The organism is Morganella sp. EGD-HP17 (genome assembly GCF_000512315.2).
GTDB classification, from domain to species: domain Bacteria; phylum Pseudomonadota; class Gammaproteobacteria; order Enterobacterales; family Enterobacteriaceae; genus Morganella; species Morganella morganii.
The window spans coordinates 56,517-114,187 of sequence record NZ_AZRH01000012.1; the positions used below are offsets into that span (position 1 = coordinate 56,517).

General features: G+C 48.9%; 49 protein-coding genes, 2 tRNA genes and 3 pseudogenes (1 of these 54 only partly in view). 28 read left to right on the forward strand and 26 right to left on the reverse strand.

Going from position 1 to position 57,671, the window contains the following annotated elements:
* The first annotated feature begins 210 nt into the window (after window positions 1-210).
* A complete protein-coding gene (locus X965_RS13235) occupies window positions 211-651 on the forward strand; it encodes a universal stress protein (protein WP_036418394.1) in 441 nt (146 codons plus the stop codon).
* A gap of 336 nt (window positions 652-987) precedes the next feature.
* On the opposite strand, the gene X965_RS13240 is transcribed toward X965_RS13235, so the two are convergent.
* The 6 genes and pseudogenes from X965_RS13240 to X965_RS13265 form a co-directional block, all read right to left on the reverse strand.
* Window positions 988-1,641, reverse strand: coding sequence for a tetratricopeptide repeat protein (locus X965_RS13240; RefSeq protein ID WP_082457289.1), 654 nt, complete (start codon window positions 1,639-1,641; stop codon window positions 988-990).
* Between the two features lie 71 nt (window positions 1,642-1,712).
* Window positions 1,713-2,521, reverse strand: a pseudogene (locus X965_RS13245) (kdo(2)-lipid IV(A) palmitoleoyltransferase).
* A gap of 76 nt (window positions 2,522-2,597) precedes the next feature.
* Window positions 2,598-2,738, reverse strand: coding sequence for a hypothetical protein (locus X965_RS19775; protein ID WP_223302381.1), 141 nt, complete (start codon window positions 2,736-2,738; stop codon window positions 2,598-2,600).
* A gap of 9 nt (window positions 2,739-2,747) precedes the next feature.
* Complete coding sequence (locus tag X965_RS13250; RefSeq protein WP_004242341.1) at window positions 2,748-2,960, reverse strand: cold shock domain-containing protein; 213 nt, start codon at window positions 2,958-2,960, stop codon at window positions 2,748-2,750.
* Window positions 2,961-3,334: 374 nt separating this feature from the next.
* The gene (locus tag X965_RS13255; RefSeq protein WP_036418396.1) at window positions 3,335-3,772 is read right to left on the reverse strand and encodes an antiterminator Q family protein; all 438 of its coding nucleotides are present in this window, start codon (window positions 3,770-3,772) and stop codon (window positions 3,335-3,337) included.
* A gap of 289 nt (window positions 3,773-4,061) precedes the next feature.
* Window positions 4,062-4,691 (reverse strand): annotated as a pseudogene (locus X965_RS13265) (recombination protein NinG).
* 109 nt (window positions 4,692-4,800) lie between these two features.
* Here X965_RS13265 and X965_RS13270 point away from each other — a divergent pair.
* On the forward strand, window positions 4,801-5,244 hold the full coding sequence (locus X965_RS13270; protein WP_024473812.1) for a universal stress protein: 444 nt from the start codon (window positions 4,801-4,803) through the stop codon (window positions 5,242-5,244).
* Window positions 5,245-5,271: 27 nt separating this feature from the next.
* On the opposite strand, the gene X965_RS13275 is transcribed toward X965_RS13270, so the two are convergent.
* Complete coding sequence (locus X965_RS13275; RefSeq protein ID WP_036418399.1) at window positions 5,272-5,676, reverse strand: hypothetical protein; 405 nt, start codon at window positions 5,674-5,676, stop codon at window positions 5,272-5,274.
* A 43-nt stretch (window positions 5,677-5,719) separates the two neighbouring features.
* Between X965_RS13275 and X965_RS13280 the strand changes: the two are divergent.
* Window positions 5,720-6,379, forward strand: a pseudogene (locus X965_RS13280) (integrase); the annotation flags it as partial.
* Between the two features lie 26 nt (window positions 6,380-6,405).
* Here X965_RS13280 and X965_RS13285 read toward each other — a convergent pair.
* A tRNA-Thr gene (locus tag X965_RS13285) sits at window positions 6,406-6,481 on the reverse strand.
* A gap of 5 nt (window positions 6,482-6,486) precedes the next feature.
* Window positions 6,487-6,574 (reverse strand) — tRNA-Ser (locus tag X965_RS13290).
* Between the two features lie 207 nt (window positions 6,575-6,781).
* Between X965_RS13290 and rcsD the strand changes: the two genes are divergently transcribed.
* Window positions 6,782-9,496, forward strand: a complete 2,715-nt coding sequence (rcsD, locus tag X965_RS13295; RefSeq protein WP_036418401.1) for a phosphotransferase RcsD — start codon at window positions 6,782-6,784, stop codon at window positions 9,494-9,496.
* Window positions 9,489-10,139, forward strand: a complete 651-nt coding sequence (gene rcsB, locus X965_RS13300; RefSeq protein ID WP_036418404.1) for a response regulator transcription factor RcsB — start codon at window positions 9,489-9,491, stop codon at window positions 10,137-10,139. The genes rcsD and rcsB overlap by 8 nt, the downstream gene beginning before the upstream one ends.
* 69 nt (window positions 10,140-10,208) lie before the next feature.
* Here rcsB and rcsC read toward each other — a convergent pair whose 3' ends face one another.
* Window positions 10,209-13,055 (reverse strand): two-component system sensor histidine kinase RcsC, encoded by a 2,847-nt coding sequence (gene rcsC, locus X965_RS13305; protein WP_036418406.1) that lies wholly within the window; start codon window positions 13,053-13,055, stop codon window positions 10,209-10,211.
* Window positions 13,056-13,229: 174 nt separating this feature from the next.
* Entirely contained in the window at window positions 13,230-15,845 is a 2,616-nt protein-coding gene (gene gyrA, locus X965_RS13310) for a DNA topoisomerase (ATP-hydrolyzing) subunit A (RefSeq protein WP_004236765.1), read from the reverse strand.
* A gap of 187 nt (window positions 15,846-16,032) precedes the next feature.
* On the opposite strand from gyrA, the gene ubiG reads away from it, so the two are divergent.
* From ubiG to tyrP, 5 genes are all read left to right on the forward strand, one after another.
* Window positions 16,033-16,758 (forward strand): bifunctional 2-polyprenyl-6-hydroxyphenol methylase/3-demethylubiquinol 3-O-methyltransferase UbiG, encoded by a 726-nt coding sequence (gene ubiG, locus X965_RS13315; protein ID WP_036418410.1) that lies wholly within the window; start codon window positions 16,033-16,035, stop codon window positions 16,756-16,758.
* Window positions 16,759-17,134: 376 nt separating this feature from the next.
* Window positions 17,135-19,429 carry a class 1a ribonucleoside-diphosphate reductase subunit alpha gene (gene nrdA, locus X965_RS13320; RefSeq protein ID WP_004236767.1) on the forward strand — a complete coding sequence of 765 codons (2,295 nt, stop codon included), beginning with the start codon at window positions 17,135-17,137 and terminating at the stop codon, window positions 19,427-19,429.
* A 12-nt stretch (window positions 19,430-19,441) separates the two neighbouring features.
* Window positions 19,442-20,572: a class Ia ribonucleoside-diphosphate reductase subunit beta gene (nrdB, locus tag X965_RS13325; protein ID WP_004236768.1), complete on the forward strand. Its 1,131-nt coding sequence runs from the start codon at window positions 19,442-19,444 to the stop codon at window positions 20,570-20,572.
* Window positions 20,572-20,838, forward strand: coding sequence for a class I ribonucleotide reductase maintenance protein YfaE (yfaE, locus tag X965_RS13330; RefSeq protein WP_004236769.1), 267 nt, complete (start codon window positions 20,572-20,574; stop codon window positions 20,836-20,838). The genes nrdB and yfaE overlap by 1 nt, the downstream gene beginning before the upstream one ends.
* Window positions 20,839-21,047: 209 nt before the next feature.
* On the forward strand, window positions 21,048-22,193 hold the full coding sequence (tyrP, locus tag X965_RS13335) for a tyrosine transporter TyrP (RefSeq protein WP_247711739.1): 1,146 nt from the start codon (window positions 21,048-21,050) through the stop codon (window positions 22,191-22,193).
* Between the two features lie 36 nt (window positions 22,194-22,229).
* Here the strand turns inward: tyrP and metC are convergent, their stop codons facing one another.
* Window positions 22,230-23,423, reverse strand: a complete 1,194-nt coding sequence (metC, locus tag X965_RS13340) for a cystathionine beta-lyase (protein WP_004236772.1) — start codon at window positions 23,421-23,423, stop codon at window positions 22,230-22,232.
* A gap of 208 nt (window positions 23,424-23,631) precedes the next feature.
* Here metC and X965_RS13345 point away from each other — a divergent pair, with 208 nt between their 5' ends.
* The 7 genes from X965_RS13345 to X965_RS13375 all read left to right on the forward strand — a co-directional run bounded on the left by X965_RS13345 (window position 23,632) and on the right by X965_RS13375 (window position 28,993).
* Window positions 23,632-24,303: a CDP-alcohol phosphatidyltransferase family protein gene (locus X965_RS13345; RefSeq protein WP_004236773.1), complete on the forward strand. Its 672-nt coding sequence runs from the start codon at window positions 23,632-23,634 to the stop codon at window positions 24,301-24,303.
* Window positions 24,300-24,977: a 1-acyl-sn-glycerol-3-phosphate acyltransferase gene (locus tag X965_RS13350; protein ID WP_036418414.1), complete on the forward strand. Its 678-nt coding sequence runs from the start codon at window positions 24,300-24,302 to the stop codon at window positions 24,975-24,977. The genes X965_RS13345 and X965_RS13350 overlap by 4 nt, the downstream gene beginning before the upstream one ends.
* Window positions 24,967-25,893, forward strand: coding sequence for a phosphatidate cytidylyltransferase (locus tag X965_RS13355; protein WP_036418417.1), 927 nt, complete (start codon window positions 24,967-24,969; stop codon window positions 25,891-25,893). Before X965_RS13350 ends, X965_RS13355 begins: the two co-directional genes overlap by 11 nt.
* Window positions 25,893-26,477, forward strand: coding sequence for a hypothetical protein (locus X965_RS13360; protein ID WP_032098778.1), 585 nt, complete (start codon window positions 25,893-25,895; stop codon window positions 26,475-26,477). Before X965_RS13355 ends, X965_RS13360 begins: the two co-directional genes overlap by 1 nt.
* A gap of 206 nt (window positions 26,478-26,683) precedes the next feature.
* Window positions 26,684-27,451 (forward strand): basic amino acid ABC transporter substrate-binding protein, encoded by a 768-nt coding sequence (locus X965_RS13365; protein WP_024473826.1) that lies wholly within the window; start codon window positions 26,684-26,686, stop codon window positions 27,449-27,451.
* A gap of 68 nt (window positions 27,452-27,519) precedes the next feature.
* Entirely contained in the window at window positions 27,520-28,284 is a 765-nt protein-coding gene (locus X965_RS13370; RefSeq protein ID WP_004240080.1) for an amino acid ABC transporter permease, read from the forward strand.
* A complete protein-coding gene (locus X965_RS13375; protein ID WP_004240079.1) occupies window positions 28,271-28,993 on the forward strand; it encodes an amino acid ABC transporter ATP-binding protein in 723 nt (240 codons plus the stop codon). The genes X965_RS13370 and X965_RS13375 overlap by 14 nt, the downstream gene beginning before the upstream one ends.
* A gap of 59 nt (window positions 28,994-29,052) precedes the next feature.
* Here the strand turns inward: X965_RS13375 and adeD are convergent, their stop codons facing one another.
* Entirely contained in the window at window positions 29,053-30,819 is a 1,767-nt protein-coding gene (adeD, locus tag X965_RS13380) for an adenine deaminase (RefSeq protein WP_036418419.1), read from the reverse strand.
* A gap of 221 nt (window positions 30,820-31,040) precedes the next feature.
* Between adeD and X965_RS13385 the strand changes: the two genes are divergently transcribed.
* Window positions 31,041-32,375: an NCS2 family permease gene (locus X965_RS13385; protein WP_004236782.1), complete on the forward strand. Its 1,335-nt coding sequence runs from the start codon at window positions 31,041-31,043 to the stop codon at window positions 32,373-32,375.
* A gap of 38 nt (window positions 32,376-32,413) precedes the next feature.
* Here X965_RS13385 and X965_RS13390 read toward each other — a convergent pair whose 3' ends face one another.
* A complete protein-coding gene (locus X965_RS13390; RefSeq protein ID WP_004236783.1) occupies window positions 32,414-32,827 on the reverse strand; it encodes a putative signal transducing protein in 414 nt (137 codons plus the stop codon).
* Window positions 32,828-33,209: 382 nt separating this feature from the next.
* Here X965_RS13390 and X965_RS13395 point away from each other — a divergent pair, with 382 nt between their 5' ends.
* Together X965_RS13395 and X965_RS13400 are read left to right on the forward strand one after the other, a co-directional pair.
* Window positions 33,210-34,754: a phosphoethanolamine transferase gene (locus tag X965_RS13395; protein ID WP_056347284.1), complete on the forward strand. Its 1,545-nt coding sequence runs from the start codon at window positions 33,210-33,212 to the stop codon at window positions 34,752-34,754.
* Between the two features lie 208 nt (window positions 34,755-34,962).
* Window positions 34,963-35,952, forward strand: coding sequence for a glycosyltransferase family A protein (locus tag X965_RS13400; protein WP_036418420.1), 990 nt, complete (start codon window positions 34,963-34,965; stop codon window positions 35,950-35,952).
* 241 nt (window positions 35,953-36,193) lie between these two features.
* Here the strand turns inward: X965_RS13400 and X965_RS13405 are convergent, their stop codons facing one another.
* A complete protein-coding gene (locus X965_RS13405) occupies window positions 36,194-36,706 on the reverse strand; it encodes a hypothetical protein (protein ID WP_241007032.1) in 513 nt (170 codons plus the stop codon).
* Window positions 36,707-37,168: 462 nt separating this feature from the next.
* On the opposite strand from X965_RS13405, the gene cycA reads away from it, so the two are divergent.
* Entirely contained in the window at window positions 37,169-38,566 is a 1,398-nt protein-coding gene (gene cycA / locus X965_RS13410) for a D-serine/D-alanine/glycine transporter (protein ID WP_036418421.1), read from the forward strand.
* A 48-nt stretch (window positions 38,567-38,614) separates the two neighbouring features.
* Here cycA and putP read toward each other — a convergent pair whose 3' ends face one another.
* Complete coding sequence (putP, locus tag X965_RS13415; protein WP_032098801.1) at window positions 38,615-40,102, reverse strand: sodium/proline symporter PutP; 1,488 nt, start codon at window positions 40,100-40,102, stop codon at window positions 38,615-38,617.
* 527 nt (window positions 40,103-40,629) lie between these two features.
* Between putP and putA the strand changes: the two genes are divergently transcribed.
* Window positions 40,630-44,604, forward strand: coding sequence for a trifunctional transcriptional regulator/proline dehydrogenase/L-glutamate gamma-semialdehyde dehydrogenase (gene putA, locus X965_RS13420; protein WP_036418424.1), 3,975 nt, complete (start codon window positions 40,630-40,632; stop codon window positions 44,602-44,604).
* Window positions 44,605-44,690: 86 nt separating this feature from the next.
* Here putA and fliZ read toward each other — a convergent pair whose 3' ends face one another.
* The 4 genes from fliZ to X965_RS13440 form a co-directional block, all read right to left on the reverse strand.
* Window positions 44,691-45,203: a flagella biosynthesis regulatory protein FliZ gene (gene fliZ, locus X965_RS13425; RefSeq protein ID WP_004236794.1), complete on the reverse strand. Its 513-nt coding sequence runs from the start codon at window positions 45,201-45,203 to the stop codon at window positions 44,691-44,693.
* A gap of 57 nt (window positions 45,204-45,260) precedes the next feature.
* Entirely contained in the window at window positions 45,261-45,983 is a 723-nt protein-coding gene (locus X965_RS13430; protein ID WP_004240062.1) for an RNA polymerase sigma factor FliA, read from the reverse strand.
* A 323-nt stretch (window positions 45,984-46,306) separates the two neighbouring features.
* Window positions 46,307-47,416 carry a FliC/FljB family flagellin gene (locus X965_RS13435; protein ID WP_036418427.1) on the reverse strand — a complete coding sequence of 370 codons (1,110 nt, stop codon included), beginning with the start codon at window positions 47,414-47,416 and terminating at the stop codon, window positions 46,307-46,309.
* Window positions 47,417-47,646: 230 nt separating this feature from the next.
* Window positions 47,647-48,798 (reverse strand): FliC/FljB family flagellin, encoded by a 1,152-nt coding sequence (locus X965_RS13440; RefSeq protein WP_036418429.1) that lies wholly within the window; start codon window positions 48,796-48,798, stop codon window positions 47,647-47,649.
* Window positions 48,799-49,127: 329 nt separating this feature from the next.
* Here X965_RS13440 and fliD point away from each other — a divergent pair, with 329 nt between their 5' ends.
* The 3 genes from fliD to fliT are packed head-to-tail and all read left to right on the forward strand — an operon-like array spanning window position 49,128 to window position 51,356.
* Window positions 49,128-50,573: a flagellar filament capping protein FliD gene (gene fliD / locus X965_RS13445; protein ID WP_015422629.1), complete on the forward strand. Its 1,446-nt coding sequence runs from the start codon at window positions 49,128-49,130 to the stop codon at window positions 50,571-50,573.
* A 5-nt stretch (window positions 50,574-50,578) separates the two neighbouring features.
* A complete protein-coding gene (gene fliS, locus X965_RS13450; RefSeq protein WP_004236802.1) occupies window positions 50,579-50,977 on the forward strand; it encodes a flagellar export chaperone FliS in 399 nt (132 codons plus the stop codon).
* Complete coding sequence (gene fliT, locus X965_RS13455; protein WP_004240057.1) at window positions 50,967-51,356, forward strand: flagellar protein FliT; 390 nt, start codon at window positions 50,967-50,969, stop codon at window positions 51,354-51,356. The genes fliS and fliT overlap by 11 nt, the downstream gene beginning before the upstream one ends.
* 94 nt (window positions 51,357-51,450) lie before the next feature.
* On the opposite strand, the gene X965_RS13460 is transcribed toward fliT, so the two are convergent.
* The 3 genes from X965_RS13460 to X965_RS13470 all read right to left on the reverse strand — a co-directional run bounded on the left by X965_RS13460 (window position 51,451) and on the right by X965_RS13470 (window position 52,663).
* Complete coding sequence (locus X965_RS13460) at window positions 51,451-51,849, reverse strand: CrcB family protein (RefSeq protein WP_004236804.1); 399 nt, start codon at window positions 51,847-51,849, stop codon at window positions 51,451-51,453.
* 10 nt (window positions 51,850-51,859) lie between these two features.
* A complete protein-coding gene (gene crcB / locus X965_RS13465) occupies window positions 51,860-52,240 on the reverse strand; it encodes a fluoride efflux transporter CrcB (protein ID WP_004236805.1) in 381 nt (126 codons plus the stop codon).
* Window positions 52,241-52,417: 177 nt separating this feature from the next.
* Window positions 52,418-52,663 (reverse strand): hypothetical protein, encoded by a 246-nt coding sequence (locus X965_RS13470; RefSeq protein WP_225875362.1) that lies wholly within the window; start codon window positions 52,661-52,663, stop codon window positions 52,418-52,420.
* Between the two features lie 204 nt (window positions 52,664-52,867).
* Here X965_RS13470 and X965_RS13475 point away from each other — a divergent pair, with 204 nt between their 5' ends.
* Window positions 52,868-53,371: a DUF4377 domain-containing protein gene (locus X965_RS13475; protein ID WP_036418431.1), complete on the forward strand. Its 504-nt coding sequence runs from the start codon at window positions 52,868-52,870 to the stop codon at window positions 53,369-53,371.
* Window positions 53,372-53,436: 65 nt separating this feature from the next.
* Here X965_RS13475 and X965_RS13480 read toward each other — a convergent pair whose 3' ends face one another.
* Window positions 53,437-53,769, reverse strand: coding sequence for an MliC family protein (locus X965_RS13480; RefSeq protein ID WP_036418433.1), 333 nt, complete (start codon window positions 53,767-53,769; stop codon window positions 53,437-53,439).
* Between the two features lie 222 nt (window positions 53,770-53,991).
* Between X965_RS13480 and X965_RS13485 the strand changes: the two genes are divergently transcribed.
* Window positions 53,992-54,585: a cytochrome b/b6 domain-containing protein gene (locus X965_RS13485; protein WP_036418435.1), complete on the forward strand. Its 594-nt coding sequence runs from the start codon at window positions 53,992-53,994 to the stop codon at window positions 54,583-54,585.
* 85 nt (window positions 54,586-54,670) lie between these two features.
* On the opposite strand, the gene X965_RS13490 is transcribed toward X965_RS13485, so the two are convergent.
* Both X965_RS13490 and fliE read right to left on the reverse strand, forming a co-directional pair.
* Window positions 54,671-55,363, reverse strand: coding sequence for a hypothetical protein (locus X965_RS13490; protein ID WP_036418438.1), 693 nt, complete (start codon window positions 55,361-55,363; stop codon window positions 54,671-54,673).
* A 204-nt stretch (window positions 55,364-55,567) separates the two neighbouring features.
* Complete coding sequence (gene fliE / locus X965_RS13495; protein WP_004236811.1) at window positions 55,568-55,879, reverse strand: flagellar hook-basal body complex protein FliE; 312 nt, start codon at window positions 55,877-55,879, stop codon at window positions 55,568-55,570.
* 274 nt (window positions 55,880-56,153) lie between these two features.
* On the opposite strand from fliE, the gene fliF reads away from it, so the two are divergent.
* Window positions 56,154-57,671: the 5' portion of a flagellar basal-body MS-ring/collar protein FliF gene (gene fliF / locus X965_RS13500; protein WP_036418440.1), read on the forward strand. 183 nt of this gene lie beyond the right edge of the window; 1,518 of the gene's 1,701 nt are visible here — the first part of the coding sequence; its start codon is at window positions 56,154-56,156; its stop codon lies beyond the right edge, outside the window.

Sequence of the window (57,671 nt, forward strand, 5' to 3'; positions counted from 1 at the left end):
TTCAATGACTCATTTACATTTCTTTACAATAATCACTTCGTGACCAGCAACCAACCTCAGATTTTACAGCATAAAAATAGTTAAAAAGGCATTTGAATTTATAGGGTAATAGACAATCTACTAAAGCTGCCCCCTGTTACTCAATAATTTACCTCCGATAATCAATAATGTCCTATACTTCATAGTGAAAAGCAAACCGGAGAGAAAAGTATGTATAAGAATATTCTGGTACCGATTGACACTTCTAATAAAGCACTGGTTAACCATGTCATCCCTCACATCGAATCTCTTTCAAAGTTTGATGACCCGCACATACATTTTTTAGTCGTTATACCAAGCTACAAAATGTTTATCGGCCTTTCATACGGCATAGAAAAAGAAATCATTACAGAAGATAATCAACGATTGCAGTTAGCAGAAGCTGACCTTAAAAATGAAGTTTCAAGATTTAATCTTCCGGAAGATCGGGTTCATTATCATGCAATTCTTGACACTCCGATAGATGGGATTTTGACTACCGCAGAAAAAATACACGCTGATTTAATAATCATCAGCTCAAGATCACCAAATATTTCAACCAAATATCTACTTGGGTCTACTGCATCAGCTGTAGTCCGCTATGCAGAAACATCCGTCCTGGTTGTCCGCTAATACATATCGCCCGCCATAGCGGGCTTTTTCATATACAATTATGACACTCAATACTGTCCATATCATACCGAGGTATTTAGCTGTTCAGAATGACCGGACATGTAAACAGCCCAGAATCTCAGAAGAGTTAAACCTGTAAGTTATCGATACACACCAAACTAAGATGTAAAAACACATATTATTCAATTAAATACATGATTTTTATTAGCCGTCATTAGTAGATAGGCGACGAAAATAACTTTTAATATAATTTTTAACAATAAAACCGCATATTTACACATTTAGCCTGAGTGTAAAAATTGCCTGAACTTACAAAAATTATTTGATTGAAAATAATTAGTGCTGGTTTTTTTTATTCAGCTTCGCAAGGCTGTCACATGCCGATTGAAACCCACCAAAACATGCTTCATCATACAATGACCCGGCCTTTGGTTGGCTTTTTTCAACGCCTTCCCCAGAGAGATGCATCTCTGCCAACTTTGCCAGTGCAAATGCATATTTTTGATCGGCCGCTTTCTTATACCACTCCGCTGCAACGCGGTAATTCTGTTCTATTCCCTTCCCATAATAATACATTTTCGCAAGCTGGTATTGAGAAAATACATTTCCCTGCTCACCTGATTTATAAACCCACTCAATAGCCTGCCGGTAATCCTGTTGCACTCCCTCCCCCTGAAAATACATCTCCCCCAGAGAATATTGTGCGTACTCATTCCCCTGTACCGCAGCTTTTGTATACCAGTCAGTCGCCGTTTTATAATCTATGGGAGCACCATTACCGTAGTAGTAATAAGATCTGATTGTAACCTGGGCACCAGCGTCACCACCATTTGCCGCCTCGCATAATGCCGAATCCTGAGTATCGAGCTCACAATTCGCTGAGTATGCAGTATCCGTGTGAATTAAAAAAAGGCACAACAATATTTTTTTCATAATAGTTCCCGTTTTGCAGTTAACGGAAATCATATCAAAAACAAAAATTGCAGACATAAATAACTGCGATTGTGAGGTTTCAGCTCATAAGTAATGGGTATAAGGCACCCAATGACATTCCTTGTAACTTATTTGTACAGAGAATTCTCTCCCGGAGGTCTGGTCTTAAACCTTCTGTGTGCCCACAAGTATTGGTCCGGAGCATGCAGGATTTCTGCCTCAATAATCTGATTTAGTTTCTCAGCATCTGCCAGGTCATCTCCACGCGGAAACTCAGTGATTTCTTTACCAATTATTAATTCATAAGGCCTCTTACCACTTTCATTATTTCTTATCATCGTTGCAGTAAGTATCGGCGACTTCGATAATTTGGCTATAGCTGCCACTCCTTTTAATGCAGAAGCATTAGCTACCGAAAAAAAAGGGGCGAAGATAGTACCTTTAGTTCCAAAGTCCTGATCCGGAGCAAACCAAATAGCCTGCCCGCGTTTTAGTTCCGATACCATAAACTTCAGATTCTTACGGTCGATCATCCCACTTCCGGAGCGGCTTCGGCATCTTGTTTGTATATACTCCATTGCTTTATTGTTGTGCGGTCGATACATAGCATTTACAGGAAAACATAGCCCCATAACTCTGCCCTCAAGTTCCAGCGACATGGAATGGATACCAATAATTAAAACACCATTATTTTTGTCATATACATCATTAAAGTTATCACAACCCATTACTGTAAATATTTTATTAATTCTTTTGTCATTCCAGAACCAGGCAATACCGGTTTCAAATAATGCAACCCCTAAAGATGACAGGTTACTTGCGACACAAGCCATGGATAAGGCATCTGAACCAAACAGAAAAGCAATAGGATACCAATCCAGGTTAAAATGTACCTTGGGTGGAGAAGCCTGATAGAAAATTTATTCAGAGAATACATTTTTTCCTGATAAGTAATAATTACTGCATAATAAAAAGGCCTGATAATATTATCAGGCCTTGGAATTTAGTTTTTTTTATTGCCTGGACAACAGCATCACCGTTTTACAAAAAATACATTTTGCTCCATGCGGATTTGATGCGGAAACATCAAAGTGCGAAGTTCGGTATTGTGTTCCACTGCAACAGGGGCACTGAAAAAACAGTGCTATTATCATTGGTGTGCCTTAGAGACCCACCACATTTGATGCAGACGGACCTTTTGCCCCGTCTTCAATATTGAAGGTAACATTCTGACCTTCAAATAATGTCTTGAAGCTGTCGCTCTGGATCGCAGAGAAGTGAACAAACACATCTTTGCTGCCGTCAGCCGGAGTGATGAAGCCAAAACCTTTCGATTCGTTAAACCATTTTACTGAACCAGTCATTGTATTAGACATAGAATTTCCTTTAATTTTTTTGATTGCCATAAGGCATATGAGGTTTGTTTTTTATTTTTACTTATGGGAATTAATTAGAAGGAATTCGCAATGAAGTGGTATCGGGGATAACGCTAAATGGTGAACGACTTTAAACTGACTAGCATAAATAGGCCTGTACTTCCAAACCAGTGACGCTATTAAGCCACAGATGATCACAAATAGCAAACTTTATTATTTTATCCCTCCGATGTTACGTATCACTACACGTAAATCACGACTGATTTAAACAAATTATCTTATCTGTTTATCAACATAAAAAAAACCGTAAAAACGGGGTTTCAGTTTGCAATCAATACGACACAGAAATAACTCTGATCACAATAGCGTCTTTTTTACGATCGTAAAGTATTAATTTTTAAATCATGTAATTTGTTCATAAATGTCCGCATACCTCCATGATGTGATGTACCGTCCATTTCCAGTTTTACATCTCCCATTATGAGCATTCCTTCCACCAGCCCTTCTGCCTTCTGGAGTTTTTTCCCTATGTGAGTGTCTGAGCACCCGTATTTCTTGGCCAACTGAATAAACGTCTTACCGAAAACATAGTAATCAAAAAGCAGATCATGCATATCACTGTTACGGATATTCAGTTTTGCCATAATGCCGGATATCACCAGAGCATCATCATCACTGCATGATTGCCGACTCTTAACTTTTTCAGGGATCAGCCCTTTAAACCCGGCAGCAATTGGTGACCAATATACTGATTCCTGATTATCAACAACCCAAGCCCCCCACCGTTCTAACACCTGGCGAATATCACGCATACATTACCTCGTTATTTTGCAGGCTATGAGGTTTAATATCTTCCGATAAAACAGAAATGACGCTTCCCGTATAGTTGCCCTGAAGAGTAGTGTTGCTCCAATGTTCCTCTCTCATTGTTCTCACTCCTGTATGCCTTTCATCTCGAACTCGGTCATAAGCACACCGATGTAGATTATGTACGCTTCGCACCAGGTATCCCGGTGAAACGTCCTGACTGTGTACCGGTTTATTTTCAACTCAGTCGCCAGTGACGCCTGATTACCGTAGTGTTCAGGTATCGGTGTAATTTCAGGTCTCACGCTTTAACTCCCTCACTTTCGCACGGTACTCATCGCGTATACGGATATAGTCTTCCCGCTTCCAGTGCGGTATCTCATGCGGACCGCGTAACCAGTCAACTAACTCCTGTCCAAATTTTTCAATCAGCCGTAACTCGTATTTCTGCGTTACAGTGTTATTTTTGTGTGAGAATTTACCGGCCCCCGCATTGCATGATTTACATTGCTTATAGGCATTTCGCTCCTCAAACCGCAGCTCAGGATGTGACCCGACAGACAGAAAATGACCGCAGTCCCACTGCCCACCATGTAAATCAGGCGGATTAGGTTCACCACAGCTGATGCATGGTTCATCGCGGTCTCAGAGTCTGATGAATTGGTTAAACGCTGTTTGTGCTTGCTGCCGGAAATATGAGGTAGGTTTTACTGCTAACTTGCGGATTTTTAATTTATCTTTTGCTTCACGTTCTTTTTGCTGCTGCTCCTTTCTTAATTTGGCTTCAGCCTTTTCCCTTTCCCTGCTTCGTCGCTTTATTGCCAACTCAGCACCATGCTCCGGACAGCACCACCATTCGTTACTAAACTTCGGGTGAAACCAGTCGCGGCATATCAGGCATTTTCGCCTTGGCCACTTCACCATACTCCTCCTTCAGTTCGATAAATATATGATTGCAAAAAACTTCGATTAACGGCGATAAAGTGTTCTACTATTAATGATGAGATGTTAATTCTTCATAAAGGAGTTGGTTATGCATAAAGTTATTCTTGTACCTATAGACCTAAATCATAACTATTTGACCGACAAGGTTATTTCTGAAATCAATGAATTCTCAGTAAATAAAAATACACATTTTTATTTCTTGACTGTCATTTCCCCCGCCGAAAAATATAATGAGTATGGTGTTGGATACCCGATGATCACTGAAGATACAAAATTCGAAGATGAAACATCTAAGACTATTGAAAAAGAACTAAAAGAAGTTGTAAGTAAATTCGGTATCCCCGATAACCAGGTATCCCTGCTCGTTAAGATTGGTAGTGCTGCCGACATCATAATCGACGTATCTCAACAGATTAAAGCTGACCTTATTATTATTGGCTCCCGCAATCCAAGCTTTAAAACACATATCCTTGGTTCAACTGCTTCATCGTTAGCACATTACGCAAAAACATCCGTATTTATAGTAAGATAACGCATGTTACGCTGCGGGAAACTGTCTTTATAAACAGCGCACTTCCCGCAGCATTGCGTCCATCCTGGTTATAATCGACTGTCCGAAACCCGGCTCAATGTATGCTTTGCTGACCACCTTTCCGCAAAATTCGATTCGCTTTCTCTCACTCTGCTCACCACCCGGCATTAACTCACCACGGGAATCACGAACGTAGCGATACAGCCTGGTGACAGCATCCGGCGATATAGCAAATAACGGACTCACATGGCGGTTATGCCTCGTTGTACCAACCTTTCGCAAACATCCGATATACAGCATTTTGTTGGTAAACCACTTAATGAACTCTGTCGAGTTTCCTGTGCGCAGTCCGGCCTCGTGATTGGTGAACGAATCCAGATCGCGACATGCCATGATTATGTCAACACATACTTTGAATTGTTCGTCATTCATCGCCACATCCTGTTAATCATTGCCCGTGGTGTTGGTTTCAGATATCCGGGTGCCAAAACCGAAGAATAACCGGGTCCGATGGCTCGAGCCACGGGAAGCGAAACGCCTGATCGATGAATGCAGTGAACCTCTTAAATCTGTTGTGACATTTGCTCTGGCTACCGGCCTGCGGCGCTCCAATATTATTAACCTGGAATGGTCACAAATAGATATGCCGAGAAAAGTAGCGCGGATTCCCCCGGATCAGACCAAATCAGGGAAAGCATTGGGTGTTGCTCTTAACGACACTGCGTGCCGCGTCCTGCGTGAGCAGATAGGCAATCACACAAAGTATGTTTTTGTGCATACGAAGGCTAAAAACAGATCTGACGGCTCAATGACTCCGGTTGTCAGAAAAATGCGCGTTGACGGTAATACTGCGTTCAGGACTGCACTTAAACGTGCCGGTATAGAAAACTTCCGTTTTCACGACCTTCGCCATACATGGGCGAGCTGGTTAATTCAGGCAGGAGTACCGCTGTCCGTATTGCAGAAAATGGGGGGATGGGAATCAATAGAAATGGTACGCCGGTATGCTCACCTGGCACCGGGTCATCTGAGCCAGCATGCGCAGCAAATCGATGCTGTTTTTGGTGAGGATGTCCCAAATATGTCCCACCCGACCCTGATCGTGGTTGGTGAGCACAAAAGAAAAACCCGCTAACTGGTTGAGAGTTAACGGGTTTAATATGGTGCCGGCTACCGGAGTCGAACTGGTGACCTACTGATTACAAGTCAGTTGCTCTACCAACTGAGCTAAGCCGGCGAATTTGGCGGAAGGATAGAGATTCGAACTCTAGGACGGTCTCCCGTCGGCGGTTTTCAAGACCGCTGCCTTAAGCCACTCGGCCATCCTTCCATGGGGCGCGATTATGCTGAAAAATGAGGAACCTGTCTACCCCTATATGCAAAAAAATCCGATTTTTTTGTCTGCCTGCTCAACATTCGTGCATCATACCGGCCCTGCGGCGGAATACTGCTGTTATTGTGACGGGAATTAGTATGATAGAATTAATTCCCGGTGAATTTACAGTCAAGTACTTACTATAAGGTCGCAACGGAACATATGTACAGACAGTCACATTCCAAGCCTTATGCGATACCCGGCTTTTATGCATCATTTGTTTCGTTATTAGTCTTATCTCTCTTTTTATACGGATATAACTATTACGATGCCTGGCTGGGAAGCAAAAAAGGCGCACTCTACAGTTTCAGCACACGGATAGAACATCAGGTTGAAACGTACCGCTATCAGTCCGCTGAGCTGTTCCGGCTCGCCAATACCACGGACACCGAGAAGCGGCCTGAGCTCGTTCCGCCGCATAAGATCCTGAATGATATTTACTGGATTGACAGCCGTGTGCCGGTTGTGGATGCCATCCTGTTCGGCCAGACCAATGATGAGACCTACGCCATCGCACGGCGTTTTTCAGACTATCTGACCATTCTGTGGGGCGGTGAAAATCAGTTTAATTCTGTATATTACCTCAACGGACTGGATAACAGTCTGCTGCTGGTGACATCCCATTCTGCCCTGCGTCCGGAGCTGCGCTACCGCGAAAGCCCGCTGACATTGGGTGCCGATGAAAAACGGGCGGAAATGCTGGCGGATTCCACAGCGCTGGATGAGCGGGAAACCCTCTCCTCCTTTACCAAGATGCCGTCAGAATCAACCTATTACTATACCTACCGCGCAATGTTTAATAACCCCGGTCAGCTGACCAGCGTGGTGGCGTTTGATTTACCGGTGAATAACCTGGTGCCGGATAATCTGGATCTGTCCAATCTGTCACTGATCCCGGCCGAGACCCACACCCTCAGCAACCGTCCGAATGCGGTGCAGATCAGTATTAACGGCCTGTCACTGAAACTCAGTTACCGTCTGCGTGAAATGCCGTATCAGGTGGTTTATCAGCTCTCACTGCTATCTCTGGCCGAAGAGATGCTGGCGGCCAATATCTGGCTGTTAATTTCTGTCTTCCTGTTCAGTATGCTCTCCGTCGGCGGCCTTGTTTATATCCGCAAACGGTTCATTTCCCCGCTCAATACACTGGTCCGCCAGGCCAGAAACAGTGAGGCGATAACCAATGAAATTGTGGCGCAACTGCCTATCGGGCTGGCGATTTATGATTTTGCCGCCAATAAACGGCTGGTCAGTAATACCATCGCCAGTCAGTTGCTGACCCTCAGCGACCTGAACAAAACCCGCGATATGGCCCGCGAGCACCAGGGCCGGATCCAGACCACCATTGATAACGTGGTTTATGAAGTCAGTATGAATCCGGTCCGTAATATGAATGATACTTATCTGATTCTGTTCCGGGATGTGGATCAGGAAGCGCTGACCGCACGCCGCCTGCAATTGTCTGACCGTGAGTATAAGAAAAGTATCAAAGCCCGTCAGTCTGTGCTGTCAAATATCCGTTCAGAGCTGGTGGTGCCGGTCAAACAGCTCGGTAATGACCTGCATACGCTGGCACCGTATGTGACTGATCCCGCCGGCGGCATGCTGATGGATAAAGTGGTAACGGAATCCGGTTATCTGTGTGAGTGGATCGAAAATATTATTCTGCTGGCTGACCTGGAAAGTGATGACTGGAAACCGACCAATGATGAATTCCTGTTGTCACAGATCGTCGAAGATATCGTTAAACAATTCTCACGTCAGATAAATGACAAAGGCATTCCGCTTTATTTCCATAACAGTATTAATAAACAGCTGAATTACATTGGTGACGGTCCTATTATCAGTAAGATATTTTTATTATTACTGAATTACGCCGTCAGTAATTTAAAATACGGAAAATTGGTTATTCGCCTTAAGAATATATTTAAAAATGAACATAATAATATCAGATTGGAAATAATCGCCAGCGGCTCCGGTCTGCCGCAATCTGATCTCGTTAATCTGCACGATCCGTTTATGTTTCAGGTCGCGGAGACGGAAGGTCGTCCGAACTCGGGGCTGGCATTCTATTTGTGTGATTTATTATGTAAAAAACTCAGCGGAGAGCTGAAAATAGACAGTAAACCGGACATCGGTACACACTACACTGTTGAGTTGCCGCTGCCTGCCACCGAGATGATCGGTGAGCCGTCAGAGGTGCTGGAAGATACGCTGTTTAAGATCAATATCATTAATCCGAGTATTCGGGAAATAATTAACGCAATTATAATTGAAAACGGCGGAATTTTATTTGATAAAAATCGCGCATTATTGCAAGATGAATATGACATCCTGGTGACTGACTTTGATAAGAAAGCGAGAAAGCCAATACTCTTTTTACGAAATGACATTATTGAACACAGAATGATTACGCCTTCCCTGGTGGAGTGTAATTATAATTTCAATGATGAAATTCTGAATGCTATTACGCTGCTTATCGAACAAAGCTTAACTTCGGATGAGTTTGATGATAGATTCTTACCCGGGAATCCGGGTATTAATACAGCAGCGCTTTCCGTCGGGGAAGTTGTTGCGTTATATAAAAATCAGCTGGCACAAAGTACGTATAAAGATTTGTTTGCCACCACAGTCCCTCCTGATATAAGTAAGATGTACACGGAAGCAGAATTAAGTGAATTGCAGCCACTGGCGCTGACAGTACATCGGGTCAAAGGGGTCTTTGCTGTGCTCGACTTTGATTATCTGAAATCACGCTGTGAAGATATAGAACGCTGTATCGCTGACAAAAACAAAATGAAGGTGGATGAAGGTATCCGGGAAATTGATGCCATTGTCACTGAATTGCTGCAGCAAGGTAACCAAGAGTATGAATAACCTGAATGTTATTATCGCTGATGACCATCCTATTGTTCTGTTCGGGATAAAAAAGTCCCTGGAACAGCTGGAAACGGTTAATGTTGTTGGTGAATTTGAAGATTCCACTTCACTCATCAATAACTTAGCACGCCTGGACGCGGATGTTCTGATCACTGACCTCTCCATGCCGGGAGATAAATACGGTGATGGCATCACGCTTATCAAGTATATCAAGCGCCATTATCCTGACCTGGCGATTATTGTGCTGACCATGAACAATAATCCGGCGATCCTCAGTGCCGTACTGGACCTCGATATCGAAGGTATCGTACTGAAGCAGGGTGCACCGGCTGATCTGCCGAAAGCACTGGCCTCTTTGCAGAAAGGAAAGAAATTCACCCCTGACAGCGTTTCCAAACTGCTGGAAAAAGTGAATGCCAACGGGTACGGCGATAAGCGCCTGTCTCCGAAAGAGAGTGAGGTTCTGCGTCTGTTTGCCGAAGGGCATCTGGTCACTGAGATCGCGCGTAAACTGAACCGCAGTATCAAAACTATCAGCAGCCAGAAAAAATCCGCCATGCTGAAACTGGGTGTGGATAACGATATCGCTCTGCTGAATTACCTTTCGTCTGTCACTATCGACAGCAACAGAGACGAGTAATCCGGAAACGTTTTACAGTACTGATACAAAACCGCCATTCAGATGAACGGCGGTTTTTTTATATGCCGGTTATTCAGCCCCGGGCGGCGTGACCTGCGGGATGTAGTGCTGCATCATGGTGCGCAGCGCCTGCATCGAGACCGGTTTGGAGAGACAATCGTTCATGCCGGAAGCCAGACAGCGCTCGCGCTCTTCCGCCAGCGCATTGGCGGTGATCCCGATAACCGGTAGTGTCATCCCCTTCTCTCTCAGTGTGCGGGTCAGGTCATAACCGTTCATATTCGGCATGTTGACGTCTGACAGAATAATATCCACCTCATGGGTTTCGAGGAAGTCGAGTGCATCCAGCCCGTCATCCGCCGTTGCGGTGTGGAAGCCGAACAGATGCAGCTGATCTGACAGCAGATGGCGGTTAATCGGATGGTCATCCACAATCAGGATCCGGACATGTGCTGCCTGCTGACTGTCCGGCAGTGGCGGCGGCGGCAGATCATCGGCTTCCTGACAGCGGTTGTTCAGGCGGTCAGAGACAAAATCAAACAACCCGTCAAGCTGATGGGTATTATGCCGCCAGTGATTGCCGCCCATCGGCACCGGTTTGTCGGTATACCCGGCATCCAGTTCAATCAGCAGACGCGCCTGTTTCATCGCCGGGGTCACCACGTCCGTGATCACCACCGCACAGGCAATATCAGGGCATTCAGATAACGGAACCGCTGCCGGGGCAATATCCTGCCAGTAACGCTGCATATAATCCGCCAGCACGCCGTTGCGGAACTCAAAGACCAGCGGTACGGTCAGCGGCGCAATATCCGCATGATGACCGGACGGATAGGCGGTATAGCACGGGAAGCGGATCCCGAACAAGCTGCCGACCTCTTTCTGCGATTCCACCATCATGTCACCGTCCATCAGTGAAATCAGTTTTTCACAGATAGGCAGCCCGAGCCCGGTACCCTGCGACGGGCTGTCCGTGTTCGGCATAATCTGATAGAACGGGTCGAATAACTGGCGCAGCTCGTCCTCACTGATACCGCCGCCGGTATCCTGAATATCCACATGCAGATATTCACCGCAGACATAGACGTGAATGCACACCATCCCGACATGCGTGTATTTAATCGCATTATTAAACAGGTTGGCGATCACCTGCTGCATCCGTACCGGGTCATTACAGACCAGCTCCGGCACATCTTTTTCAATAAAGCAGTACAGAGAAAGGTGTTTTTTCGCCACCAGCGGCAGGTAGTTTGCCACCACAAAATGAATATGTTCGCGGAAGTTAAACTCTCTCGGCTCAATTTTCAGCTGTTTGGATTCAATTTTGGAGAAGTCGAGAATATCACTGATAATTTTCAGTAATAATGACGAGGAGTTATTCATCGTACCGAGCAGGCGCTGGGCATCCCGCGAATGCGCCATGGACTGTAACAGCTCCAGGTTACCGATGATACCGTACAGCGGCGTGCGCAGCTCATGACTGACCGTGGCAAGGAACATGGATTTCGACTGGTTAGCCTGCTCTGCCGCCTGTGCCGCATCCTGTAACGAGCTTTCCAGCTGCACACGTGCGCTGATATCCACCAGCACACAAATCGCCACTTCCTCGTTCTGGTAACGGGAATGCACAAAACTGACCTGAAGGTGCCCGCCGTTACGGGTCACCATATCTTCCATCCCCTGCCGTTTATCTTTTATCAGCAGGCCGATACGGTTGCGATCCTCAAACGAAAGCATACGCCAGTAATTATGAGCCAGCTCATTACTCAGCAGTGCCGTACCGTCGAGTGTGCGCAGAATGCAAATCCCGACCGGTGCGGAGGCCACAATTTTGTGGTTGAACTGCTCGTGCTCCTCCAGACGCATGGCGCTGTTTTCGGCCGGCATAAATATCCGCCGTTCCAGCAGCCAGGTAAACAACCCGATAATAATGGCAGAGATCAGATTAAGAATCGCCCCGTTGAGGATCTGAAATTTCAGTTTTTCATAGATTGAGCTCAGCGGCGTGGTATATACCACACTCAGCAGCGACGGCGCCAGTCTGCGTTTAAAGACCAGTTGGGTGAATTCGTCGTCATAGCCGAAATAATTATCGTCCACCAGATAACGGTCTTTATTTTTCTGTGTGTTAATTTCTTCCGGATAAGAGAGCACGACATCATCCTGCTCATTAATAATCACCATATTGGCCGGGAAATCGCGCAGGCGGTTAAAGTTTTCCAGCTGCAGATTACGCTCAATACCCATCAGTGCCAGAAAACGCCCGTCATAATACAGCGGCATCATCACAAACAGGCTGGCCATTCCCTGATTACTACCCGGCGCCGCCCAGTAAATGGTGCGCTCTTTCCCCTGACTTTTCAGGCGGAAATAGTTCTGAGAGTAATCATTGACCATTCTGCGCAACGTTTCGCTGCTGGTGGAAAGGTTGCGGATCGGAAATGACACCATACACAGGGTTTTTGAGCCGACCAGAAAGACCTGATTCAGCCCCATCGGTGCGGCGATATTGTTCTGCCAGTACGTCAGGAGATCTTTGAATGCAATAATATACGGGCCGCTGCCGGTGCGGAAGGCCGCGCAGTCGCCTTTGGTATTCAGTGCCCGGTAATCAATAAAAAAGCCGTCGGTGGTCCGGTCTGCGGGCTCTCCCGGCCGTACTTCTTTATTTTCGACAAACCGTTCATTCATATAACGGATATCGCGGGTCATATCGGTGGATTGCCGGAAATAGGCTAATAAGGCATCGTAATCGGAATAATATTGCTGGCGGATATCATTGCGCATCCCGTTATAGATATTCAGTAAATAGAATACCGTCACCAGCGCCCCCAGCCCCCATAACATCACACCGACGATCCGGAACAGGTAACGCGAAATTTTCAGTGATGTCTGGAAAGATGAAAAGTATCTCAAAGGGGCTCCGCCAATAATGAATCTGATATATTCACGAGGTTTCAGACTGTTATGTCTAGGATATACCACTGTGCAATGTTTACAAAACCCCCGGGGTAAATAAAAAGCAGGAACAATATTATTGTTCCTGCTTTATCGGTTTTTCTGATTTTATATTACCGGAAACCGGTGATATTAATCGTTATTCTCTTCTGCATTATCATCAGATGCCGCATCCGTCACTTCACCGTCTTCAGAGAAATCATTTTCATCCTCTTCCGGCTCCGCAACACGCTGCAGACCGACCACTTTCTCTTCTTCTCCGGTACGGATCAGCGTCACACCCTGGGTATTACGGCCCACGATACTGACTTCAGAGACGCGGGTACGGACCAGCGTACCGGCATCGGTGATCATCATAATCTGATCATCCGCACCGACCTGGATTGCCCCCACGACTTTCCCGTTACGCTCACTCACTTTAATGGAGATAACCCCCTGAGTGGCGCGGGATTTGGTCGGATACTCCGCTTCCGCTGTCCGCTTACCGTAGCCGTTTTCGGTGACCGTCAGAATTTCACCTTCACCACGCGGAATAATCAGCGACACGACCGCATCGTCGTCACCCAGACGGATACCGCGCACACCGGTGGCGGTACGCCCCATGGCACGGACAGCATCTTCCGCAAAGCGGACGACTTTACCGTCAGCAGAGAACAGCATCACTTCGTTGCTGCCGTCAGTCAGGTCAACGCCAATCAGCTCATCACCCTCATTGAGGTTAACGGCGATAATACCGGCGTTACGCGGACGGCTGAAGTCCTGCAGGGAGGTTTTCTTCACGGTACCGCTGGCAGTCGCCATAAAGACAAACTTACCTTCCTCATATTCACGGACCGGCAGAATAGCGGTGATACGCTCGTTCTGTTCCTGATCCAGCGGTAATATGTTGATAATCGGACGACCGCGCGCACCACGGCTGGCTTCCGGTAACTGATACACTTTCAGCCAGTACAGCTTCCCTTTGTTGGAGAAGCAGAGAATGGTGTCGTGGGTGTTTGCCACCAGCAGACGTTCGATAAAGTCTTCTTCTTTGATACGGGCGGCAGATTTGCCTTTCCCGCCACGGCGCTGGGCTTCATAGTCGGTCAGCGGCTGATACTTCACATAGCCCTGATGAGACAGTGTCACCACCACGTCTTCCTGACTGATCAGATCTTCGATATTGATATCCGCTGTGTTTTCTGTGATATCAGTACGGCGCTTATCGTTGAACTGCTCTTTCACTGCCACCAGCTCTTCACGGATGACTTCCATCAGACGCTCAGGGCTTTGCAGGATATGCAGCAGACCGGCAATCAGTTCCAGTAACTCGCGGTATTCGTCGAGCAGTTTTTCGTGCTCCAGACCGGTCAGTTTCTGCAGACGCAGATCCAGAATCGCCTGAGCCTGAACTTCGGTCAGATGATACAGACCGTCGCGGATACCGAACTGCTCATCCAGACCTTCCGGACGCGCGGCATCATCACCGGCACCGGCCAGCATAGCGGCAACCGTACCCAGTTCCCATGCCTGTGCCAGTAACCCGGCTTTTGCTTCCGCAGGCGTCGGCGCACGGCGGATAAGCTCGATAATCGGGTCGATATTGGCCAGTGCAATCGCCAGACCTTCGAGGATATGGGCGCGTTCACGGGCTTTGCGTAATTCGTAGATTGTCCGGCGGGTCACCACTTCACGGCGGTGGCGCACAAACGCACTGAGAATTTCTTTCAGATTGAGGATCTTCGGTTGTCCCTGATGCAGGGCAACCATATTGATACCAAACGTGGTCTGCATCTGTGTCAGCAGATAAAGGTTGTTCAGTACCACTTCACCGACCGCATCGCGTTTGACTTCAATCACAATGCGCATACCGTCTTTATCGGATTCATCACGCAGTGCGCTGATACCTTCCAGACGTTTCTCTTTAACCAGCTCGGCGATTTTCTCAATCAGGCGGGCTTTGTTCACCTGATACGGAATTTCATTAACGATAATGGTTTCGCGGCCGGTTTTTTCATCCGTTTCCACTTCAGCGCGGGCACGGATATGAATTTTGCCGCGTCCGGTGCGGTAAGCATCGAGAATACCGCGGCGGCCGTTGATAATCGCCGCAGTCGGGAAGTCCGGCCCCGGGATGTGCTCCATCAGACCTTCGATGCTGATATCTTCATCATCAATATAGGCCAGGCAGCCGTCGATGACTTCACCCAGGTTATGTGGCGGAATATTGGTTGCCATCCCGACAGCAATACCGGATGAACCATTCACCAGCAGGTTCGGGATGCGGGTCGGCATCACATCCGGGATCATTTCGGTACCGTCATAGTTCGGTACAAAATCCACGGTTTCTTTGTCGATGTCGGCTAACAGTTCATGGGCAATTTTCGCCATACGGACTTCCGTATAACGCATTGCTGCTGCGGAGTCACCGTCGATTGAACCAAAGTTACCCTGACCATCCACCAGCATATAGCGCATTGAGAACGGCTGAGCCAGGCGGACAATCGTTTCATACACAGCACTGTCACCATGGGGGTGATATTTACCGATCACATCCCCGACCACACGGGCAGATTTTTTATAGGCTTTGTTCCAGTCATTACCCAGTTCTTTCATCGCGAATAATACGCGGCGGTGAACCGGTTTCAGACCATCCCTGACATCGGGGAGCGCGCGTCCGACAATAACGGACATGGCGTAATCCAGATACGAGCTTTTCAGCTCCTCTTCGATGTTAACGGGCAAGATTTCTTTGGCATTGTCGCTCATGGAGCCAGTATCCCTCATTACTCCGGATTCAAGGTGCGGAACTATACCACAAATCGCCAATGTTTAAAAAAGGAGATATAAAAATCGGGAGAGTATTTTATTTCTGACGCATCCGCGCCCGGCATTGTATACTGACGCCATCGCGTATTCCGGCAGGTTCTGCCGCAGCAAGAGAGAGAAAGAGACCATGAATGACACAGCTTCCCCGCTGACAGCCAATGTCGATCCTGCGGAAATCAAAAAGTTTGAGGATGTTGCCTCACGCTGGTGGGATCTTGAGGGTGAATTTAAACCGCTGCACCGGATCAATCCGCTGCGTCTGGCCTATATTCAGCAGCGGGTTAACGGTGTGTTCGGGAAGAAAGTGCTGGATGTCGGCTGCGGCGGCGGAATTCTGGCAGAAAGTATGGCGCGGGAAGGTGCGGACGTCACCGGGCTGGATATGGGCGCAGAGCCGCTTCAGGTTGCGCGTCTGCATGCACTGGAAAACGGCACTGATATCACCTATGTGCAGGAAACGGTGGAACAGCACGCAGAAAAACATGCACAACAGTATGATGTGGTGACCTGCATGGAGATGCTTGAGCATGTGCCGGATCCGGCGTCTGTGGTGCGTTCCTGTGCCCGTCTGGTCAAACCGGGGGGCGATGTGGTGTTCTCCACCATTAACCGCAACAAAAAAGCCTGGTTTATGGCCGTTATCGCAGCAGAATATATTCTGAAGATGGTACCGCCCGGTACGCACGATGCGAAAAAATTTATCCGTCCGGCAGAACTGATTGACTGGCTGAATAATACCGGTCTGCGCGAGCAGCATATGATCGGCTTACATTACAATCCGTTAAGCGATAAATTCTGGCTGGCACCCAATGTGGATGTAAATTATATGTTGCATACCCGTTTTATTTTATAGTGTCAAGTTAATTACTCCGGCGATTAATAAAACGCCAAACAAATCGCATTTTTCTAAAATTATCGCTTCGCGTAATAAGGTAAGCACAGTTTCATTTTGTCAGTGATCTCAGTGCTTACCACTCTGTCAGCGGGTGACTATCCTCAAGTTATCCACAAAAGATCCTGATTTTATACACTTGATCCTGAGCGCATTTATCATTATCTTGTTACCCATCTTTTACAGACACACTACATCTTGTGTTTAAATCGCTCAGCACCCGCTATTGACTTTCCCGGAACATTTGTTTCAGGGATCGTTTTTTATCGGGCAGATACACGTTATCAGCGCGTTAATCACAACAGGGTGTCATTTTCAAAACAGGGTATATCAACTGATGAACCAGAATCTGCTTGTTACCAAACGTGATGGTCACAAAGAACGTATCGATTTAGACAAAATCCACCGCGTCATTACCTGGGCCGCTGAAGGTCTGAATAATGTCTCTGTCTCCCAGGTCGAGTTACGTTCCCAGATTCAGTTCTACGACGGGATCCGTACCGCAGATATTCATGAAACCATGATTAAGGCCGCCGCCGACCTGATTTCCGCTGAAACACCGGATTATCAGTATCTGTCTGCCCGCCTGGCCATTTTTAACCTGCGCAAAAAAGCCTACGGCCAGTTTGAGCCGCCGGCGTTATACGCCCATGTACAGAAAATGGTGGCTGCCGGTAAATATGACGAAAATCTGTTAACCGATTACACCGAAGCTGAATTTGACCAGATGAATGAGTTCATCGATCACTGGCGTGATATGAATTTCTCTTACGCCGCCGTCAAACAGCTGGAAGGGAAATATCTGGTTCAGAACCGTGTTACCGGCGAAGTGTATGAAAGTGCACAGTTCCTGTATATCCTGGTTGCGGCCTGTCTGTTCTCACATTATCCGAAAGAGACCCGTCTGGATTATATCCGCCGGTTCTATGACGCCACGTCAACCTTCAAAATTTCCCTGCCGACACCGATTATGTCCGGTGTCCGCACCCCGACCCGCCAGTTCAGCTCCTGTGTGCTGATCGAGTGCGGCGACAGCCTTGACTCCATCAACGCGACCTCCGGTGCGATTGTCAAATATGTGTCCCAGCGTGCCGGTATCGGTATCAACGCGGGCCGCATCCGTGCGCTCGGCAGCCCGATCCGCGGCGGCGAGGCATTCCACACCGGTTGTATCCCGTTCTACAAACATTTCCAGACCGCCGTGAAATCCTGTTCTCAGGGCGGCGTGCGCGGTGGCGCGGCAACGCTGTTCTACCCTATCTGGCATCTGGAAGTGGAAAGCCTGCTGGTACTGAAAAACAACCGTGGTGTTGAAGGCAACCGTGTCCGCCACCTCGATTACGGCGTCCAGATCAACAAACTGATGTATGAACGCCTGATCAAAGGCCAGGATATCACCCTGTTCAGCCCGTCCGATGTCCCGGGGTTATATGACGCGTTCTTCGCCGATCAGGATGCGTTCGAGCGTCTTTATGAGCAGTATGAGAAAGATCCGTCGATCCGCAAACAGACGCTGAAAGCGGTGGAGCTGTTCTCCCTGATGATGCAGGAACGTGCCTCTACCGGCCGTATCTATATTCAGAACGTGGACCACTGCAACACTCACAGCCCGTTTGATCCGTTTATCGCGCCGGTGCGCCAGTCCAACCTGTGTCTGGAAATTGCCCTGCCGACCAAACCGCTCAACGATATGAATGACCCGAACGGGGAAATCGCGCTGTGTACGCTGTCCGCATTTAACCTGGGTGCCATTGAAAACCTCGATGAGCTGGAAGAGCTGGCTATCCTGGCAGTACGTGCCCTGGATGCCCTACTCGATTACCAGGATTATCCGATTGAAGCGGCACGCAAAGGCTCAATGGGCCGCCGTACCCTGGGTATCGGGGTGATTAACTTCGCTTACTACCTGGCGAAACACGGTGTGCGCTATTCCGACGGCAGTGCCAATAACCTGACTCACCGCACCTTTGAAGCTATTCAGTATTACCTGCTGAAAGCCTCCAATGAGCTGGCAAAAGAGTACGGTGCATGCCCGTGGTTTAACGAAACCACCTATTCACAGGGTATTCTGCCGATCGACACTTACAAGAAAACCCTGGATCAGCTGACGAACGAGCCGCTGCATTATGACTGGGAAGGCCTGCGCGAAGAGATCAAAAAACACGGTCTGCGTAACTCCACCCTGTCTGCCCTGATGCCGTCAGAGACATCCTCGCAGATCTCCAATGCCACCAACGGTATTGAGCCGCCGCGCGGCTATATCAGCGTGAAAGCCTCGAAAGACGGCATTCTGCGCCAGGTCGTACCGGAGTATGACCGTCTGAAATCCGCCTATGAGCTGTTATGGCAGATGCCGGGCAACGAAGGTTATCTCCAGTTGGTGGGGATTATGCAGAAATTTGTCGATCAGGCGATTTCGTCCAACACCAACTATGATCCGACCCGGTTCCCGAGCGGCAAAGTACCGATGAATCAGTTACTGAAAGATTTGCTGCTGGCCTATAAATACGGTGTGAAAACACTTTATTACCACAATACCCGCGATGGCGCGGAAGATACCCAGGAAGACCTTCCTGAGGAAGTGGTCATCGCCGACGATGATGGTTGTGAAGGCGGCGCGTGTAAAATTTAAGGTGAATAAATAATGTCTTATACAACATTTTCGCAGGTACATAATGATCAGCTGAAAGAACCGATGTTCTTCGGCCAGCCGGTGAACGTCGCCCGTTATGATCAGCAAAAGTACCCGATTTTTGAATCACTGATTGAAAAACAGCTCTCCTTCTTCTGGCGTCCGGAAGAAGTGGACGTATCCCGCGATCGCATTGACTACAATGCCCTGCCGGATCACGAAAAGCATATATTCATCAGCAACCTGAAATACCAGACCCTGCTGGATTCCATCCAGGGCCGCAGCCCGAACGTGGCGCTGCTGCCGCTGATCTCCATTCCGGAGCTGGAAACCTGGGTGGAAACCTGGTCTTTCTCGGAAACCATTCACTCCCGTTCTTACACGCATATTATCCGTAATATCGTGAATGATCCGTCAGTGGTATTCGATGATATCGTGGCAAACGAAGAGATCATCAAACGCGCGGAAGATATTTCCGGCTATTATGATGATCTAATCCGTATGACCAATGAATATCATATGTTCGGTGAAGGGACGCATACCGCAAACGGTAAAACCTTTACTGTTACCCTGCGCGCCCTGAAACGCCAGCTGTATCTGTGCCTGATGAGCGTCAACGCGCTGGAAGCGATCCGTTTCTATGTCAGTTTCGCCTGCTCTTTTGCCTTTGCCGAACGCGAACTGATGGAAGGTAATGCGAAAATCATCAAACTGATCGCCCGTGATGAAGCGCTGCACCTGACCGGCACCCAGCATATGCTCAACCTGCTGCGCAGCGGCCAGGATGACCCGGAAATGGCGGAAATCGCCAAAGAGTGCGAGCAGGATTGCTACGATCTGTTTGTCCGTGCGGCGGAGCAGGAAAAAGAGTGGGCAGATTATCTGTTCTGCAACGGCTCTATGATCGGTCTGAACAAAGATATCCTGTGTCAGTATGTGGAATATATCACCAATATCCGCATGCAGGCGGTGGGTCTGCCGCTGCCGTTCAAAGTCCGCTCGAACCCGATTCCGTGGATCAACGCCTGGCTGGTATCCGATAACGTCCAGGTGGCGCCACAGGAAGTGGAAGTCAGCTCCTATCTGGTCGGTCAGATTGACTCTGAAGTCAACACTGACGAACTGAGTAACTTCGAACTCTGATGCCCCGCTATAAAATCACCCTGCATGGCAACATGCAGGGTATTCAGCTGCATTATGTCAGTGAAGAACACAACAACCTGCTCAATACACTCGAACAATCCGTCCCGGTGGAATACCAGTGCCGTGAAGGCTATTGCGGTGCCTGCCGTGTCCGCCTGAAACGCGGTAAAGTCGGTTACCGGCAAAGGCCGGTTGCATTTATCAATGACGGTGAAATTCTTCCCTGCAGTTGCTACCCGCTGAGTGATATCGACATCGAATTGTAAGCTGTTTAGTGACCGGATCTGCAATCCGGTTTTTTTATGCCATTGGTGTAACGATATCTTTACGATATACGTAATTTAAATTTGACACCTTTCCGGTTTTTCATTACGCTTTGCGCACATATTATTGATTGAAATATCATGAGGTTTTGGTGAAAAATCGTACACTCGGCAGTGTTCTGATTGTTGCGGGAACAACGATCGGTGCCGGTATGCTGGCAATGCCGCTGGCTGCCGCAGGGATCGGATTTCCGGTCATTGCTGTCATTCTGATCGGCCTCTGGGCTATCATGAGCTACACCGCACTGCTGATGGTTGAAGTGTATCAGTACAGCTCACCGGATACCGGCTTAGGCAGCGTCGCCCGTCAATACCTCGGATTACCGGGTCAGCTCCTGACCGGCTTCAGCATGTTGTTGCTGATGTATGCCCTGACCACTGCCTATATCGGCGGAGCCGGGGAAATGATCTCCGCCAGCCTGCAAAGCTGGTGGCAAATATCTGTTACACCGGGTACGGCGACCATTATCTTCACCCTCGTTGGCGGCCTGGTAGTGTGTGTCGGGACGCACTCGGTTGATTTTATCAACCGTATCCTGTTCACCGGTAAAATTATCTTCCTGATCATCATGCTCGCCGTCATGATGCCGCATGTGAATATGACCAACCTTGTCAGCATGCCGATTCAGAACGGACTGGTGCTTTCTGCTATCCCGCTGGTGTTTACCTCTTTTGGTTTCCACGGCAGTGTGCCGAGCCTGGTGAATTACATGAACGGCGACAGCAAAAAGCTGCGCTTTATTTTCCTCACTGGTAGTGCTATTCCGCTGGTGGCGTATCTGCTGTGGCAGGTTGCGACCCTCGGCGCGATCCCGTCCGATACCTTCTTTGGTATTCTGGCGCAGAAATCCGGCCTGGACGGCTTACTGACGGCGCTCAGTGAGACCGTGGCCAATAAATATGTGGATATCGCGGTCAGCCTGTTTATGGATCTGGCACTGGCTACCTCATTCCTGGGTGTGGCGCTGGGGTTATTTGATTACCTGGCCGACCTGTTCCGCCGCAAAAATTCCGCCTTCGGCCGTACGCAAACCGGGATCCTGACCTTTGCCCTGCCGCTGATTTGCGCCCTGTACTACAAAAGCTTCACCGGTGCGCTGGCGTATGCCGCAATGGCGCTCTCCTTCCTGGCGCTGATCCTGCCGTCATTATTAGCATGGAAAGTACGGCAGAACCCGAAAGCCGGTGCTTACCGTGTTGCAGGCGGAAACGGTGTGCTGATCTTTATCTTCCTGTTCGGCCTGCTGGTGATCTCTATCGAGTTCATCAAAAGCGCCGGTTATCTGCCGAACATTTAATACCATTGTTCTGAAAGCAAGCCCGGATTTCCGGGCTTATTTTTTTTGTCCGTGTGCGGCATTCAGCCGTTCAAATCCGGCGGTCAAATCCGCAATCAAATCCTCCGTATCTTCCAGGCCGATTTGCAGACGCAGTGTCAGTCCGCCCGGCTGCCAGTCAGTAACCGTCCGGTAACGGCTACAGTCAAACGGCACTATCAGGCTTTCAAACCCACCCCAGGAATAGCCCATCGCGAAAATATCCAGCCCGTCGAGCATGGCCGCCAGGTCGTCTGTGGTGTATTCCGCATTCAGAACCAGCGAGAACAGGCCGGAAGAGCCGGTGAAATCCCGCTTCCAGATCTCATGCCCCGGACATTCCGGGAAGGCAGGATGCAGCACTTTGCTGACTTCCGGGCGGGACTGCAGCCACTCCGCGACTTTCAGCGCCCGGTGCTGTGCTTCCTTCAGGCGGATATGCAGAGTGCGCAGACCGCGCAGCACAAGGAAACAATCCTCAGCGCCCGGCAGCATCGCCATCTGATCATAGGTTTTGCGCAATTCCGGCCACCACTGTGCATTAGCGGAAACCAGTCCCATCAGCACATCCGAATGACCTCCGGGGTATTTGGTACCGGCTTCAAGGGAGATATCACAGCCGTGTTCATGAGCGCGGAAAAAGAGCGGGGTCGCCCAGGTGTTATCAATAACGGTTGTCACATGATGGCGTTTCGCCACGGCAGTGATCGCCGGAACATCCTGCACCTCGAACGTCTGGGAGCCGGGGGATTCAAGGAAAATCACGGTTGTTTCCGGGCGGATAAGCGATTCAATCCCCGCGCCGATCAGCGGATCATAATAAGTGGTGGTAATGCCCATCTTTGCCAGCAGACCGCCGCATAACTGCCGGGTCGGGTGATAAACAGAATCGGTCATCAGCAGATGATCGCCGCTTTTCAGAGTGGTCAGCAGCGCCAGTGTCACCGCGCCCAGTCCGCTGGGGGATAACACCGTACCCGCCGCACCGGTCAGTTCACTCCAGGCATTCTCCAGTGCCGCGATCGTCGGAGTGCCGTCAGTGCCGTAATGAAATTCAGCACGGCGGTTGATCAGGGCATCATACGTCGGGAAGACCACCGTCGAGCCGCGGTATACCGGGGTATTCACAAATCCGTGCTGTAATGCGGGGTTACGGCCGCTCTGCGTCAGCCGGGTTTCTGTCCGCAAAGGACGGCGTGCATGTTCTGACATAATCACCTCAATAATAGTCTGCCTGGTTATGCTGTTATCCTGCCATAAGGGCGGCGGCTTTCCTTAGTCACTTTTCAGCTAAGATATACCGTTATCCTCACCTGCCGTGGTGTAAAGAAATATTTGGCAATTTTGCTGCACTACTATTATTAATAAGTTACGAAACCTTATATTATCAACAGATTAATTTTCACATGACGGAAAGGATATGGAATCAGAAGAAATCAGGGACCGACGTCCGATCAAAGCCCGGCAGACCCGCTGGGCGACCTCAGCCGCCCGTCTGCTGCAACAGCGCGGTGCAACCCCTAACGGTATCTCTGTCGCCAGTTCAGTCTGTGCATTATTTGCCGCTGCCGCCTTTTACGGTGCTCTGAACAGCGAGCTCACCGTACTGCGTATCATCCTGTTTCTGCTGGCCGCACTGATGGTACAGGGACGGCTTATCTGTAATCTGCTTGACGGTATGGTGGCGGTCGAAGGCGGCCTGCGCAGCCCTGTTGGTGCCGTATTTAACGATTTGCCGGATCGCGTTTCGGACAGCCTGATCCTCATCGGTGCCGGTTACGGACTGGCCGGTTTTATCGCTTATGCCCCGCAGCTCGGCTGGGCGGCGGCGCTGATGGCAGTGATGACCGCCTATGTCCGGGTGCTCGGCGGCAGTTGTGAGCAGCCGCAGAAATTTTCCGGCCCGATGGCCAAACAGCACCGGATGGCGCTGCTGACCGCCGGTGCCGTTGCCGCCTGTTTTCTCCCGCTGTATCAGGCTCAGTGGCTGTTTCTTATCATACTGTGGGTGATTACCCTCGGCGCACTCTGGACCGCCGTGCGCCGTACCCGCATACTGATGGCTGATTTACGTAAGGATAATAAAGGATGACCCGTAAAACGTTTTCGCCGGATCAAAAAATTGTCTCGGCGCTGCTGGTGTCGGTATGCCGGTTTCTGACCGGGATCCGCGCAAAGCAGAACGCCCCGCTGCCGGAAGGTAACCCCTGTATTTACTATGCCAACCACTCCAGTCACCTTGACGGACTGGTGATCTGGTCCTGCCTGACCGGCGCGGCGCGAAAACGCGTTCACCCGGTGGCGGCGCAGGATTACTGGGATAAAACCGGGTTCCGCCGTTATATTGCCAAACGTATTTTTGGTGCGGTGCTGATTGCACGCGGTAAAAAAATCGAGCCTGCAACAGAGGATGAACAACAGGAGGCCACGCCGGCGGAGAATCCGCTGGATGTGATGCAGAGTGTTCTCGATACCGGGGATTCCCTGATTTTGTTCCCGGAAGGCACACGCGGCGACGGTGAAAAGATTCAGGATTTCAAAGCCGGGCTCTGGCATTTATCCCGCAATAATCCGGATGCGGTGCTGGTGCCGGTCTATCTGGAAAACCTCAACCGCGTCCTGCCGAAAGGCTCGCGGCTGGTTGTGCCGATTATCTGCACTGCCACATTCGGCGCTCCGGTTGAACCGGCCGGGGAAGAAGAGAGCAAAGCGGACTTTTTAGTGCGGACCCGCCAGGCGTTAGAGGCAATACATAATGAAAGATAATGAATTATTCTGGATCTTCAGCGGGCTGTTCGGGTTCCTGGCGGTGGCAACGGTTATCGGCCTGATCCTGAAGCAGGTTAAGGGAAACACCTCGGTTATCAGTAACCTGAATGCCCGTATCCGCGCCTGGTGGCTGATGTGTATTATCGCCGCCGTGGCTATCAGCATCGGGCCCATCGGCTCTGTGGTGCTGTTTGCTTTTATGTCCCTGCTTGCACTGCGTGAGTTTATCACTCTGACGCCGACACACCGCGCCGACCACGGTGCCCTGTTCTGGTGCTTCTTTATCATTCTGCCGGTACAGTATGTGCTGGTCGGTGTTCAGTGGTATAACCTGCTGGCGGTCTTTATCCCCGTCTATGCGTTCCTGTTTATCCCGACCCGCATGGTGCTCTCCGGCGACACCCGCCACTTCCTGGAGCGCATGGCAAAAATCCAGTGGAGTGTGATGATTGCGGTTTACTCCCTCAGTTATGCTCCTGCACTGCTGGTACTGCCGATTCCGGATTTCACGGATAATATCAACCTGCTGCTGTTTCTGATGATCGTGGTTCAGATTTCTGACGTGCTGCAATATGTGTTCGGTAAACTGTTCGGCAAACGCCCGATTGTACCGAAACTCAGCCCGAACAAAACCGTTGAAGGCTTTATCGGCGGGATCCTCAGTGCGAGCTGTGTCGGTATGGCACTGTGGTGGGCCACACCGTTCAGCCCGTGGGCGGCATTCCTGCTCTCACTGTTGATTTGCCTGGCCGGTTTCGCGGGCGGGTTGTGTATGTCCGCCATCAAGCGGGACAGCGGGATCAAAGATTTCGGTGCCATGATTGAGGGTCACGGCGGCATGATGGACAGACTGGATTCCCTCTGCTTCGCAGCCCCGGTTTTCTTCCATGTGCTGAAATATTTTTATACCTGATGATTCAGGAAATTCTGCTGATCCGCCACGGTGAACCGGTGCCGGACAGAAAAACACCGCTGGCCCTGCGCAACCTCTGTGCCTGGCTGGCGGAATATGATGCGGGCGGAATTATCCCGCCGGCCGCTCCGCCTTTATCGCTGTCCGCTGAAGAATTGTCCCGTTATTTCCCGGTAGCCAGTCCGCTGTTTCGTACCACGGCATCCCTGGCCATTCTCGGGATCACACCCCGCGCCATTGTTGATGAACTGCATGAAGCAGTACTTCCCCTGTTCTCTCCTGCACTGCTGATGCCGGTAAAACTGCCGCCGATGTGGTGGGTAACCGCATTCCGGCTGCTGTGGCTGGCGGGTGGCGGAAAATCTGTTCCCTCTGTGGCACAGGTACGCGGACGGGCACAATGTGCCGCACAAATCCTCTCAGACTATGCACAGGAACATGGCGCTGTACTGGTCATGGCGCACCGGATTATCAATCACGCCCTGCGCCCTGCACTGGAACAATCCGGCTGGCAGATGACAGAAAAAACACATAACAGCTACTGGGGAATGATGCGGTTCACCCGTGACGCACCACACCGGTAATGTCAGCCGGTGTATTCTGAACCGTATACCTCCGCACGTTTCGCCACATCCGCTCTGTTTTGCTCACTTTCCCGTATAAGACTCTGCCTGCTTTGTTCCGCAGGCTGATCATCTGCTGCTGCCTTGCTTATTTTTAAATAGTTATTGCCATTAAATGAATATTTATGTATTTTTAATTAAAAATCACGCATAAAAATGAGGTTGTCATGTTTAAAAAATTAGTCTTTGCAGGCTGTTTATCATTATTAGCATTCACCGGGGTAAGCCAGGCCAAAGAAACCTATGTGGTCGGTGCAGGCGGTACCTATCGCCCGTTTGAATTTGAAAACAGTGAAAAACAACTCGAAGGGTTTGATATCGATATTATCAAAGCGGTTGCTGCCGCCGAAGATTTTGACGTCAAATTAATCAACACGCCGTGGGAAGGTATTTTCGCCACACTGTCCGCCGGGGATCGCGATATTTTAATTTCCGGTATTACCATCACCGATAAACGCAAACAGATGGTGGATTTCTCCGCCCCGTATTTCCCGGCAGAACAGGCAATTGTGGTGAATGAAAATTCACCAATCAGCGCGTTATCTGAACTGAGTAAATATAATGTCGGTGTGGTGAACTCCAGCACCGGGGATATTGTGGTTTCTGATGTGCTCGGCAAAACCAGCACCGCCATCAAACGCTTTGATAATACTCCGCTGCTGTTACAGGAATTATATGAAGACGGCGTGGATGCGGCGGTCGGTGATGTCGGTGTGGTGAAGTTTTATATTAAAACCCATCCGGACAAGAAATTTAAACTGATTTACGACAATCATTTTGAAAAACAGTATTTCGGCATTGCCGTCGCTAAAGGTAATACGGAATTACAGGAAAAAATTAACCGTGGTCTGGCAAAAATTATTGCCGACGGTACTTACGCCAAAATCTATCAGAAATGGTTCGATAACGACGTACCTTCCCTGCCCGCGCAGTAATTCATTATTTATCTGATTAAAAACCCGCTCCTGCGGCGGGTTTGATCTGTTTTTTCAGGATGGATGTTATGTCAGCTTTCCGCTGGGAAATTATAGAAGAATACGCTCCGTTATTTATGGACGGGGCGCTGATGACAATAAAATGTACCATTATCTGTGTCATCCTGGGGACTCTCTGGGGACTGACGCTCGGCCTCGGCCGGACAGCCCGTGCCGAACGCGGCCCGGCAAAATGGCTGCTGCTGTTCTTTGTGCAGTATCCGGTACGGTTTTATGTCAGTGCATTTCGTGGCACGCCGCTGTTTGTGCAGATCATGGTGGTTCACTTCGCACTGGTGCCGCTGTTTATCAACCCGCGTGACGGCCTGATGGTCACCAGCGGTATTATTACCTCTGATACGGCCAGAATGCTGCGTTCCGAATACGGCGCATTTCTCTCCTGTATTGTTGCTATCACACTCAATGCCGGGGCGTATGTTTCCGAGATTTTCCGCGCCGGGATCCAGTCCGTCGATCGCGGTCAGACAGAAGCCTCCCGCGCACTGGGTATGAGCTGGGGAAAAACCATGCGTAAGGTGATCCTGCCGCAGGCTTTCCGCCGTATTCTGCCGCCGCTGGGTAACAATGCGATCGCGATTGTCAAAGATTCCTCCCTGGCCTCTGCTATCGGCCTTGCCGACCTGGCATATGCCGCGCGGACAGTATCCGGCGCGTATGCAACTTACTGGGAGCCGTACCTGGTCATCTCCGTTATTTACTGGATGCTGACATTCCTGCTGGCGCAGCTGGTTCAATACACCGAAAGAAGGTTGAGCAGAAGTGATTCACGTTAATAATTTACAGAAAAAATTCGGCAATACTCATGTGCTGCGCGGTATCAGCTGTGATATCCGTCCGCAGGAAGTTGTCTGTGTGATAGGGCCGTCCGGCTCCGGAAAAAGTACCTTTCTGCGCTGCCTGAATGCCCTGGAACGCCCGGATTCCGGTGAGATTGTGGTAAACGGCACCGATGTGTGTGATCCGAAAACAGATCTGAACAAAATGCGCGAACATACCGGTATGGTATTCCAGCGCTTCAATTTGTTTCCGCATATGACGGTGCTGGATAACATTACCATGGCGCCACTGATGGTGTCCGGGCTGAAAAAAGCCGATGCGCTGCTTAAAGCGGAACGGTTACTGGAAAAAGTCGGGCTGCCGGACAAAATTGATGCCTGGCCGGAGAGTTTATCCGGCGGTCAGCAGCAGCGCGTGGCCATTGCCCGTGCCCTGGCGATGGATCCGACGGTGCTGCTGTTCGATGAACCGACTTCCGCGCTCGATCCGGAGCTGGTCGGTGAAGTACTGAATGTGATGAAAGCGCTGGCCCATGAGGGTATGACAATGGTGATTGTGACCCATGAGATGAATTTTGCCCGCGAAGTGGCAGACCGCGTCTTTTTTATCGACCAGGGGATCATCCAGGAGTCCGGCACACCGGAGCAGATATTTAATCACCCGCAAAACCCGCGTACCGCCGCGTTTCTCAGCCGCGTGCTGTAGTTTTCGCTGCAGTGAATAGTGACTAAGGACAGAGACAAAACGTCTCTGTCCTTTTCTGTTTATGCGGTTAACTCACTGTGCGTAAAAACAAATTTGTTCACATCATATAACCCGAGACTGGTGAGTTTCAGTGTCGGGATCACCGGCAGAGACAGGAATGCCATCTGAATAAACGGCTCATCCAGCATCACCCCGCAATCGCGGCAGGCTGCTTTCAGCGATTCAATTTCAGCGGCGATTTCATCCGCCGTTTTATCACTCATCAGCCCGGCAATCGGCAGTGTCGCATGGCTCAGCACCCGCCCGTCCGCAACCACACACATCCCGCCGCCACCAGCAATCAGCTGATTCACCGCCAGCGCCATATCCATCGGATCAATACCGGCGACAACAATATTATGGCTGTCGTGGCTGACCGTTGACGCCAGGGCCCCGCGCGTCAGACCGAAATTGTGCAGCAATGCGGTTGCCGGTGGTGTCTGGCGGCCATAGCGCTCAATCACCGCAAGCGAGCAGATATTATCACGGTCATAGCGGTGTCCGTCCCAGCTGACCCGCTGCTCACAGGTGATCAGTTCATTCGGGATCACACTGATAGCACGGTACTCATGACCGGCAACCGGCACAAAAGCAAGAGATTGTGCTGTCACGGCCTGACGGCGGACAGTATTCTGCATTGGCGGACGTGATGCTGCCTGTTTAGCCTTCCGCTCACGCAGCAGCGCCGCTTTATCCACCCAGCGCCCGCCGCACATAACCGCCTGAATATCGACTGTTTTCTCGTCCCGCAGCAGAACCAGATCCGCCTGTTTACCCGGCGCCACCAGCCCGAGGTTTTTCAGCCCGAAATGCCGGGCGGCAGACCAGCTGGCAACACGGTAAGCAATATGTACCGGAATCTGATGCTGATTGATCAGACGATACACCAGCGCATTCATATGCCCCTCGTGAATGATTTCCCACGGATTGCGGTCATCGGTGCATAACAGACACTGCGGGCTGCTCATCGCGGTGATAAGCGGTGCCAGTGCATCCAGATTCCGTGCCGCCGACCCTTCGCGGATCATCAGCGCCATTCCCAGTGCCAGTTTTTCCAGCCCTTCCTCATAACGGTGCGATTCGTGACAGTTTTCAATCCCCCCGGCAATATAGCCGTTGAGATCTTTCCCGGTGACCATCGGGCAGTGACCATCCAGCGTCATATCGCGGAATGCATCCAGTTTATCCAGCGTTTCTGCCTCACCGGCAATCACCGCCGGGAAATTCATCATCTCCGCCAGTCCCAGCACATGGGAATGATCCTTGTATTTCAGCATCTCTGTCAGCGGGAAATCCGCGCCGTTCACATCACTGCCCGGTAATGCCGGTACACAGGAACTCACCTGAACAAACTGATTCTGCTGTGCCTGTTCCGCGCAGCGCAGAAACCATTCAATTCCCTCTTCGCCCATGACGTTCACGATTTCATGCGGATCACACACAATGGTCGTGACTCCCAGCGGCAGCGTGGCACTCTCAAAGGTGACCGGGGTCATCATGCCGGATTCAATATGCAGATGTGCGTCAATAAATCCGGGTACGACCACCGCATTTTTACCGTCGATGACCTGATGCGCCGGTGCATCCTTATATACCGTACCGACACCGGCAATGGCATTTCCGCTTATCACTACCGGGCCCGGAAATTCACCACCGTTAATCAGATCCAGAATCCGGACATTATCAATACGATAATCCGCCGGTGCCTCACTGCGGGCCACGGCGAGGAGTGTTGTCATTTCTTCGCGGCTGCGCGTGCAGGTGCGCTTATTTTTCTCACTGTTCATCACTGTCCCCTGTTTTTCTCTCACATTGATAATGCGAATTCGCGGTGTTCTCTCTGTCCTGTGAGGTGTACCGGAATAAAGGTGATCCCCGCCGCAATTGTTACAAATTATTGCGACACAACCGGATGATTACGGTTTCTCACGGAATGTCATTACGATGCTGGCATTGATTATGCATTTATCAGACCAGTTATCTTTTCCCCGGGAGACAGGAGCATAAAATGGATAGTCAAACACCGGAAACCATCCGGGAAACAGGTGTACTGGGACGTTTATTCCGTTTACAGGCACACGGTACCACGGCACGAACCGAAGTTATCGCCGGTATAACCACCTTTCTTACCATGGTGTATATCATTTTTGTTAACCCGCAAATCCTCGGCGCTGCCGGGATGGATACACAGGCTGTCTTCGTCACCACCTGTCTGATTGCGGCATTTGGCTGTATTCTGATGGGCTGTCTGGCAAATCTGCCGGTCGCACTGGCACCGGCAATGGGGCTGAACGCCTTTTTTGCTTTCGGTGTGGTCAGCGCCATGGGTTACTCCTGGCAAATAGGGATGGGGGCTATCTTCTGGGGTGCACTCGGCATGCTGCTGCTGACGGTCTTCCGCATCCGCTACTGGATGATAGCCAATATCCCGCTGAGTCTGCGGGTGGGGATCACCAGTGGTATCGGGCTGTTTATCGCTATGATGGGGCTGAAAAATATCGGCCTGGTTGTGGCGAATCCGGCCACGCTGGTTTCCATGGGAGATCTGACCGCCCACTCCGTCTGGCTCGGCGCACTGGGCTTTTTTATTATCACGATTCTGGCCTCCCGCGGTATTCACGCAGCGGTGCTGATCTCCATTGTGGTTACTACACTGATTGGCTGGTGGCTGGGGGATGTCACCTATAACGGTATTTTCTCCATGCCGCCGGATGTTACCAGCGTGCTGGGTAAAGTGGATGTGGCCGGTGCCTTTAATATCGGGCTGTCAGGGATTATTTTCTCGTTTATGCTGGTTAACCTGTTTGACTCATCGGGTACCCTTATCGGGGTAACCGATAAAGCCGGACTGGCAGATAAAGACGGTAAATTCCCGAATATGCAGAAAGCCTTGTATGTGGACAGTGTCAGCTCCGTGATCGGCGGGTTTATCGGCACATCATCTGTCACCGCGTATATTGAAAGTACCTCAGGGGTTTCTGTCGGCGGCCGGACCGGGCTTACCGCCGTGGTGGTCGGGATCCTGTTCCTGCTGGTGATTTTTCTCTCCCCGCTGGCCGGAATGGTGCCAGCCTATGCGGTTGCCGGTGCGCTGATTTATGTCGGGGTGCTGATGACGTCGAGCCTGGCACGGGTAAACTGGAATGACCTGACTGACGCGGTACCTGCCTTTATCACCGCGATTATGATGCCGTTCAGTTTCTCCATCACAGACGGTATTGCGCTTGGTTTTATCTCTTACTCTGTGATGAAGCTGGGGACCGGGCGCTGGAAAGAGCTGAATCCGTGTGTGATTCTGGTTGCCCTGCTGTTTGTGCTGAAGTTTGTGTTTGTCGACCACTGATGTTTCTGCCGGATGGCGGGTTTCCCGTCATCCGGGCATTATTTTGTTTTCTCTTTCAGGCGATGATGCAGCGCCTTAAACGGAATAGCCAGGCCGAGCGTCAGGAAAATAAGAAACACAAACCCTATATTGACATAATCTTCTTTACTGTTTTCAGTCACCGGTTCCGGCTCAGCCGCCGCCGGTTCCCCTTCCTCATTAATCCCGAAATCCCCGTGATGATAATCCGCCAGAATCTCCTGTGCTCTGGTTAACTCATCCTGATTAACCAGCAACTTCACACCGCCGACAGCCTGAGCATACATCTGGTTATTCCAGACAATATTTTCATCCAGCAGCATCACCTCAATCCCTTCGGATTCCAGCAATCCGGCTTCAATCCTGGCATCCAGCGGCGACAGATACTGAGCCAGTAATGCATAGCGACTGCGTGTCGGGTGTATATTCCACATAATACCTCCTTCGGTTGGCTGCCCTGACTGAATAGCCCGTATTCCGGCCGGCGTCAGTGCGTAATAGCAGAAAGGATCGGCGATAATTTCCGGGAAAACAACCTGAATTTAGCCTTTTTGCAGCAGGAATAAGTTTAATGACCAGTTTCGCTATAACACTTTAAACTGTTCTAATCCAGCCGGGTGATATAAAAAAACATCAATAACTTCCCTTTATGATACTGACAACATAAATTTTTTATGGAAGATTTTAATAAAAAATTATTTGATTAATAAAATATGAAGAACACTATTTTTACAGCCATTGTATTCCCGTCAAATATCCTTTAGCATTTAGTGCTGAAAAAACTTAATCCTATTCCGAATATTGATCTTTGACCTGATGCTGAAAAAATATAAATACCCGCTGTTATTTGTCGCTGCCATACTGTTGAGTTATCTCACCAATACATTCTTGTATCAGCGTGATTCAACCGGCCCGCATTTAGCCACCCTGTTTTTGGTTTTATGCACCATTATTCTTCTGAACTGTAAACACTGGCTGCCTGCCGTTGCAGGATTTATTATTACACTGATTTTTTCACTGGAAGTCGGTTATTTCACCGAATTCCACGAACGAATTTCTGCCGGTGTTCTCGATTCAGCACTGGAAACAAATAATTCTGAAGCAACACTGATGCTGGGGCACTATTTATATTCCATCATATTGCCTGCCCTGTGCATAAGCGTATTAATTTTTATCTGCTTCCGGAGAAAAAGACTCCGCCTTCCCCGCTGGTTTACATTATCACCGGTGTTCATTTTCGGCTTTCTGATGATTTCCCTGCTCCGTGAAGTCATCCCGGAATACCGTAATTTATCCATTAATTTCAGCGAAGACCCTTATGAACTGGGGACGTATCTCCGCGAGAAATTTCCTGTTGTCGCCGGAAATATTATGTATGTTTCCTCCGTTGCTCTCAGCCATGACAAGTATACGGAAAATTATCCTGACCGGAAACCAAACCGGGTGCTGGCGTCTGCCGGAAAACCACAGAATAAACTCATCATCTTTATCATCGGAGAATCATCATCTCCGTCCAGATATCATATCTACGGGTATTCCAAAGAAACAACACCGGAAATGGAACGCATTTTTCAGGGTGACAAGGCCTGCGTGACAGACAAAGTGCATTCATCCTCCCCGATAACACGGGATTCCATTTCATTGTCACTTTCATTTTACACACCGGAAAGCGAAGAAAATTTATTCCGTCAGAAATCGGTTATTGAAATAGCACAGGATCAGGGATACAAAACTTACTGGCTGGGCGCTCAGTCTCTGGTCGGCGTTAACGGTTCAAAATATGGCTATCTTGCCCGGCGGAATAATACTGTTATTGTGGAAGAAAACAATGACATGAAACTGCCTGAGTTATTAAAGCAGGCGCTGGCCGAGCCAGATGAATACAAATTTATTATTCTGCATTTATGGGGCAACCACATGCCTTATACAAATTATACAGAAACAGAAAAGCAGCAGCTGAATGACGCCGGTGACTATGATCTGACCATTCGTCACACCGATAATGTGATTGGCCGTCTTTATGATGAAGTTGAATCAGTAACCGATGACTATATTTTCATCTACACCTCCGATCACGGAGAAATTGTCGGTAAAGGCCACGGTTTTTCCAAAGGCGCGGATCAATTCCTGATTCCGTTTTTATATAAATCAGGGAATCCGTCTTATGGCTGTGAATTTATTGAAAAATACCGCAATCAGGATAGCTGGATCAGCGGATTAATGAACAAATATATTTTATCTGAACTGCTTGGTTATTCATTAGACCAGTCGATTGCGGAACCGGATAAACAGCATGATCGGATCCTTTCAACTGACGGTTATGCGATTCCGTTTTCATCTTATTTCAACAAGAATAAGTAAGCAGCCGCATACTGTTCAGTTATAAAATGCCGGGCAAACCGGACGCAGTATACCGGTCTGTCACTTCCGGTATGCTGTCCCCGCCATTAAAGATTGACAGGACAGAACGGAAATGGTTTATTTCGTTGCAGGCGTCATTTTTACATCAGTATCAGACATATAAAAATCCTGTGACTGAATAACCAGCAATATGCTAAGAGTCGATTATATGAGCAGCAACGCTTTAGTCTCGGTCATCATTCCGGCATACAATGCTGAAAAATTCATCGGCCGCGCTCTGGACAGTGTGATAAAACAGACCTGGCCGTCGGTCGAAATAGTCATTATTGATGATGGTTCGTCAGATAATACCGCCGCCGTCTGCCGGGAGTATATGAGCAGCCACGATCACATCCGGTATATCCGGAAACAGAACGGCGGCGTTTCATCCGCACGTAATGAAGGTATTAAAGCGGCCTCCGGATGCTATATCTGCTTTCTGGACAGCGATGACACTTATGAACCGGACTTTATCCGGACACTGGTGAGTAAAGTCACACAGGATGACCGGGATTTCGCCTACTGTTTATTCAGAAAAATACATTCCGACGGCCATATTACACAGTCAGTATGCTATGACAACACAGATACCGTTATTACCGACTTTCTGAACTTTGATTATTTTGATATCTGCTGTTTAATGCTGAAAAAAGAGTTTCTGGATAAGAATAATTTATTTTTTGATTCATCCATGGTTGTGGGTGAAGATGTTTTATTTATCCTTGAATGTCTGAACAAAGGCACCTTTTCCTATATTAAAGAGTATTTATACAATTATATTTATCACAGTGAATCACTGATGAATAAAAAATGGAAGAAGGCGGATTACATCAGTGACCTGGATGCCTGGAAAAAAATTCTTTCTTACATCGCTGAGACGTATAATAAACCGGATAAATCATCCGTTTTCAGTAAAGTCCGCGCTAAAGTATTAAGCCTGCAGATTCAGTTTATGTGGAACATGCTGGCTACCGGTCTTTACCCGGATTTAAAGTCTTATATCAAAGACTTCTGCTACCATAAATCTGATTTTACATTAATCAGAAAACCGGGAAAAAACAAATTCCGTCTGAATATTGTATTATCCGGTAATATTTTCGTGTGGCGTATAGCACGTAAATTTCTGACAAAGAAAAAAAACATCATCCCTGCCGGTTAGGTATATATAACAGGGAGTGTCAGATTATAATGTTATCTGAACATTCCCTGTTATCCTGCATGAACCTGTTATGACAGCCCCTGTCAGATTAATCCGTAAAAATCTTTTTAGGTTGAGCATTCCATTACCGTCGAGCCGCGCGCTGATAAGGCGATTGCCAAAAAATAACCTGCGATTCCGCCATCTGAATAATACCAGTCCGGAAAACTCCCCGCAGATAATATGCACTGCGGGGATCGTTTTATATTGCCAGTAATTTATCCAGCCCTGCCATTTTCACTGAGCCATGTGAAATAAAACAGAGCTGATACCAGAGAGAACCACTTTCTGACTGCAGTTTTTCCGTATAAAACGCATTGGCTGATAATGCACGGATAAGCAATCCTGTCCGGTAAAGCATGACTGCCATAATAATGGCGGATAATCCCGCAAACAGGGTGGTCAGGCTGACGATATCCGTATCTGTCCGGATATACTGAACCAGTAACAGCACAATAAAACCCAGTTGAGTGATACCTTTCAGTAACAGCAGGCGGAAGAAAAAATCCTTCATATTTTGTTCAAGTGCAAAACACGGATTTTTTAAAATCGCCCGCTCTTCTTTCACCGGTATGCTGTAAACATACACTATCCAGTGGCTGATATCATGGCTGCGGGAAACCAGCCCCTTCTCTTTTAATGTATGTAACCGGAGAGAAACCACCAGTTGCCAGACAATTCCGTGAAATAACAAATAAAGCAGAAATGCATTCATGCCCCAAAAACCGGTAAGCACCGCGAGTAATATAAAAAAGGCAACTCTTCCTGAATAGATCCAAAAAGGGACAACCTGGTAATTCATCGTCGTTCCCTGTGTTTTTTTGTCCATAAATACCATTCCGCAATAAAAAACACCCCTGAAATATATCACCAGTATAACCGGAAAATCCCCAAAATATACTATTCTGACCCGTAACCACCGGTTTGGGTTTTCTTATTAATGTTACTGCAAAAAATGTCCTTTTCTGATGTTTCGTAAACCAGCGTGACATTATTTTCACCCATAAAAAAACTAATGCGAAACAATGGCTGGCAGACTATATTTAGCACCAACCTCATGAATTTAACGGAAAATTTCTCGTTACTCATTCTGAGAAATGTGTCACACTATTCGCTTACAGCACCATTTTTGAATGAATAAAAATAATGGTTATTTTTTAGCTTAACGGATTTGTTTATGGACGAAAAAACGCCTGCCACGCCGCCACGCGGCGAACTCAAACGCAGTTTAACCAACCGGCATATTCAGCTGATTTCCATCAGCGGAGCAATCGGCACCGGGTTATTTATGGGCTCCGGTAAAACGATTTCACTGGCTGGCCCTTCGGTATTATTTGTCTATATGATCATCGGGTTTGTCTTATTCTTTGTCATGCGGGCAATGGGCGAGATCCTGCTGTCAAACCTGAATTATAAATCGTTCAGTGATTTTGCCGGTGACCTGATTGGCCCGTGGGCCGGTTTTTTTGTCGGCTGGACATACTGGTTCTGCTGGGTAATAACCGGTATTGCCGATGTGGTGGCCATTACCGGCTATATCATGCACTGGGCACCTGATTTTCCGCGCTGGGTCAGCTCGCTGCTCTGTATTTTGCTGTTACTGTCCCTGAACCTGGCAACGGTTAAATTATTCGGCGAGATGGAATTCTGGTTTTCCATGATAAAAATTGTCGCAATTGTCGCGCTGATTATTATCGGCGGCATTCTTATCGGCACACATTTTGTTTCACCGGAAGGGCATGAGGCGGCGTTATCCAATATCTGGTCCGACGGAGGCATGTTCCCGAAAGGGATAATCGGATTCTTTGCCGGGTTCCAGATAGCCATTTTTGCCTTTGTCGGTATCGAACTGGTGGGTACTGCCGCAGCGGAAACCCGTGACCCGGTGAAATCCCTGCCACGTGCCATTAATGCTATTCCGTTCCGGATTATTGCATTTTATGTGCTGGCGCTGATTATTATTATGTCTGTCACGCCGTGGCGCTTCATTCCGGCAGATAAAAGCCCGTTCGTGGAACTGTTTGTTATGATCGGCGTTCCGGCAGCAGCGAGTCTGGTGAACTTTGTGGTGCTGACAGCCGCCGCATCCTCCGCAAACAGCGGTGTGTTTTCCACCAGCCGGATGCTGTTCGGGTTAGCCAAACAAGGCAGCGCACCAAAACAATTCTGCCGTCTGTCAAAACAGGCAGTACCGGCCACCGGACTGATTTTCACCTGCATCTGTTTGTCTGTCGGGGTGATTCTGCTCTACTTTATCCCTGATGTGATGCATGTGTTTACTCTGGTAACAACAGTATCCGCTATCCTGTTTATGTTTATCTGGAGCATGATCCTGTACAGCTACATTATGTTCCGCCGCCGTCGTCCGGAGCTGCATGCCGCATCAGTCTATAAAGTACCGTTCGGCAGCTGGATCCCGTGGGTGTGTCTGTCCTTCTTTGTCTTTGTAATTGTATTGCTGACACTGGAGAGCGATACCCGTCAGGCACTGCTTGCCACGCCGTTATGGTTTATCCTGCTGGCAGTCGGTTACCGGAATGTCAGAAAGCACCGCCTTGCGGAAACACAAAAGTAGCGGACAAAAAAATCCCGGCAACGCCGGGATTTTTGTTTTTATACTCTGTTACTCAGTCCGTCCGAGGTAACGGTCTTCCGCCTCAGCGAAACGTCCCTGAACTGATTTGTCCGGCTCACGGCCTGCCAGGCTGACCACCACAATAGCAATACCGGCCAGAATAAAGCCCGGGATAATTTCATATAAATTAAACCACTTATATTCTATCCAGATAAGAACCGTCACCGCGCCGGTAAACATCCCCGCCAGTGCGCCGTTACGGGTCATCCGCTTCCAGATAACAGAGAACAGGATAACCGGCCCGAATGCTGCGCCGAACCCGGCCCATGCGTTACTGACCAGCCCCAGCACTTTGTTATTTTTATCCATCGCAATGTAAATAGCGATCGCCGCAATCACCAGCACCATAATGCGCCCGACCAGCACCATCTCTTTCTGTGAGGCATTCTTACGGAAAAACGGTTTGTAGATATCTTCCGTCAGGGCACTGGCACTGACCAGCAGCTGACAGCTCAGGGTACTCATGACCGCTGCCAGGATGGCAGAGAGCAGAATACCGGCAATCCACGGATTAAATAAGATAGAAGTCAGGCTCATGAAAATCCGCTCGCGGTTTTCAGTCACCGAGCCCGCCAGTTCCGGGTTCTGCTGGAAGAAGGCAATACCGAAGAAACCGACACAAATGGTTCCCGCAAGGCAAAGGATCATCCAGGTCATACTGATACGGCGTGCACTGCGGATGGTGTGATGAGAATCCGCCGCCATAAAGCGCGCCAGGATATGCGGCTGCCCGAAATAGCCCAATCCCCAGCCCAGCAGGGAGATAATCGCGACAATATCCAGCCCGCGGAACATATCCACATACGCCGGGCTTTTTGCTTCGATAATTGCCAGTGCAGTATCAAACCCGCCGACAGACACAATCACCATAACCGGTGTCAGGATCAGGGCGAAAATCATCAGTGTCGCCTGCACGGTATCTGTCCAGCTTACCGCCAGGAACCCGCCGAGGAAGGTATAGGCAATAGTTGCCCCTGCCCCGAGCCACATGGCTTTTTCATAACTGATACCGAAGGTGCTTTCAAACAGCAGACCACCGGCCACGATGCCGGAAGCACAGTAAATGGTGAAGAAAATCAGGATCACGGCTGCAGAGACAATCCGCAGAACACGGCTTTTATCCTCAAAACGCTGCGTAAAGTAATCCGGCAGCGTCAGCGCATGGTTGACTTCCGTCTGAAGGCGCAGACGACCGGCAACAATCCGCCAGTTAAGCCAGGCACCGATACACAGACCGATGGCAATCCAGGATTCGGAAATACCGGAGAAGAAAACCACACCCGGTAATCCCATCAGCAGCCAGCCGCTCATGTCGGATGCACCGGCGGATAATGCAGTCACAAAACTGCCCATCCGGCGGCCGCCGAGAATATAGTCGTCGAAGTTATTGGTGGAGCGGTAGGCCATATAGCCGATGAACAGCATCCCGGCGATATAGACAATAAATGTCACAATCAGCGGTGTGGTCAGCGTCATTGTCATAATTAAGTTCCTGTACTGAATTTATAGTCCGTCACGTATCAGCATTGCGTGTACCAATCGCTGTACAGGATGCGCGTCACACCGGTGTTACTGTGTTGCACATCGCCTCAGCCATCCCTGGTCTGCACAGACAATGCCCCGTCAATTATCATTATTTGTTAAATCTGTGATGAGTTGTGTTCAGCCCGATAGTAACGACAACAACAATAAAACAACAATTAATTAACGATACTAAAGTGAAGATTTGTGATTTTTATCACGGGATATGTCATCAGAAAGTGATGCGGTTAATCACCTGATTTAATCATTATACGCCTTAAAACTAGCAATATACTATTGTTATATAATGATTTTATTTTAACCAATACGGTTTATTTCTTAATCGTTTTCTCAGATCAGTATAAAACAGCGACATTATTCACACTTTGCACATCTCTTTATTTAACAATGTTGCACAAAGTTGCAACCTCATAGATATTAATGTGCAACGCATGACCTGTTGCCGTTTATGAGGAGTGAACATGGTGAGTACCACAATGGGCGTCAGACTGGATGATGAAACCCGTGAGCGGATCAAAGCCGCAGCGCAAAAAATTGACCGCACGCCGCACTGGCTGATCAGACAGGCTATTTTTGATTACCTGGCTCAGCTCGATTCTCTGCCGGACGGCACACTGCCTGCTGCAGGAACACCTTCCGCACAGGAAGATGACACCGCACCGGCTGAGCCGCCGGTCAGCTGCCAGCCGTTTCTGGAGTTTGCCGGTGATATCCTGCCGCAATCCGTGACCCGCGCAGCTATCACATCCGCATACCGCATTCCGGAGCCGGAAGCGGTCGCTATGCTGCTGCCGCAGGCGCAACTCTCCCCGGATGCCGCACAGGCCACCCATAAACTGGCTTACGGTCTGGCAGAAAAGCTGCGTAATCAGAAAAACAGCAGCGGACGCGCCGGGCTGGTACAGGGACTGCTTCAGGAATTCTCCCTCTCCTCCCAGGAGGGGATCGCGCTGATGTGCCTGGCGGAAGCACTGCTGCGTATTCCGGATAAAGCCACCCGTGATGTGCTGATCCGCGATAAAATCAGCCACGGTGACTGGAATTCTCATCTCGGCCAGAGCAAATCCATGTTTGTCAATGCCGCCACCTGGGGGCTGCTGTTCACCGGAAAACTGGTTGCCACGCATAATGAAGCGGGACTGAGCCGCTCACTGAACCGCATCCTCGGCAAAAGCGGTGAACCGCTGGTACGCAAAGGCGTGGATATGGCAATGCGCCTGATGGGCGAACAGTTTGTTACCGGTGAAACCATCGCCCGTGCGCTGGCAAACGCCCGCAAAAATGAAGCCAAAGGCTTCCGCTATTCATACGATATGCTGGGCGAGGCCGCACTGACAGCCGCAGATGCACAGGCCTATCTGGTCTCTTATCAGCAGGCTATCCACGCCATCGGCAAAGCCTCCGCCGGACGCGGTATTTATGAAGGGCCGGGTATCTCCATCAAACTCTCCGCCCTGCACCCGCGCTACAGCCGCGCGCAGTATGACCGTGTAATGTCCGAACTTTATCCGATCCTGCGCGATCTGGTGGTGATGGCGCGTCAGTATGATATCGGTATCAATATTGATGCGGAAGAAGCTGACCGTCTGGAAATCTCCCTCGATTTACTGGAAAAACTCTGTTTTGATCCGCAGCTGGCGGGCTGGAACGGCATCGGTTTTGTTATCCAGGCTTATCAGAAGCGCTGCCCGGTCGTGGTGGATTATCTGATTGACCTGGCATCGCGCAGTCAGCGCCGTCTGATGATCCGTCTGGTGAAAGGCGCTTACTGGGACAGCGAAGTCAAACGCGCCCAGGTGGACGGGCTGGAGGGTTATCCGGTCTATACCCGTAAGGTTTATACGGATATCTCTTACCTCGCCTGTGCCCGTAAACTGCTGTCAGTACCGAATCTGATTTATCCGCAGTTCGCCACCCACAACGCCCACACCTTATCCGCGATTTATCAGCTGGCGGGCAATAACTATTATCCCGGCCAGTATGAGTTCCAGTGCCTGCACGGCATGGGTGAACCGCTGTATGAGCAGGTGGTCGGCAAAGTGGCGGACGGCAAGCTGAACCGGCCGTGCCGTGTGTATGCACCGGTCGGCACTCATGAAACACTGCTGGCTTACCTGGTCCGCCGCCTGCTGGAAAACGGCGCGAATACCTCCTTTGTCAACCGGATCGCCGACGGCACAATTCCGCTGGAGATGCTGGTGGAAGACCCTGTTGCCGCGGTTCAGGCAATGGCAGCCAAAGAAGGTGCTGTCGGCCTGCCACATCCGAAAATCCCGCTGCCGCGTAATCTGTACGGCAATACACGGGTCAATGCCGCCGGTCTGGATCTGAGTAACGAGCATCGTCTGGCGTCACTGTCGAGTGCCCTGCTCAGCCACGCCGGGGACAATCTGCTCAGTGAACCACTGACCGGCGGAACATTTACACCGTCCGCACCGGCAGAGCCGCAGCCGGTCAGAAACCCGGCGAATCATCATGATATTGTCGGTCACGTTCGTCCGGCCACTGAAGATGAAGTGGATCATGCCCTTGCCACCGCCTCCGGTGCAGCGGAGATCTGGTTCGCCACACCGGCACAGGAACGGGCGGACATCCTTATCCGCGCCGCACAGCTGATGGAGGAGCAGTTGCAGCCGCTGCTCGGGATCCTGGTGCGGGAAGCCGGTAAGACCTTTGCCAACGCGATTGCCGAGGTCCGTGAAGCCGTTGATTTTCTCAACTATTACGCCTCTCAGGTGAAAACTCACTTTGCCGGTGATACGCATCGTCCGCTGGGGCCGGTGGTCTGTATCAGCCCGTGGAACTTCCCGCTGGCAATTTTCACCGGTCAGGTAGCCGCTGCCCTCGCCGCCGGAAACCCGGTGCTGGCGAAACCGGCGGAACAGACTCCGCTGGTGGCAGCTGTTGCCGTTTCACTGCTCCATGACGCCGGTGTCCCGCGTGAGGTGCTGCAACTGCTGCCGGGTGACGGTGAAACAGTCGGTAACCAGCTGGTGTGTGACCCGCGTGTTCAGGGCGTGATGTTTACCGGCTCCACCGCGGTCGCGAAGATTTTACAGCGCAATCTGGCCGCCCGTCTCAGTACCGAAGGCCGCGTGATCCCGCTGATCGCCGAAACCGGCGGCCTGAATGCGATGGTCGTGGATTCCTCCGCCCTGACAGAACAGGTGGTCACCGATGTGGTCAGTTCCGCCTTTGACAGTGCGGGTCAACGCTGTTCAGCGCTGCGTCTGCTCTGCATCCAGGAGGATGTGGCCGATCGCACCATTGAAATGCTGAAAGGCGCGATGGCGGAATGTCGTCTCGGCAACCCGGACATACTGGCAACCGATATCGGCCCGGTGATTGATGAAGAGGCACATAACGGTATCCGCCAGCATATTCAGCAGATGCGTGGTAAAGGCAGACCGGTGTATCAGTCCGCCTTCGGGATGGAAACCGGCTCACCGGCGATTCTTAACGGCACCTTTATCCCGCCGACGCTGATTGAGCTGGATGATGTCTCTGAACTGACACGGGAAATTTTCGGCCCTGTCCTGCATGTGGTCCGCTACCCGCGTGACACGCTGCCGGAACTGGCGGAGAAAATTAATGCCGCCGGTTACGGGCTGACATTCGGTATCCATACCCGTATCGATGAAACTATCGCACAGCTTACGCAACAGATTGAAGCCGGGAATATTTATGTCAACCGCAACATTGTCGGTGCGGTGGTCGGTGTTCAGCCGTTCGGCGGCGAAGGGCTTTCCGGCACCGGTCCGAAGGCAGGCGGCCCGCTTTATCTCCACCGTCTGCTGGCGGAACAGCCTGATGATTCGGTGGTCAGCCTTCTGGCAGAACAGGATGATCTCAATCCGCCGGATGTCACTCTGCGGACACAGTTACTGGCGCCGTTTGATACTTTCCTCACCTGGCTGGAAGCGCAGCGCCGCCACGATGTGCTGACAGCGGTTATCCGTTACGGCGAGTTATCACAGGCCGGTACCTGCCGTCTGCTGCCGGGGCCGACCGGGGAGCGCAACAGTTATTATCTGCTGCCGCGCGGAACCATTCTCGGCCTGAATGATTCAGAACAGGATGCTTTGCTGCAACTGGGTGCCACACTGGCAGCGGGCTGCCGTCAGCTCTGGCCTGCGGCGGAACATACCCGTTCACTGTATAACACTCTGCCGGACAGCGTCCGCGCGCAAATCACACTGACAGAAGAGTGGTCAGCGGATGGTGTGGTCTTTAACGGTGTGATTTTCCATGGTGACAGTGACCTCCTGCAGGCAGTAAACCGGGATGTGGCTGCACGCGGCGGTGAAATTGTGCCGGTTGCCGGGCTCAGTCACGGTGATACACAGATCCCGCTGATGCTGTTACTGCATGAGCGTGCGGTCAGTGTGAATACCGCAGCGGCAGGCGGAAACGCCAGTCTGATGACTATCGGCTGATAATCACGGAGTCTTAAAACGGAAAAAGGGAACGAGAGTTCCCTTTGTTTTATCATTTACTGATAAAAAATGGTCTGACTGATAAATCAGTGTTTGCCCTGCCAGTCAAGATACTGTTCGTACTTGCGCAGTGCGATGTTGTAATTGCTCAGGGCGGAGTCAGATAAATCTTCACTCAGCTGAGCCTGGATAATTTCAGTGGAGAATTCTGTGGTGGCCGGGAAGGCTTTGGAGGACAGCAGTTCATCGAGACGGCGCAGACGGACAACATATTCGCGCACGGTACTGTGGCTCATTTCCGTTTCTTCAAACAGATACTGTTTGAATGCCATGATATCGAAATAATCGGTTGCACTGTTGCAGTAGATCTCGCTGCAGAAACGGCAGAGTGCCACAAATTTGTCCTGTAATCCCATCCAGGTGGTGTCATCGATCATATCTGTCATTTCAGAAATAGCTTCTTTATTGATCAGCTGACCGTTGAAAACCAGGGAGATGCGATCGAGGGTTTTGTGACAATGACTGCAGTGAGTCTGACTGTGTTTGAAGTCTTTAATGTAACGGCTTACGGGCCGTTTCTTTTGTTTTGAAACAGACATATTCTGGCGCCTTGTGTAGTCTAGTCTAATAAAAATAAATCAAAGATAAAGTCAAAGTTACTTCATGGATTTTAAGCGCGCCCGCAGCCTTTTGATTGCCTGGCTGTGTAACTGGCTGACGCGGGATTCCCCCACTTCCAGCACTGCGCCTATCTCCTTGAGGTTCAGCTCTTCCTGATAGTAAAGAGTCAGAACCAGTTTTTCACGTTCAGGCAGTTGTTTTATCGCCTCAACCACCTGGTGACGCAAACTCTCGTCTACCAACAAACCGAGCGGGTTGCCCCCGTCATCATCATCACGGACGGGTTCGCAGCTCTCACCGTGGATTTCGTGCCACTCATCGTATGAAAACAGCTGGCTGTTATTGGTATCGGTTAAGACCTGACGGTATTCTGCGATATCCATCTGTAACGAATCAGCGATTTCCTGCTCTGCGGCTGCACGCCCCAGAGACTGTTCGAGCGCACGCACGGCTTTGGTTATTTCCCGCGCCTGACGGCGCACACTGCGGGGGGCCCAATCTCTTCCCCGCAATTCATCCAGCATTGCCCCGCGGATCCGTTGTACCGCATAGGTTGCAAAGGTGGCACCCTGCATGGCGTCAAAACGCTCCACTGCATGCAGCAAGCCGATACCCCCGGCCTGAATTAAGTCGTCAATATCAACGCTTGCCGGTAATCTAACCTGCAACTTCAGGGCTTCGTGCCGGATAAGGGGATAATAACGCTCCCACAGGCTATTTTTGTTGATAACACCTTCGGCGGTATACAAATCACTCACAACCTGAAACACCCTTCGAGATTCATGAAAGGCTTTTATTATCGTGCCCTGAAAAGAATTCAATCCGGTGAGTAGTGAGGTAAATCACGCCTTATTTGCCTTATCCTAAATCACCTCATTAACAAATAGCAATACTCTCTTTCATTTTTATCATAAATTTTGCAAAATTCCGGTTATTTTATATGACAAAAAGAAAAATAGGCGTTCATTAATAGAATAAAAAAACAAATAGTTAGAATATTATTTGTTCTGTTATGGGTAACACCTATAAAAAAAGGTCAGAATATTCTGACCTTTTAAATACGCTAAAGCAACTACGTAAATTAACGTAACAGGCTCAGAACACCCTGAGGAACCTGGTTTGCCTGTGCCAGAACAGCGGTACCCGCCTGCTGCAGGATCTGACCACGGCTCATGTTAGACACTTCTGTTGCGAAGTCAGCGTCCTGGATACGGCTGCGTGCTGCGCTCAGGTTGTTAACAGAGTTGTTCAGGTTGTTGATGGTAGACTGCATACGGTTCTGGAATGCACCCAGTTTTGAACGGTAGGTGTCAACTTTGGTTAATGCATCGTCCAGAGTTTTCAGTGATTTGTCTGTATCTGTCGGAGCAGGCATTCCTTTCAGACCTTCGGCTGTACCTACACGACCTTTGATTTCAGCACCCACTTCCAAGTTTGCGATTTTAGCATCAGTACCATCAGCGACAAAACCTTTAACTTCGAAGTATTTACCACCCTTCTCAGCAACCATAGAACCTGATTCGGTTTCATACAGCTTGTGACCATCTAATTCAGTCGATGTGAACGCAGCACTGGTTTTCTTAGCTTCTGTCAGAATATCCGCACCCGGAATTTCAGTGGCAGTTGCACCTGTACCTTTCAGCACAACATCTTTAGCCGGAACCGGAACTTTGAATTCTTTAATGTTCAGTGATTCCAGATTGATTTTGTCCATTTTCAGGTTGATCACTTCGCCGTCGTTTGCACCAACCTGGAAGCTCATTTCGTTGTCACTTGCCAGTACTTTGATGCCGTTAAACTGAGTCTGGTCAGAAATACGGGTAATTTCATCCATACGGTCTTTAACTTCAGCCTGGATAGACGCGATATCACTTTCAGAGTTAGTGCCGTTTTTCGCCTGAACAGTCAGTTCACGGATACGCTGTAAGTTATCGTTGATTTCGTTAACAGCACCTTCAGCGGTCTGTGCGATAGAAATACCGTCGTTAGCGTTACGGGAAGCCTGAGTCAGACCTTTAACGTTAGCGGTGAAGCGGTTAGCGATAGCCTGGCCTGCTGCATCGTCTTTTGCGCTGTTGATGCGGGAGCCAGAAGACAGACGCTCGATTGCAGAGCCCAGTACGCCCTGTGAACGGTTTAAGTTGTTCTGAGTAACCAGAGACAGAACGTTAGTATTGATAACCTGTGCCATGATATATGTCCTTGTTATTGAAAATAATAAACAGCGTTTATCTGTTTGGCTTTCTGATTTTCGCCAGCAATAACACTATCGGCACCCTGAGAGACCACTTTAGGTTTTTTGGTAAATATTTTTAGAAAATTGTCGCAGAAATGGTTTCCTCAGACATAAAAAAAGCCGGAACAGTGGTTCCGGCCAAACCATAACACAGAGGAATTGCCTGATTTATAATGAAATAATGATTAACGCAGTAAGCTCAGTACTGACTGTGGTACCTGGTTTGCCTGCGCCAGCACTGATGTTCCCGCCTGCTGCAGAATCTGGCCACGACTCATATTAGAAACTTCAACGGCAAAATCGGCATCCTGAATACGACTGCGTGCGGCACTCAGGTTGTTAACAGAGTTGTTCAGGTTATTGATGGTGGACTGCATACGGTTCTGGAATGCACCCAGCTGGCTGCGCTGAGTATCCACTTTGGCCAGGGCATCATCCAGCGTCTTCAGGATTTCATCTGCCGGAGGTTTCGTACCTGCTGCCAGTACCTTGATTTCACGGCTGGTATCAACACTGACGTTAGCATGATAATCTGTACCGGTAGCATCTTTTTCCACACCGGTTACTTTTGCTTCATAAGTAACATCTTTCGTTCCCCCTTTACCGTCATCTATTTTACCGGTGACCAGGTAGGTATCTTTTATTGCAACGCCGTTTTCATCTTTGGCTTCTTTCAGCTCTGTCGGTGCGGCAGACCAGGTCACACCTGAGAATTCAAATGATGCTGCTTTATTTGGCGTTGAGGCACCATCGTCAAATTCATCTGCAGTTTTCGTTGCACCTTCCTGACGATACACGGCACTCAGTGTGGAGAAATCCATACCTTTCAGACCCAGCGCCTCACGGTCAACTTTCTTCAGATCAATATCGATTGTTTCACCATCATTGGTACCAACCTGGAAACTCATTTTTTTATCGCCGGATAAAACTTTGATGCCGTTGAACTGCGTTTGTTCTGAAATACGGTCAATCTCTGCCAGGCGCTGGTCAACTTCTTCTTTTATAGAGTTGATATCGCTTGCCGAGTTAGTGCTGTTTTTGGCCTGCACACCCAGCTCACGAATACGCTGGATGTTATCGTTGATTTCATTGATAGCACCTTCCGTTACCTGCGCCAGTGAAATACCGTCACTTGCATTACGGGATGCCTGGGTCAGACCTTTCACATTGGCGGTAAAGCGGTTGGCAATCGCCTGACCTGCAGCATCATCCTTTGCACTGTTAATACGGGCGCCGGAAGAAAGACGTTCAATGGCAGTTCCTAACACGCCCTGAGAACGATTTAAATTATTCTGGGTAACCAGTGACAGAACATTGGTATTAATAACTTGTGCCATAACGATATTTCCTTTTTTTGTATGAAATAATGTGAGTTATTTTTGCCGTCGCTGCGGAGTAATACTGTTAACGGGCGATAATTCACTTTATTTACAGACAAAAAGTCGCCATTTTATCAATATCAGGCACATTTATCCGGATAACGCATTTTGTGAGTTTTGTAATCAAATTGCTGCCCCCGACGCTCATTTTTGTTTCTTTATCTTAATGGTGACAATAACCCTGCTTTCCCTGCGCAACTCTGCCCATCATTTTTTGCCGTTAACGCTAAAATTCTTCCGCTGCCAACCGATAACTATGTAAAACCAATCAAATTCAGGAGAAGTACATGGCAGGCATAGCATCGTTAGGCGTCGGCGCAAATATGGACCTTAATCAGCAAATGGACATGCTGGAAAAAGCAGAAATGCGCCGTCTGGAGCCGTTAACTGCCCAAAAAACAGCGTGTGAAGCACAGATTAGTGCTTTCGGAAAGTTACAGTCTTCACTGGAAAAATTAAAATCCGCCTCTGAAGCACTGAAAAAATACGGTGATATCAGTACCACCAAAGTCAGTGAAGAAAATAAATACTTTGGTGTGTCCACCACAGGTAAAGCACAGCCGGGTCAGTATGATGTCAGCATCGAGCGACTGGCTAAAAACCAGACCTTATCCGGAAAAGGTGTTGCTGACGGTAAGACATCAATGGGTAACAGCAACGCTGAACGAACTGTTTCCATTAAAATCGGTGACGGCAGTGATGCGAAAAAGAATTTTGATATAAAACTGAGCAGCGATAAAACATCGCCGATTGAAGTCGCTGATGCCATAAATAAAGCGGATAAAGGCGTCTCTGCTAGTGTGGTAAAAGATAAACAGGGTGAATACCACCTGGTGTTAATCAGTAAAACCCAGGGGACCAATTCTGCTATCAGTATTTCTGTTACCGGCGATGATGATCTGGATAAAGCCATCGGCGGAAAATCAGAAAAACAAACCGACGGTACCGTTAAATTTATCAGTAACGGCGGCATGAAGCAGACGACCGCACCGGAAAACGCACTGTTCACTGTAAATGGTATCGAACAGGAATCACAGACTAACGAAGTCAAAGATGCTTTTTTTGGTCTGACACTGACACTGAAAAAAACCACTGAAAAAGACAGTGCCGGAAAACCAATTACTGAACCGCTGGTTGTTTCTTCTGATATTGAACCGGCCAAAAAGAAAATTAAAGAGTGGGTGGATGCTTATAACGAGTATCAGAAACTCTGTAAAGATCTGACCAAATATACCAAGACAGAAAAAGGTGAGGCGGCGGATAAAAGTAATGGTCCGCTGATTGGTGATTCCACGGTACGCGGTATCCAGAATACTATCCGCGGGCAAATCAGAACACCGAATGGTGACGGTACACTCAACACCATGAGCAAACTCGGTATCAAGCAAAAGTTAGACGGTACCCTGGAGATTGATGACAAAGTTCTGGATAAAGCATTAAAAGAAAATGGTTCCAGTGTTAAAGAGTTCTTTGCGGGGGACGGAAAAGAGACCGGTTTTGCCACTGAAAACTTTAATTATCTGAAAAAGACATTAGACAGCCGTGAAGGTACGATTCATAACGCCACCGACGGTCTGGAGAAAAAGAAAAAAGGTATCGATAAACGTATCGAACAAACCAATAAACAGATCGAAAACACCATGGATCTGTATCGCCGTCAGTTCCAGAATCTGGACAAAATGATGAACTCCCTGAGTGGCACCACACAAGCACTCGGCAGAATGTTAGGTTAAAAATAATGTATCAGCGCAAGGCAAATCAGGCTTATCAGCAAGTTAATCTTGAAAGTGAAATTACCAATGCCTCGCCTTATCAGTTGATCCGGATTTTGTTTAACGGGGCGCTCAGCGCCCTTCGCCGCAGCGAAATCTTTATGGAGCAAAATGATATTGCCGCCAAAGGTAAGGAACTGTCGAAAGCGATTAATATTATTGATAATGGCCTGAAACAGGCTCTGGATTATGATGCCGGCGGTGAGTTGGCACATAATCTGGCCTCTCTGTATGACTATATGATTATGCGGTTACTCAACGCAAATATCGAAAATAACGTGACCTACGTAAAAGAGGTCTATCAACTGCTCTCCGATCTCGCGGCAACATGGCAACAAATCGGGGCAAATGTGGATGAAAGATAATCAGGTGAGTATTCAAACGACCATCAATTTACACGATATATATCAACATGTACTGACACTGAGTGAAGAACTCGTTACCCTGGCCAGAAACAGTGAATGGGATGATTTGATTGCCCGTGAAACTGATTATGTTTGTGCAGTTGAACACCTGACACAGTTATCTCATGAACTGGAAAAAGAACAGCCGGTTACCGGCGAACTGGTGGAAATACTGCAGGCTATCATTGAAAATGAACGGGTAACAAAAATTTATTTGCAGGATCACCTCAACTTTCTGAGTAAAGAAATAAAACAGCTTGACCAACAACGGGTGATTAATAAAAGTTACGGGCAATTCACTGACCCGGATTATTCGATTCATGTTAAACCAGTAGAATAAGTTTTTCTGATCAGCGCGGTGTCTTAAAATAATGAAAAAATGGCCTGATCTGTTCCGGCCGGACAGTCGTTCCCTGCCCGGCCGGAACGTTTTGCTATTCAGCGGTATTTTTTACACCGGGTTTCACACAATTTCCCAGATATAACCCCGCCATGACAGCTGCAAATCCGCCGATCACACTGACCAGCAAATAAGTTATTCCGGTACCCAGTAACGCCGGGGATGACATTATTTCAAATGTTCCGTACACAAAGCTGCTGAATGTGGACAATCCGCCCATAATACCGGTTGCCACCAGCGCATTGACATACTGATTAATCCGGTTGCGCTGTAATAATGCCGCCGTTATTCCCAGCAGGAATGAGGCAATAATATTAGCCGCCAGAATATCAAGCGGAAATCCGTCATGCAGAGACGGCACACCAAGCATCAGTAATTCACGGCAGATTGCGCCGAATGCCCCGCCAATAAAAATAAGAATCACCATATTCATATTGTTATCCTCATGCCGCCAGCCAGACACCCAGTGCGGCAGCAGCCAGACCCGCCACAACAGAGATAAGCAAATAACCGAAAGCCAGCATTCGTTGTTTTGAATTCACCAGTTTTGCCGCATCCAGCTGCATACTGCTGAAAGTGGTGTAACCGCCGAGAATACCGGTCAGAACAGCCGCATGCAGGAATGAACCGAAGCGGTCATGCCAGTCAATCACGAATAACGTGCTTAAGAAGCCGATAATAAAAGCACCCGAGATATTAATAATAAAGGTGCCCAGCGGAAAATGGCCGTGATAACGTTCGCCTGTCAGTTTACCGACCCACCAGCGCAGTAATGAACCGCTGCCGCCGCCGATTCCGACCCAGAAAATATCAATTGCTGTCATATAACCTCACCTGTAAATAGCATCGTCAGGAGAAATACGTACCGCGGATAGTGTAGATCCTCTCTCTTTACTTCACAATTACCATGTTGAAACCGGCTGAATTTGTACAAAGATACCGGATCTGAAGTCCGGTTACAGGTTATACCCTGCAATATTCTGTGGCTATACGGAGAACGGCTACCAATAGCTGACGGTCAGCAGGATAATCATTATTCCTCCCGTCAGCGCGGCAGCCGACAGACAAAAACGATGCCCTGGTGCAGTTATTACCGGGTGCCGCCGGATATTACGGTAAACACGGATCAAATCCCCTGACAATATCAGCAGCAGAATGACCACCAGGAATTTACTGACCAGGTATAACGAATCCCAGAATTCAGCAGAAACCGGCGGTTCCCGCAGGTTATTATTTATCCGTTGCACCAGTGCAATTCCGATAACTGTATACAACCATACCCGGAAATAAAAACCGGCCAGTATTATCACGCTTGTCATTACTGTTTTATATCTCTTCATTTGTACTCTTTATACAGATAAAAAAGCGCCGATACGGAACTAATAGTATTTTTGTGCTGTCAAAAACAGAGTAAAAACACACTACTTTAACACACTCATTAAGGACAACTGATGAAATCAGCCTATGTTATTGCTCCGCTCTTCTTATTAATGGCAGGATGCAGTCAGAATGCACGGACAGACCAGGCAGCAGAGAATACCAGGACATTATATATTGACTCTGAACTCGCCGATTGCGTGGGTGTTGCGCCGATGAAATGCATGAAAATAAAAGAATCCCCTGATGCAGAGTGGGAATTTTTCTATCAGAGCATCGACGGGTTTACTTATGAGCCGGGATACCAGTACCGGGTGTCCGTTAAAACAACGAATGTTCCTAATCCGCCTGCGGATGCACCGAATATCCGCTATCAGTTAATCTCTGTACTGAGTAAGGATCCTGTACCGGCGAAAGGTGGAAAAATTAGTATGGCAAACCCGGCATCCGTTTATTGTGAACAATCCGGCGGTAAAACAGAAATCGTTAAAGCGGCATCAGGCTGGACCGGTTACTGTAATTTACCGGGTGGTGAGCGGGTTGAGGAATGGACGTATTACCGCAAAAACCATAAATAAACAGATCAAAAAGAGCGGGAAAACCCGCTCTCTTTATTTATCCGGTACAACAAAAATTATCTTTGTTATTTCACTAATTTACAGGTACGGCCTTTATCTTCGGCAACTTTGCCTTTCACCGCATCATCCTCTGAGATGCTGGCCAGATTCAGTTCATTTTTTCCGTTTGACCAAAGCTGGAAATTTTCGCCGACATAACGGGCACCGCTGGCAGCAACCGCTTCTTTCAGAACAATAATTTCATCGCTGTATACCATTACTGCTGTTTTGCCATCCGGGAAAGAAACTTTAATTTTTTGCCCGTCACAATTATAGGTATCCGTTTTGGCAGCAAATGCAGGGCTTGCCAGTAATGCAGAAACTAACGCAACAGCAGACACAGACAGAATTTTACGCATCGAATGCTCCTGAAAACGAGCAATGCAACCGTTAATATTATTGCGCTTTGATTATGCACCCGCCATCAATAACCAATATAGGATATCTCTGTAATCCCGTTTCCCGGTTAATTTTTCCGCTGTTGCCCGGTGATATTTAAATCGCTATTCCGCGGAACGGTGCTATTATCAGTATAATTACGCAGACATTATTTAATCTTTATTACAGGCGGAGTTATACCAATGATAATATTCTCATCTCTGCGGCAGTTTATGCGTATTTATCAGTCACCGGCAGTATTGATATTGCATTTCATTATCATTATATCCGTTATTCTTCAGATTGTGATCAGCAACTGGATGTCTGTTTCCGTCACCGGCGTTATTCCCGCAAGCGGCTATCGCTTATTTTTTACCTGGATGCATATTATTACCGGTCTTTCATTCTGGGTTTCCGGTACCCTGTTTATTGCTCTCTGCTTTCATCAGCGGGGAATAAAGCACTATTATCCGTGGGCTTTCGGCTGTTTTTCGCAGATAGCGGCAGACTGCCGCGCCCTGCTGCACGGGAAATTACCGGAATCCGCTCCCGGAGGTCTGGCAACCAGCGTTCAGGGGCTGGGTCTCGGTGCACTGGTACTGGTCGTGCTATCCGGTACAGCCTGGCTTATATTATGGGCGGCGGGGTCAGCTTATGCCGGTGAAATACGTAACCTGCACAAAACGCTGACGGGACTGATTGAAGCGTATATTATTGGTCATGGTGCAATGGGGTTATTGCATTTTATAGTCTGGCTGCGGAAAAAATCAGTTTATGATAATAATCAAACCCGTTGATGTTCTATCCGGAGATAATGTATCCTCGGCACCGCTGTAAAATAATAAGCTCCTCCGGGGCTTATTATTTTTACGGCAACAGCAGCTAGTCATTTTTCTTCAGATTCGCCACTAACTTTTCCAGCATCTCTGCTTTGTATAATACCGGTGCAATATTGCCGCTCTCAAGTAACGCATTAGACACGTCAGATAACTTAAAGCGTACTTCTTTCCCGACGATACCCACACGGCTCGCAATCAGCGGTTTATTTTTCGCTTCCGTACCGGTCATGAACACACTCATCGCCGCAATATTCGGGATCGGTAATTTACCTTTTTCCAGCACCAGCGTCATTTGCAGTTTCAGATCACCGGGAGCAGACTTTTTGGCCGACTGCAAACGTTTAATCGTTTCCGGCGTGATCATCACACCGGCATAGAGCTCGTCATTTGAAAAAATATAAATCCCGGCATTTACCGCCTTCATATCATCAGCGATAAACCCGACCCCGACAGGAACGATAAAACTGGCATAGGAATTAAATTTCTCTTTATAACATTCCTTGTATTCCGCACCGGAGAAGACAGCCGGCATCTGCTCTTTAATTCTGATAAGACTTTTTGATTCTTTCCGTGAATCTTCGAAATCATTACAGGCCGGTACTTCCACATTGATATTACCGGCGACCAGTTTGTGTTCATGAGAGACCAGGTCATCCGTATTTACCGTGGTTTCAACATCCACTTTACACCCTGCCAGAAATAAAACAGCGATCAGTACAGGAAGAATTTTTTTCATTTTTTCACCAATATGTATTTATGATTCATTTATTTAAACACACATGCAGTGAGATTAAAGCGATTCGGGAAGTTTTTGTGACAATGCAGATAAAAACGGGGTAATTGAAAAACATATAACCGGAATTTTTTTAATAAATAACCCCGTATTGGCAGAATACTTAAATATGAAAGCCCGCAGCTTCGGGCATTCATATAATAATATTTACACCGGCATTGACATAATTTCCTGATAAGCAGCCACCAGTTTATTACGTACCTGAATACCCATTTGCAGGCTCAGGCTCGCTTTCTGCATGTCCACCATAACATCATTAAGGGAAATATCGGCTTTGCCGAGTGTGAAATCTTCCACCTTTTTTGCTGAATTAACGCGGGTGGTATTGATCTCATTCACTGCTGAGATCAGGTGATCACCAAACCCCGGTGCATCAACGACCGGTTTCGTCTGGCTTGCTGCCTGTGCTGCTGTTACATTCAGCTGGGAGACGACTCCCTCAATTGCCTGAATTGTCATGTTTTTTCTTCCGTTAACAGGGATAAATGTGCACTGCGGAAGCCATTTTCTGCTGAAAAAGACACCGGTCACATCCTATTGCCTGCATACCCTAACACACCCTTTTTAACTTGAAGCCCGTAAATAACACCAAAATCACAGGCTGATTCTGTCATTAGATTTGTTATTTGCAGGGAATAATAGCAGCGTAAAAAAGTGACGTTACAAAGAGGGAAATTACGTTGTTTCGCCAAAACTATTTTCACCCGTCAAATCTGCAAGGCAGGGAATGTTTATGAGTGCCGCACCACAAGACACCGGAGATACCAAAAAGGGATTCGCCCTGATTATTGACCGTATTAAGGCTGATCCGAAGGTTCCGCTGATGGTCGCCGGCGCGGCTGCAATCGCCGTTATTGTTGCGCTGTTCCTCTGGATGCGCAGCCCGGATTACCGCGTTCTGCTCAGTAACCTGAGTGCCAAAGACGGCGGCGATATTGTCAGCCAGCTGACACAGATGAATATGCCTTACCAGCTTGCGGATAACGGCAGTGCCATTCTGGTACCTGCTGATAAAGTGCATGAGCTGCGTCTGAAACTGGCTCAGGCCGGTCTGCCGAAAGGCGGTAATACCGGTTTTGAACTGCTGGATAAAGAGCAGTTCGGTATCAGTCAGTTCAGTGAGCAGGTGAACTATCAGCGCGCCCTCGAAGGGGAACTGTCACGCACTATCGAATCACTCAGCCCGGTACAGACCGCGCGGGTGCATCTGGCGATCCCGAAACCGACCCTGTTTGTCCGCGAGCAGAAATCACCGACAGCCTCCGTCACCGTCGGATTGCTGCCGGGCCGCGCACTGGATGAAGGTCAGATCAGTGCGATTGTGCATATGGTCTCCGGCAGTGTGTCAGGATTAACCTCCTCCAACGTTATTATTGTTGACCAGACCGGACGTCTGCTGACAAACAATGATAACAGCCAGCAGTCTGTCAGCACGTCGCAGATGCGTCTGACCCAGGAAACTGAAGCACGTCTCAAACAACGTATTGAAGACCTGCTTGCCCCGCTGGTCGGCCGTGCCAACGTACAGGCGCAGGTAACCGCTCAGGTGGATTATTCCAAAGTCGAACAGACCGCCGAAGAATACAAACCAAACCAGCAGCCGGATTCCGCCGCTGTCCGCTCGCGTCAGAGCAGCCAGAGTCAGCAGAACAGCAACGGCGGCCCGGGCGGCGTGCCGGGGGCATTATCCAATCAGCCGGTCAGTGCCCCTTCCGCCCCTGTTGAAACAGCAAAAGCGGATACAAAAGATAACAAAAATGCATCTCCTGCCGATAATAAAAGTAACAGCAACATTAATTCGCAGAGTGATGAGACCACAAACTACGAAGTGGATCGCAAAATCAGTCATACCCAGCGCCAGATTGGCGTGGTTGACCGTCTCTCTGTCGCGGTAATTATTAACTGGCTGCCGCAGAAGAAAGAAGACGGCACCGAAGAAATGCAGCCGCTGCCGCCGGAAATGATTAAAGAGATTGAATCGCTGACCCGCGAAGCGATGGGGTATTCCGTCAGCCGCGGTGACAGCCTGAGCATAACCAACTCCCGCTTTACCGATGAAGGTCAGCTAACTGAAGAGCCGTCGCTCTTCACAAGCCCGGTCATCATTGCGCAGGCACTGGAGTACGGCAAGATCCTGCTGCTGTTACTGGTGGGCTGGCTGCTGTGGCGCAAAGGTATCAGACCGCAGTGGCAGCGTTACCGCAAAGCACAGCAGGCGGAAGCAGAAGCCCGTATGTTTAAGGCGACTCAG

Bases quoted from the DNA above. Each gene is read 5' to 3' on its own strand.
- X965_RS13235 (WP_036418394.1), top strand. From the start codon at position 211: ATGTATAAGAATATTCTGGTACCGATTGACACTTCTAATAAAGCACTG.
- X965_RS13240 (WP_082457289.1), bottom strand. From the start codon at position 1,641: ATGTCTGCAATTTTTGTTTTTGATATGATTTCCGTTAACTGCAAAACG.
- X965_RS19775 (WP_223302381.1), bottom strand. From the start codon at position 2,738: ATGATAATAGCACTGTTTTTTCAGTGCCCCTGTTGCAGTGGAACACAA.
- X965_RS13250 (WP_004242341.1), bottom strand. From the start codon at position 2,960: ATGTCTAATACAATGACTGGTTCAGTAAAATGGTTTAACGAATCGAAA.
- X965_RS13255 (WP_036418396.1), bottom strand. From the start codon at position 3,772: ATGCGTGATATTCGCCAGGTGTTAGAACGGTGGGGGGCTTGGGTTGTT.
- X965_RS13270 (WP_024473812.1), top strand. From the start codon at position 4,801: ATGCATAAAGTTATTCTTGTACCTATAGACCTAAATCATAACTATTTG.
- X965_RS13275 (WP_036418399.1), bottom strand. From the start codon at position 5,676: ATGAATGACGAACAATTCAAAGTATGTGTTGACATAATCATGGCATGT.
- rcsD (WP_036418401.1), top strand. From the start codon at position 6,782: ATGTACAGACAGTCACATTCCAAGCCTTATGCGATACCCGGCTTTTAT.
- rcsB (WP_036418404.1), top strand. From the start codon at position 9,489: ATGAATAACCTGAATGTTATTATCGCTGATGACCATCCTATTGTTCTG.
- gyrA (WP_004236765.1), bottom strand. From the start codon at position 15,845: ATGAGCGACAATGCCAAAGAAATCTTGCCCGTTAACATCGAAGAGGAG.
- ubiG (WP_036418410.1), top strand. From the start codon at position 16,033: ATGAATGACACAGCTTCCCCGCTGACAGCCAATGTCGATCCTGCGGAA.
- nrdA (WP_004236767.1), top strand. From the start codon at position 17,135: ATGAACCAGAATCTGCTTGTTACCAAACGTGATGGTCACAAAGAACGT.
- nrdB (WP_004236768.1), top strand. From the start codon at position 19,442: ATGTCTTATACAACATTTTCGCAGGTACATAATGATCAGCTGAAAGAA.
- yfaE (WP_004236769.1), top strand. From the start codon at position 20,572: ATGCCCCGCTATAAAATCACCCTGCATGGCAACATGCAGGGTATTCAG.
- tyrP (WP_247711739.1), top strand. From the start codon at position 21,048: ATGCTGGCAATGCCGCTGGCTGCCGCAGGGATCGGATTTCCGGTCATT.
- metC (WP_004236772.1), bottom strand. From the start codon at position 23,423: ATGTCAGAACATGCACGCCGTCCTTTGCGGACAGAAACCCGGCTGACG.
- X965_RS13345 (WP_004236773.1), top strand. From the start codon at position 23,632: ATGGAATCAGAAGAAATCAGGGACCGACGTCCGATCAAAGCCCGGCAG.
- X965_RS13350 (WP_036418414.1), top strand. From the start codon at position 24,300: ATGACCCGTAAAACGTTTTCGCCGGATCAAAAAATTGTCTCGGCGCTG.
- X965_RS13355 (WP_036418417.1), top strand. From the start codon at position 24,967: ATGAAAGATAATGAATTATTCTGGATCTTCAGCGGGCTGTTCGGGTTC.
- X965_RS13360 (WP_032098778.1), top strand. From the start codon at position 25,893: ATGATTCAGGAAATTCTGCTGATCCGCCACGGTGAACCGGTGCCGGAC.
- X965_RS13365 (WP_024473826.1), top strand. From the start codon at position 26,684: ATGTTTAAAAAATTAGTCTTTGCAGGCTGTTTATCATTATTAGCATTC.
- X965_RS13370 (WP_004240080.1), top strand. From the start codon at position 27,520: ATGTCAGCTTTCCGCTGGGAAATTATAGAAGAATACGCTCCGTTATTT.
- adeD (WP_036418419.1), bottom strand. From the start codon at position 30,819: ATGAACAGTGAGAAAAATAAGCGCACCTGCACGCGCAGCCGCGAAGAA.
- X965_RS13385 (WP_004236782.1), top strand. From the start codon at position 31,041: ATGGATAGTCAAACACCGGAAACCATCCGGGAAACAGGTGTACTGGGA.
- X965_RS13390 (WP_004236783.1), bottom strand. From the start codon at position 32,827: ATGTGGAATATACACCCGACACGCAGTCGCTATGCATTACTGGCTCAG.
- X965_RS13395 (WP_056347284.1), top strand. From the start codon at position 33,210: ATGCTGAAAAAATATAAATACCCGCTGTTATTTGTCGCTGCCATACTG.
- X965_RS13400 (WP_036418420.1), top strand. From the start codon at position 34,963: ATGAGCAGCAACGCTTTAGTCTCGGTCATCATTCCGGCATACAATGCT.
- X965_RS13405 (WP_241007032.1), bottom strand. From the start codon at position 36,706: ATGAATGCATTTCTGCTTTATTTGTTATTTCACGGAATTGTCTGGCAA.
- cycA (WP_036418421.1), top strand. From the start codon at position 37,169: ATGGACGAAAAAACGCCTGCCACGCCGCCACGCGGCGAACTCAAACGC.
- putP (WP_032098801.1), bottom strand. From the start codon at position 40,102: ATGACGCTGACCACACCGCTGATTGTGACATTTATTGTCTATATCGCC.
- putA (WP_036418424.1), top strand. From the start codon at position 40,630: ATGGTGAGTACCACAATGGGCGTCAGACTGGATGATGAAACCCGTGAG.
- fliZ (WP_004236794.1), bottom strand. From the start codon at position 45,203: ATGTCTGTTTCAAAACAAAAGAAACGGCCCGTAAGCCGTTACATTAAA.
- X965_RS13435 (WP_036418427.1), bottom strand. From the start codon at position 47,416: ATGGCACAGGTTATCAATACTAACGTTCTGTCTCTGGTTACTCAGAAC.
- X965_RS13440 (WP_036418429.1), bottom strand. From the start codon at position 48,798: ATGGCACAAGTTATTAATACCAATGTTCTGTCACTGGTTACCCAGAAT.
- fliD (WP_015422629.1), top strand. From the start codon at position 49,128: ATGGCAGGCATAGCATCGTTAGGCGTCGGCGCAAATATGGACCTTAAT.
- fliS (WP_004236802.1), top strand. From the start codon at position 50,579: ATGTATCAGCGCAAGGCAAATCAGGCTTATCAGCAAGTTAATCTTGAA.
- fliT (WP_004240057.1), top strand. From the start codon at position 50,967: ATGAAAGATAATCAGGTGAGTATTCAAACGACCATCAATTTACACGAT.
- X965_RS13460 (WP_004236804.1), bottom strand. From the start codon at position 51,849: ATGAATATGGTGATTCTTATTTTTATTGGCGGGGCATTCGGCGCAATC.
- crcB (WP_004236805.1), bottom strand. From the start codon at position 52,240: ATGACAGCAATTGATATTTTCTGGGTCGGAATCGGCGGCGGCAGCGGT.
- X965_RS13475 (WP_036418431.1), top strand. From the start codon at position 52,868: ATGAAATCAGCCTATGTTATTGCTCCGCTCTTCTTATTAATGGCAGGA.
- X965_RS13480 (WP_036418433.1), bottom strand. From the start codon at position 53,769: ATGCGTAAAATTCTGTCTGTGTCTGCTGTTGCGTTAGTTTCTGCATTA.
- X965_RS13485 (WP_036418435.1), top strand. From the start codon at position 53,992: ATGATAATATTCTCATCTCTGCGGCAGTTTATGCGTATTTATCAGTCA.
- X965_RS13490 (WP_036418438.1), bottom strand. From the start codon at position 55,363: ATGAAAAAAATTCTTCCTGTACTGATCGCTGTTTTATTTCTGGCAGGG.
- fliE (WP_004236811.1), bottom strand. From the start codon at position 55,879: ATGACAATTCAGGCAATTGAGGGAGTCGTCTCCCAGCTGAATGTAACA.